Origin of the sequence: Psychrobacter sp. ANT_H56B, assembly GCF_008369245.1 — a bacterium.
GTDB lineage: Bacteria > Pseudomonadota > Gammaproteobacteria > Pseudomonadales > Moraxellaceae > Psychrobacter > Psychrobacter cryohalolentis.
The window spans coordinates 346,029-403,699 of record NZ_VOBF01000001.1; the positions used below are offsets into that span (position 1 = coordinate 346,029).

General features: G+C 41.1%; 46 protein-coding genes and 1 tRNA gene (2 of these 47 cut by a window edge). 26 read left to right on the plus strand and 21 right to left on the minus strand.

Translation table 11 applies throughout. The annotated features are described in order from the left end of the window. Positions 1-386: the 5' portion of a tRNA (N6-threonylcarbamoyladenosine(37)-N6)-methyltransferase TrmO gene (gene tsaA, locus FQ082_RS01360; protein WP_133104542.1), read on the minus strand. The gene continues 457 nt to the left of window position 1, outside the view; the window shows 386 of its 843 coding nt (coding positions 1-386); it begins with the start codon at positions 384-386; its stop codon lies off the left edge, out of view. Between the two features lie 398 nt (positions 387-784). Between tsaA and FQ082_RS01365 the strand changes: the two genes are divergently transcribed. The 8 genes from FQ082_RS01365 (at position 785) to FQ082_RS01400 (ending at position 14,113) form a co-directional block, all read left to right on the plus strand. Further along, on the plus strand, positions 785-1,558 hold the full coding sequence (locus FQ082_RS01365; RefSeq protein WP_011513866.1) for a ferredoxin--NADP reductase: 774 nt from the start codon (positions 785-787) through the stop codon (positions 1,556-1,558). Between the two features lie 139 nt (positions 1,559-1,697). Further along, positions 1,698-1,784: transfer RNA gene (locus tag FQ082_RS01370), tRNA-Leu, on the plus strand. A gap of 164 nt (positions 1,785-1,948) precedes the next feature. Further along, positions 1,949-3,328 (plus strand): tyrosine-type recombinase/integrase, encoded by a 1,380-nt coding sequence (locus FQ082_RS01375; protein ID WP_149491755.1) that lies wholly within the window; start codon positions 1,949-1,951, stop codon positions 3,326-3,328. Positions 3,329-3,528: 200 nt separating this feature from the next. After that, positions 3,529-5,070, plus strand: a complete 1,542-nt coding sequence (locus tag FQ082_RS01380; protein ID WP_149491756.1) for a type I restriction-modification system subunit M — start codon at positions 3,529-3,531, stop codon at positions 5,068-5,070. Then, positions 5,067-6,257: a restriction endonuclease subunit S gene (locus FQ082_RS01385; RefSeq protein ID WP_149491757.1), complete on the plus strand. Its 1,191-nt coding sequence runs from the start codon at positions 5,067-5,069 to the stop codon at positions 6,255-6,257. Before FQ082_RS01380 ends, FQ082_RS01385 begins: the two co-directional genes overlap by 4 nt. Then, positions 6,250-9,354 carry a type I restriction endonuclease subunit R gene (locus FQ082_RS01390; protein ID WP_149491758.1) on the plus strand — a complete coding sequence of 1,035 codons (3,105 nt, stop codon included), beginning with the start codon at positions 6,250-6,252 and terminating at the stop codon, positions 9,352-9,354. The genes FQ082_RS01385 and FQ082_RS01390 overlap by 8 nt, the downstream gene beginning before the upstream one ends. Before the next feature lie 187 nt (positions 9,355-9,541). Next, positions 9,542-13,138 (plus strand): AAA family ATPase, encoded by a 3,597-nt coding sequence (locus FQ082_RS01395; protein ID WP_149491759.1) that lies wholly within the window; start codon positions 9,542-9,544, stop codon positions 13,136-13,138. Positions 13,139-13,522: 384 nt separating this feature from the next. Further along, on the plus strand, positions 13,523-14,113 hold the full coding sequence (locus FQ082_RS01400) for a recombinase family protein (RefSeq protein ID WP_149491760.1): 591 nt from the start codon (positions 13,523-13,525) through the stop codon (positions 14,111-14,113). A 563-nt stretch (positions 14,114-14,676) separates the two neighbouring features. Here the strand turns inward: FQ082_RS01400 and FQ082_RS01405 are convergent. The 4 genes from FQ082_RS01405 to FQ082_RS01420 all read right to left on the minus strand — a co-directional run bounded on the left by FQ082_RS01405 (position 14,677) and on the right by FQ082_RS01420 (position 17,110). After that, positions 14,677-15,105, minus strand: coding sequence for a hypothetical protein (locus FQ082_RS01405; RefSeq protein WP_149491761.1), 429 nt, complete (start codon positions 15,103-15,105; stop codon positions 14,677-14,679). 283 nt (positions 15,106-15,388) lie between these two features. After that, complete coding sequence (locus FQ082_RS01410) at positions 15,389-15,832, minus strand: hypothetical protein (protein WP_149491762.1); 444 nt, start codon at positions 15,830-15,832, stop codon at positions 15,389-15,391. Positions 15,833-16,454: 622 nt separating this feature from the next. Next, positions 16,455-16,850, minus strand: coding sequence for a hypothetical protein (locus FQ082_RS01415; RefSeq protein WP_149491763.1), 396 nt, complete (start codon positions 16,848-16,850; stop codon positions 16,455-16,457). Next, positions 16,835-17,110, minus strand: a complete 276-nt coding sequence (locus FQ082_RS01420; protein WP_223145328.1) for an excalibur calcium-binding domain-containing protein — start codon at positions 17,108-17,110, stop codon at positions 16,835-16,837. The genes FQ082_RS01415 and FQ082_RS01420 overlap by 16 nt, the downstream gene beginning before the upstream one ends. Before the next feature lie 774 nt (positions 17,111-17,884). Here FQ082_RS01420 and FQ082_RS01425 point away from each other — a divergent pair. From FQ082_RS01425 to FQ082_RS01440, 4 genes are all read left to right on the plus strand, one after another. Beyond that, the gene (locus tag FQ082_RS01425) at positions 17,885-19,678 is read left to right on the plus strand and encodes a DUF1302 domain-containing protein (RefSeq protein WP_149491764.1); all 1,794 of its coding nucleotides are present in this window, start codon (positions 17,885-17,887) and stop codon (positions 19,676-19,678) included. Positions 19,679-19,753: 75 nt separating this feature from the next. Next, on the plus strand, positions 19,754-20,926 hold the full coding sequence (locus FQ082_RS01430) for a saccharopine dehydrogenase family protein (RefSeq protein ID WP_149491765.1): 1,173 nt from the start codon (positions 19,754-19,756) through the stop codon (positions 20,924-20,926). Positions 20,927-20,961: 35 nt separating this feature from the next. Further along, complete coding sequence (locus FQ082_RS01435) at positions 20,962-23,451, plus strand: LuxR C-terminal-related transcriptional regulator (RefSeq protein WP_149491766.1); 2,490 nt, start codon at positions 20,962-20,964, stop codon at positions 23,449-23,451. A gap of 114 nt (positions 23,452-23,565) precedes the next feature. Beyond that, complete coding sequence (locus FQ082_RS01440) at positions 23,566-24,852, plus strand: MFS transporter (protein ID WP_262498131.1); 1,287 nt, start codon at positions 23,566-23,568, stop codon at positions 24,850-24,852. Positions 24,853-25,054: 202 nt separating this feature from the next. Here the strand turns inward: FQ082_RS01440 and FQ082_RS01445 are convergent, their stop codons facing one another. From FQ082_RS01445 to FQ082_RS01470, 6 genes are all read right to left on the minus strand, one after another. After that, entirely contained in the window at positions 25,055-25,306 is a 252-nt protein-coding gene (locus FQ082_RS01445) for a helix-turn-helix transcriptional regulator (RefSeq protein WP_149491768.1), read from the minus strand. 168 nt (positions 25,307-25,474) lie between these two features. Next, positions 25,475-26,380, minus strand: a complete 906-nt coding sequence (locus FQ082_RS01450) for a hydrolase or metal-binding protein (protein ID WP_149491769.1) — start codon at positions 26,378-26,380, stop codon at positions 25,475-25,477. A gap of 123 nt (positions 26,381-26,503) precedes the next feature. Further along, positions 26,504-27,610: a YqaJ viral recombinase family protein gene (locus FQ082_RS01455; protein ID WP_149491770.1), complete on the minus strand. Its 1,107-nt coding sequence runs from the start codon at positions 27,608-27,610 to the stop codon at positions 26,504-26,506. A gap of 116 nt (positions 27,611-27,726) precedes the next feature. Beyond that, positions 27,727-28,719, minus strand: a complete 993-nt coding sequence (locus FQ082_RS01460; RefSeq protein WP_149491771.1) for a DUF932 domain-containing protein — start codon at positions 28,717-28,719, stop codon at positions 27,727-27,729. A gap of 45 nt (positions 28,720-28,764) precedes the next feature. Next, positions 28,765-29,046 (minus strand): hypothetical protein, encoded by a 282-nt coding sequence (locus FQ082_RS01465; RefSeq protein WP_149491772.1) that lies wholly within the window; start codon positions 29,044-29,046, stop codon positions 28,765-28,767. A 128-nt stretch (positions 29,047-29,174) separates the two neighbouring features. Continuing rightward, positions 29,175-30,080, minus strand: coding sequence for an inovirus-type Gp2 protein (locus tag FQ082_RS01470; RefSeq protein ID WP_149491773.1), 906 nt, complete (start codon positions 30,078-30,080; stop codon positions 29,175-29,177). 403 nt (positions 30,081-30,483) lie between these two features. Between FQ082_RS01470 and FQ082_RS01475 the strand changes: the two genes are divergently transcribed. Then, on the plus strand, positions 30,484-31,635 hold the full coding sequence (locus FQ082_RS01475) for a hypothetical protein (RefSeq protein ID WP_149491774.1): 1,152 nt from the start codon (positions 30,484-30,486) through the stop codon (positions 31,633-31,635). A gap of 480 nt (positions 31,636-32,115) precedes the next feature. On the opposite strand, the gene FQ082_RS01480 is transcribed toward FQ082_RS01475, so the two are convergent. Next, entirely contained in the window at positions 32,116-32,769 is a 654-nt protein-coding gene (locus FQ082_RS01480) for a TetR/AcrR family transcriptional regulator (protein ID WP_149409516.1), read from the minus strand. Positions 32,770-33,007: 238 nt separating this feature from the next. On the opposite strand from FQ082_RS01480, the gene FQ082_RS01485 reads away from it, so the two are divergent. From FQ082_RS01485 to FQ082_RS01500, 4 genes are all read left to right on the plus strand, one after another. Next, on the plus strand, positions 33,008-34,159 hold the full coding sequence (locus FQ082_RS01485) for an acyl-CoA dehydrogenase family protein (protein WP_149409517.1): 1,152 nt from the start codon (positions 33,008-33,010) through the stop codon (positions 34,157-34,159). 127 nt (positions 34,160-34,286) lie between these two features. After that, the gene (locus FQ082_RS01490; RefSeq protein ID WP_223145233.1) at positions 34,287-35,492 is read left to right on the plus strand and encodes an acetyl-CoA C-acetyltransferase; all 1,206 of its coding nucleotides are present in this window, start codon (positions 34,287-34,289) and stop codon (positions 35,490-35,492) included. A gap of 56 nt (positions 35,493-35,548) precedes the next feature. Then, positions 35,549-37,732 (plus strand): 3-hydroxyacyl-CoA dehydrogenase NAD-binding domain-containing protein, encoded by a 2,184-nt coding sequence (locus tag FQ082_RS01495; protein ID WP_149491775.1) that lies wholly within the window; start codon positions 35,549-35,551, stop codon positions 37,730-37,732. After that, on the plus strand, positions 37,725-38,783 hold the full coding sequence (locus FQ082_RS01500) for a CaiB/BaiF CoA transferase family protein (protein ID WP_149491776.1): 1,059 nt from the start codon (positions 37,725-37,727) through the stop codon (positions 38,781-38,783). Before FQ082_RS01495 ends, FQ082_RS01500 begins: the two co-directional genes overlap by 8 nt. A gap of 469 nt (positions 38,784-39,252) precedes the next feature. Here the strand turns inward: FQ082_RS01500 and FQ082_RS01505 are convergent, their stop codons facing one another. Then, entirely contained in the window at positions 39,253-40,158 is a 906-nt protein-coding gene (locus FQ082_RS01505) for a LysR family transcriptional regulator (RefSeq protein WP_020443688.1), read from the minus strand. Positions 40,159-40,308: 150 nt separating this feature from the next. Here FQ082_RS01505 and FQ082_RS01510 point away from each other — a divergent pair, with 150 nt between their 5' ends. The 4 genes from FQ082_RS01510 to FQ082_RS01525 all read left to right on the plus strand — a co-directional run bounded on the left by FQ082_RS01510 (position 40,309) and on the right by FQ082_RS01525 (position 43,191). Further along, the gene (locus tag FQ082_RS01510) at positions 40,309-40,698 is read left to right on the plus strand and encodes a DoxX family protein (protein ID WP_149491777.1); all 390 of its coding nucleotides are present in this window, start codon (positions 40,309-40,311) and stop codon (positions 40,696-40,698) included. 77 nt (positions 40,699-40,775) lie between these two features. Then, positions 40,776-41,498, plus strand: coding sequence for a YoaK family protein (locus tag FQ082_RS01515; protein WP_149491778.1), 723 nt, complete (start codon positions 40,776-40,778; stop codon positions 41,496-41,498). 238 nt (positions 41,499-41,736) lie between these two features. After that, positions 41,737-42,447: a pirin family protein gene (locus FQ082_RS01520; RefSeq protein ID WP_149491779.1), complete on the plus strand. Its 711-nt coding sequence runs from the start codon at positions 41,737-41,739 to the stop codon at positions 42,445-42,447. Positions 42,448-42,582: 135 nt separating this feature from the next. Next, positions 42,583-43,191, plus strand: coding sequence for a nitroreductase family protein (locus FQ082_RS01525; RefSeq protein ID WP_149409524.1), 609 nt, complete (start codon positions 42,583-42,585; stop codon positions 43,189-43,191). 409 nt (positions 43,192-43,600) lie between these two features. On the opposite strand, the gene FQ082_RS01530 is transcribed toward FQ082_RS01525, so the two are convergent. The 4 genes from FQ082_RS01530 to speB all read right to left on the minus strand — a co-directional run bounded on the left by FQ082_RS01530 (position 43,601) and on the right by speB (position 47,985). Further along, complete coding sequence (locus FQ082_RS01530) at positions 43,601-45,007, minus strand: YjiH family protein (protein WP_149491780.1); 1,407 nt, start codon at positions 45,005-45,007, stop codon at positions 43,601-43,603. 137 nt (positions 45,008-45,144) lie between these two features. Further along, the gene (locus tag FQ082_RS01535) at positions 45,145-46,371 is read right to left on the minus strand and encodes a thiamine pyrophosphate-dependent enzyme (RefSeq protein ID WP_410477370.1); all 1,227 of its coding nucleotides are present in this window, start codon (positions 46,369-46,371) and stop codon (positions 45,145-45,147) included. Between the two features lie 60 nt (positions 46,372-46,431). Further along, positions 46,432-46,896 (minus strand): thiamine pyrophosphate-binding protein, encoded by a 465-nt coding sequence (locus FQ082_RS13110; RefSeq protein ID WP_262498121.1) that lies wholly within the window; start codon positions 46,894-46,896, stop codon positions 46,432-46,434. Between the two features lie 120 nt (positions 46,897-47,016). Then, complete coding sequence (speB, locus tag FQ082_RS01540) at positions 47,017-47,985, minus strand: agmatinase (protein WP_020443695.1); 969 nt, start codon at positions 47,983-47,985, stop codon at positions 47,017-47,019. 226 nt (positions 47,986-48,211) lie between these two features. Here speB and FQ082_RS01545 point away from each other — a divergent pair, with 226 nt between their 5' ends. Further along, positions 48,212-49,132: a LysR family transcriptional regulator gene (locus FQ082_RS01545; RefSeq protein WP_149491781.1), complete on the plus strand. Its 921-nt coding sequence runs from the start codon at positions 48,212-48,214 to the stop codon at positions 49,130-49,132. A 32-nt stretch (positions 49,133-49,164) separates the two neighbouring features. Here the strand turns inward: FQ082_RS01545 and nhaC are convergent, their stop codons facing one another. From nhaC to hppD, 4 genes are all read right to left on the minus strand, one after another. Further along, a complete protein-coding gene (nhaC, locus tag FQ082_RS01550) occupies positions 49,165-50,589 on the minus strand; it encodes a Na+/H+ antiporter NhaC (protein WP_149491782.1) in 1,425 nt (474 codons plus the stop codon). A gap of 92 nt (positions 50,590-50,681) precedes the next feature. Then, positions 50,682-51,023, minus strand: a complete 342-nt coding sequence (locus FQ082_RS01555; protein ID WP_020443697.1) for a 4a-hydroxytetrahydrobiopterin dehydratase — start codon at positions 51,021-51,023, stop codon at positions 50,682-50,684. Positions 51,024-51,118: 95 nt separating this feature from the next. After that, positions 51,119-51,994, minus strand: coding sequence for a phenylalanine 4-monooxygenase (gene phhA, locus FQ082_RS01560; protein WP_149491783.1), 876 nt, complete (start codon positions 51,992-51,994; stop codon positions 51,119-51,121). Between the two features lie 204 nt (positions 51,995-52,198). After that, positions 52,199-53,305 carry a 4-hydroxyphenylpyruvate dioxygenase gene (hppD, locus tag FQ082_RS01565; protein WP_149491784.1) on the minus strand — a complete coding sequence of 369 codons (1,107 nt, stop codon included), beginning with the start codon at positions 53,303-53,305 and terminating at the stop codon, positions 52,199-52,201. 154 nt (positions 53,306-53,459) lie between these two features. Here hppD and FQ082_RS01570 point away from each other — a divergent pair, with 154 nt between their 5' ends. The 4 genes from FQ082_RS01570 to FQ082_RS01585 form a co-directional block, all read left to right on the plus strand. Then, positions 53,460-54,389 (plus strand): LysR family transcriptional regulator, encoded by a 930-nt coding sequence (locus FQ082_RS01570; protein WP_149491785.1) that lies wholly within the window; start codon positions 53,460-53,462, stop codon positions 54,387-54,389. A 188-nt stretch (positions 54,390-54,577) separates the two neighbouring features. Next, positions 54,578-55,774, plus strand: coding sequence for an aromatic amino acid transaminase (locus FQ082_RS01575; RefSeq protein ID WP_149491786.1), 1,197 nt, complete (start codon positions 54,578-54,580; stop codon positions 55,772-55,774). Positions 55,775-56,150: 376 nt separating this feature from the next. Next, positions 56,151-57,440, plus strand: a complete 1,290-nt coding sequence (gene fahA / locus FQ082_RS01580) for a fumarylacetoacetase (RefSeq protein WP_149491787.1) — start codon at positions 56,151-56,153, stop codon at positions 57,438-57,440. Between the two features lie 150 nt (positions 57,441-57,590). Next, positions 57,591-57,671, plus strand: partial view of a VOC family protein gene (locus FQ082_RS01585; protein WP_149491788.1) — the 5' end (the start) only. It continues 495 nt past the right edge of the window; the window shows 81 of its 576 coding nt (coding positions 1-81); it begins with the start codon at positions 57,591-57,593; its stop codon lies beyond the right edge, outside the window.

Consider the following 57,671-nt stretch of genomic DNA (forward strand, 5'->3'; position numbering starts at 1 on the left):
ATCTCAATAGCTTCAAGCTTAACCACAGACAATCCAAGCGCTGAGGGTCGATACATACTGCGACTGGCAAACACGCCTATCTTTTGATTGCCGCCCAAACGCGGCGGTCGCACTTGCGCACGAAAGCTGCTATCCGCTTTATTAGCCTGTTTATCTTTATACAAATAGTTGTGATGAAACTGCCAGCTGACCCAGATATGGCTAAAATCTTCCAAACCAACAAACGCAGCTGGCGTATCATAAGGCGCAATCATCTCAATCACGCTGGTCAATGCAACCAGATTTGGCTGTCTTGGCGCGCCAAACTTCTGTGAAAGCGGCGCACGATGGTAGCCGATAATCGGTGCTATATGATTACTCAATGAAGAAGCAGTCTGACACGACATAAATCTAATCCAAAAAACAGGGTTTTATAGTTCCACATAAGCGCTATACAAGCCATCTGTGACTCATTATAGATAATAACTCACTAACGATATTCCATTTTATCATGCTATACCAAAGCCGCTTGACGGATTTTTATTTTAAAGTTTGTTATGATGAGCGAGAAATTTATTGAGAATGGCTTGCATTCACCATTAATGGCTTAAAAATCGCGGTCATGCGCGCCGCATCACCTTATAACGCCGAATAATAATGTTAAAATAACAGAGTGATGGCTTCATTAGCATTGATAGCATTCATCTTCTATTAAAATTTTGCACCATTTTGACTTTATCATGAAAAATGGGTATTCAGCATTTGTTTAGATTGATACAGATTACCACTTACTAACGAGGGATTTATGTCAAAACTTCGCACCGAAACGGTTACAGAGGTTCATCATTGGAATGATGCACTATTTAGCATCAAAACCACACGCGACGACGGCTTGCGCTTTCGCAATGGCGAGTTTGCGATGATTGGTTTGGTCGTTGATGGCAAGCCGTTGCTGCGCGCTTACTCGATTGCCAGTCCTAACTATGAAGAACATTTGGAGTTTTTCTCCATTAAAGTGCAAGACGGTCCTTTAACGTCGCGTCTGCAACATATCAAAGTTGGTGATGAGCTATTGGTCAGTAAAAAACCAACGGGCACTTTGGTATTAGATGATCTATTACCGGGTAAAAACCTTTATATGCTCTCAACCGGTACAGGTGTTGCCCCATTTTTAGCATTGGCACGTGACCCTGAAGTCTACGAGCGTTTCGAAAAGGTCATATTAGTGCATGGTGTGCGCGGTATTAGTGACTTGGCTTATCGTGACATGTTCGAAAACGAGCTGCCGAATGATGAAATTTTTGGTGAAGATTTCCGTAAGAAATTCATCTACTACCCAACGGTCACTCGCGAAGAATTTAGAAACACTGGTCGTATTACCGACTTAATGAAATCTGGCAAATTTTTTGAAGATATCGGACTGCCTCCGATGAACAAGGAAGATGATCGCGTCCTAATTTGCGGTAGTATGCCATTTAATGCTGAAGTCTCAGCTATTTTGAATGATTTTGGTCTAACAGTATCACCGCGTATGGGTGTTCAGGCAGATTATGCGGTTGAACGCGCCTTCGTTGGTTAAAATCTAAACTTTTATTCAAAATACAATAAATAATTCTTGACGCTCAAAAATAGGCTGCTATAATACGCAGCCTATACAGAGATAACCCTGTAGCCCAATTCGATAATGTTTGCAGTATATAAACTTTATCACCTAACACGCCGGTGTGATGGAATTGGTAGACATGACGGATTCAAAATCCGTTGCCTTTAAAAGCGTGTCGGTTCGAGTCCGACCACCGGTACCAACACCTAGTTCTATAGCATCTTATAGAGCCGCCAAAGCCCCTGATATCAGGGGCTTTGTTGTATCTGATGTACTATACTGCCCTACAGTATCTATCCCAATCCATGCATCTGATGTACACTGTCATGTACACTGGCTTTTAAATGTACACTGGGGTATTTAGTTATGGAAGAGCGCAAGGCCAAGGAGCGTAGGAAGGCTATTAGCTCCGATAGGAGCATCAGCAGCCATACTGCTCAAGATGATGAATACTTAGTCTCTGTCAAAAACCATCAAATGTTATATCTAATGATTAGACCTAATGGTACTAAGTCTTGGATATATCGCTACAAGTCCCCCACTCATTCAAAAAATAAACGTATATCGCTTGGTATTTACCCAAAAATATCACTAGCTCGTGCCTGTGAAATTTGGCGTGACTATGAAGAGCTACTTAGCCGTAACATTGACCCTAAAAATCATCGTGAAGAATTAAAACATACTATTATTAGTAAAACTAAAAATTCCTTTAATTACTTTGCTTGGGAATACTTCGATACTCTTAAACAGAATCAAAAAGAGAATACTTTGAGTCGTAAAAAGGTTCGTTTAGACCTTATATGTACGTATATAGGTAATGAACCTATCAGTGAGATTGACTCGCCTAAAATGCTTGAAGTGCTTTTAAATATACAAGCCAATTCTTTAAATAACGATGGTAAGCCTACGGACAAAGCTGAACGCTGTGCAGGCATTGCTAGTGACGTATTTGTTTACGCTGGTGCTCGTGGATTTTGTAGCAGTAACCCTGCTTCACTCATTAAAAGCCAGTTAGCAAAATCCAGTTACGGTCATCGTCCAGCAGTTACCAAACCAGAAGACTTAGCTAAGTTGCTACGAGCTATTGGAACCCTAGAAGGTGATCCAAACACTATTAACTCCCTTAGGCTATTAGCATTACTGTTTGTGCGTAATGGTGATCTACGCCGTATGAAATGGTCGGATTTAGATCTAGAGGCTAATAGATGGCAGTTTAAGCCTTTAAAAGGTCAAGGCAAGCTGAACATGGTTAAAGATATGGTCGTACCCCTACCTCGTCAAGCAGTAGCAATATTACGTGAGCAGCAAAAGATTAATGGTCATACCGAATACGTATTTTTTAGCGAAAGGGCAAAAAAACATCAGATCATATCAGACGCTACTGCTAATAATCATCTACATGATTTAGGTTATAAAAATATACATTGTGCGCATGGCTTTAGAGCCACTGCAAAGACCATCATGCAAGAGCACCTTAAGTACCCTCTCTTGCTTGTAGAGATGGCCTTAGGACATACCACTAAAGATCCTAATGGATCGGCTTATGGTCGTTTTGAGTATATTGATGATCGTAGCGATATGATGCAGAAGTGGGCTGACTACTTAGATGCTTTGAAGGATGGTAAGGATACGGTAGAGTTTAGAGCAGATGCACAAACCAAAGCTGACTCTACCGCGCAACTGAAAGCATTGATAGATCAGCTTGGAGAGGATAAAGTGCTTGAGTTGCTAAAAATTAAGAGCTAACTTTGCCTGAAATATCAACAATTATAAAAATTGAAAAATATATTTTTAACTAAAAAGCTCTTTTTAAATTACCCTTTTAAATATTCATACTGACCAGAGTAATGTCGAGTCAATTCAGTTCCGATTGTGATCAGTAAACAAAATATTGTTTTAACAGCTTTTTTACCTTGCCGCTCTTTTATTCTTATAGGATTTTTATCATGACAAGTACCCAACAGCGTGCCGAACTCCACCGCCAAATTTGGCAAATTGCAAATGAGGTTCGTGGTTCAGTAGATGGCTGGGACTTTAAGCAATATGTATTGGGTACTTTGTTTTACCGATTTATCAGTGAGAACTTCTCCAGTTATATCGAAGCAGGTGATGAGAGCGTTCATTATGCTGCACTTCCTGATAATGTGATTAATGATGATATTAAAGACGATGCCATTAAGACTAAAGGCTATTTTATTTATCCAAGTCAGCTGTTTGCCAATATTGCCGCCAATGCGCACAGAAATGAAAACCTGAATACGGATTTAGCGGCTATCTTTAAAGCGATCGAAGGTTCCGCCAATGGCTACCCCTCTGAGCCTGATATAAAGGGCTTATTTGCTGATTTTGACACTACTAGTAATCGTTTAGGTAATACCGTTGCCGATAAGAACACACGCTTGTCAGCGGTGCTAAAAGGGGTGGCTGGTCTTAAACTAGACCAGTTCGCTGATAATCAAATCGATCTATTTGGTGATGCCTACGAGTATCTGATCTCTAACTATGCCGCCAATGCTGGTAAATCAGGGGGTGAGTTTTTTACTCCGCAAAGCGTTTCTAAGCTGATTGCACAAATTGCCATGCATAAGCAGGAAACGGTGAATAAGATATATGACCCCGCAGCAGGTTCTGGCTCACTGTTACTGCAAGCCAAAAAGCATTTTGATAACCATATTATCGAAGAAGGGTTTTTTGGTCAGGAGATCAACCACACCACGTATAACCTTGCGCGAATGAATATGTTTTTGCACAACATCAATTACGACAAGTTCAATATCGTGCTGGGCAATACGCTACTAAATCCGCATTTTGGTGATGACAAGCCGTTTGATGCCATTGTCTCGAACCCGCCTTATTCGGTTAAATGGATTGGTAGCGATGATCCAACGCTGATTAACGACGAGCGTTTTGCACCCGCTGGTGTACTTGCACCTAAATCTAAAGCCGACTTCGCTTTTGTGCTCCATGCGCTGAACTACTTATCTAGCAAAGGGCGTGCAGCAATAGTCTGCTTCCCTGGTATCTTCTATCGGGGCGGCGCTGAGAAAAAAATCCGTCAGTATCTGATAGATAACAACTATGTAGAAACCATTATCTCACTTGCACCCAATTTATTCTTTGGCACCACTATATCGGTCAATATTTTAGTGCTGTCCAAACACAAAATGGATAGCAACACTCAGTTTATCGATGCTAGTAAGTTATTTAAAGCGGAGACCAATACCAATATTCTTACCGATGCGCATATTGCTCAGATGATGGATCTGTTCGATAGCAAAACAGATGCGGAATACTTAGCTGTGAGCGTCGATAACAGTGCTATTGCTACCAATGACTACAATCTGTCAGTTAGCGCCTACGTAGCAGCAGAAGACACGCGTGAGGTGATTGATATCACGACCCTCAATGCTGAGCTGAAAGTTACCGTTGCTAAGATTGACCAGCTCCGTGCTGATATTGATACCATCGTTGCGGAGATTGAGGCATGAGTGAGTTAAGTTATATGGATAAGCTGCTTGATAAGGTTGAGGTTGAGTGGATAGATTTAGCTACGTTAACTAAAGATAGATTTTGGATTATGCCAGCTACACCCAAATTTGATGAAAATGAAAAAATACCATACATTACATCGAAAAATATTCGTGGCGGAAATATAGATTTTGAAAAAACGAAACGTATTTCTCAGTCTGATTATTTGAACTTATCTCGAAATAGACCAATCCTTACAGGTGATATTTTAATAAGCATGATCGGCACTATCGGTGAGGTTGCGCGAGTAAAAAAAACAGATTTAGACTTCTATGGTCAAAATATGTATTTGATTCGCTTAAATGAAGAATTGATCAATAGTGACTATTTTCTCCATTTTTTCGATTCACCGAGTATAAAAAATCATTTCAACTCAGTCAAAAATAATTCTGGGCAAGGTTACTTAAAGGCAAATGATATTGAAAAACTTCAAATACCCATTCCACCTCTCAATATCCAAGCCGAAATCGTCCGAATTTTAGACACATTTACAGAGCTTAACACAGAGCTTACCGCAGAGCTTGTAGCACGTAAGCAGCAATACAACTACTATCGTGAACAATTATTAACGTTTGAAGAAGGTGAAGTTAAGTGGACGCCATTGGGTGATCTTGCAGAAAACCTTGATTCTAAGCGAAAGCCTATAACTAGTGGTTTAAGAGATGCAGGTAGCATTCCCTACTACGGAGCATCTGGGATCGTGGACTATGTCAAAGACTATATTTTTGACGGTGATTACTTATTAGTTTCTGAAGATGGTGCAAATTTAACAGCAAGAAACACACCGATAGCATTCAGTATTAGTGGTAAAAATTGGGTGAATAACCACGCACATGTACTCAAGTTTGAAACATATGCAGAAAGAAGATATGTTGAATATTATCTAAACAGTATTGATCTAACGCCTTATATTTCAGGCGCTGCACAGCCAAAACTTAATCAAAAGAACTTAAACAGTATAAAAATACCTAGTCCTTCACTTAAAGAAAAAGAACGCATCGTCACCACCCTAGGCACGTTCGACGCCTTAACCACCTCATTCACCGAAGGCTTGCCGCGTGAGATTGCATTACGTCAGCAGCAGTATGAGTATTATCGTGAGCTACTTTTGAGTTTTGCTAAAGCTGAGGTAGCAGACCATGACTGAACATACCAAAACAATCGCTGAATCCAATAACTTTATCGTCCTAAATAAATATACCAAGTGTGATCAGCCTGATGGGGGCTATCAAACCGAAGACGATTTAGAGCGCGAATTGCTCAAAGACCTACAAAACCAAGGCTATGAGTTCGTTGCTGGTTTAACCTCACCACAAACCATGTTGGCTAACGTGCGTGTGCAGCTGCAACTCTTAAATGATGTGCAGTTCACAGATGACGAATGGCAACGCTTTGTGATGGAATACCTCGACAACCCTAGCGATAATAGCACTGATAAAGCCCGTAAGATTCATGACGATCATATCCATGACTTTACGTTTGACGATGGACGGCTGCAAAATATCGCGCTACTCGATAAGAAAAACATCCCACGCAATAAAGTACAGGTGATCAAACAGTTTGCCCAAACAGGTACACAGGCAAATCGTTATGACGTCACTGTTTTGGTGAATGGCTTGCCATTGGTGCAAGTCGAGCTGAAAAAGCGTGGCGTTGCCATTCGTGAAGCCTTTAACCAAGTGCATCGTTATAGCAAAGAGAGTTTTAACTCCGATAACTCCCTATATAAATACATACAGCTGTTTGTTATCTCAAATGGCACAGACACACGCTATTTTGCTAACACCACCAAGCGCAATAGAAACAGCTTTGACTTCACCATGAATTGGGCAAGATCAGACAACACCTTAATCAAAGATTTAAAAGACTTCACAGCTACCTTCTTCCAAAAAAGCACCCTATTAAACGTGCTGATGCATTACACCGTCTTTGATGTGAGTGATACCTCATTGGTGATGCGTCCCTATCAGATCGCGGCTACTGAACGCATTCTGTGGAAGATAAACAGTGCCTATCAAACCAAGAAGTGGAGCACCCTTGAGAGTGGCGGCTTTATTTGGCACACCACTGGCTCAGGCAAGACCTTAACCAGCTTTAAAGCAGCTCGTTTGGCGACTGAGCTGCCTTTCATTGATAAAGTTTTCTTTGTGGTGGACCGTAAAGACCTTGATTACCAAACCATGAAGGAGTATCAGCGCTTCTCCCCTGAGAGCGTAAACGGTTCAGACAGTACCGCAGGGCTAAAACTTAACCTTGAGAAAGACGACAATAAAATCGTTGTCACCACCATCCAAAAGCTTAATAACCTCATCAAAGGTGAGGGGCACTTGCCCATCTATGATAAGCAGGTAGTGTTTATTTTTGATGAGGCACACCGCAGCCAGTTCGGTGAAGCACAAAAGAACCTGAAAAAGAAGTTTAAGAAGTTCTATCAGTTCGGGTTTACGGGTACGCCAATCTTCCCAGAGAACGCTTTAGGGGCTGAGACGACCGCCAGCGTGTTTGGTCATGAGCTGCATTCTTACGTCATTACTGATGCCATTCGTGATGAGAAGGTATTGAAGTTTAAAGTTGATTACAACGACGTACGCCCACAGTTTAGCGGCATTGAAAGCGAGCAGGATGAAACCAAGCTGACCACAGCTGAGAACAAGCAGCTGTTATTGCACCCTGATCGTATTCAAGAGATATCGCAGTATGTGTTAAAGCACTATAGGCAGAAAACCCATTGCTTAAAATCAGGGGGCAAAGGCTTTAACGCCATGTTTGCTGTCAGTAGTGTGGACGCTGCCAAGGCTTACTATGAAACCTTGAACTATTTGCAAAAGGACAGCGACAAACCGTTAAAGATCGCCACCATCTTCTCTTTTGCCGCTAATGAAGAACAAGACGCTTTGGGGGATATCCCTGATGAAGGTTTTGAGCCGACTGCAATGAACAGCAGTGCCAAAGAGTTTTTAAGCAGTGCTATTGGCGACTATAACGCGATGTTCAAAACCAATTATGGCGTAGACAGCAAATCCTTCCAGAACTACTACCGCGATCTTGCAGAGCGTGTCATCAAGCAAGAAGTGGATTTACTGGTGGTCGTTGGTATGTTCTTGACAGGTTTTGATGCGCCTACCTTGAACACCTTATTCGTGGATAAGAACCTGCGCTATCATGGCTTAATGCAAGCGTTCTCACGTACCAACCGTATCTATGATGCTACCAAGACCTTTGGCAACATCGTAACCTTTCGGGACTTAGAGAAAGCGACCATTGATGCTATCACCTTGTTTGGCGACAGAAACACCAAAAACGTGGTGCTAGAGAAAAGCTATAAAGAATATTTAGAAGGCTTTACCGATATCGCTACAGGCAAAGCGCGTCGTGGTTATTTGGAGGTGGTCAAAGAGCTGCAACAACGCTTCCCCAATCCTGATGAGATTGTCAAAGAGTCTGACAAAAAAGACTTTGCCAAGTTGTTCGGGGAGTATTTGCGTGTCGAGAACATCTTACAAAACTATGATGAGTTTGCAAGCCTAAAGGCGCTGCAAGACTTGGATGTGACCGATACTGAGGCAGTTGAGACGTTTAAAGATGAGCATTACTTAAACGACGATGACCTAGCCGCTATGCAAGCCATTCAAGTGCCTGCTGAACGTACGGTACAAGATTACCGTTCAACCTATAACGACATACGTGATTGGCTACGTCGTGAAAAAGCGGGTGAGCAGCAAGATGAATCTTCGATTGATTGGGATGATGTGGTTTTTGAAATAGACTTGCTCAAATCACAAGAAATCAATCTCGATTATATCCTTGAGCTAATTTTTGAGCATAATAAAAATACCAAGGACAAATCTGCCTTGGTTGAAGAAGTACGACGTTTGATTCGGGCAAGTCTTGGCAACCGTGCCAAAGAGAGCCTAGTAGTCGATTTTATCAATCAAACCAACTTGGATACCATCCCTGATAAATCTAGTATTATCGATGCCTTCTTTAGTTATGCTCAGGTAGAACAGCAGCGTGAAGTTAAAGATATGATTGCAGCTGAAAACCTGAATGAAGATGCAGCTAAGCGTTATATTGCTGCTTCTTTGAAGCGTGAGTATGCCAGTGAGAACGGCACAGAGCTGAATGCTATCTTACCTAAATTAAGCCCACTCAATCCGCAATACTTGACCAAGAAGCAAAGTGTCTTGCAGAAAATTGCTGCCTTTGTTGAGAAGTTTAAAGGCGTGGGTGGGAAGGTTTTTTGATAGGCAAGCTTACTTGAGGACTAGCTATTATCTAGATATATTAATTGAAACGAGTAAACTTGTTATATCCTAGATATGACAAGTTTATAGATATCAAAACGAGTCGTTCTAAGAAAGAGATTGATTTTGATGTCGGCAGGTGGATTTTGTTCGACATTCTTTCAACCACCAAATGAGATGAAGTACGATGTTTAGTCTAATCAAGAGCATTTTTTTTAAAGATTATGTTGAGTCAAGCGAGCACATCCTTACCAATTCTCTTGCACCTAGAGATGATAGTGATAATGAAAGTCAAAGACTTTATGAAAAGCGACTTAAAGCAGCATTACAAGATAGGCATATAAAAAATATTGCATTAACTGGTATTTATGGCTCTGGAAAAAGCACTATTCTCAATACTTTCAAGAGAAACTATACAAAGCAATGGAGTTTTGCTGATATTTCGTTATCCACATTTGACACAGAAAATAACAAAGATTTAGACTCTGATTATTTACAACTAATTGAGCGTAGCATTCTGCAACAATTATTTTATTCGGTTGACTCTGCTATTATCCCCTTATCTCGTTTCAAACGTATAGTGCAAACTACGAGAAAGTCGCAATTCTCTACTTTTTTTCTCATAACGACACTCTTCATCAGCTATTTAATAGTATTTAGTGAAAATGAGAAAATTCTTACCTTTATTCCAGACTGGGAAATGCTCCCTTTAGCTGGATTATTAATACTTTTTTTATCCTCTCTGACCATTTTTTACCAATTGTTGGGCTATGCAATCAGCCTTAAGGAAATTAAACTTAAGTTACACGATGCTGAGTTTAATATTACGAATGAAGAGAATAAATCCATCCTTAATGATCACATTGATGAGATTATCTATTTTTTTCAAGAGACGAAAAAGAATGTTGTGATTATAGAAGATTTGGATAGATTTGATAATACAACGATATTTATACGGCTGAGAGAATTGAATGCCTTGATCAACGCATCTTGTAATCATCGCATAGTGTTCATCTATGCGATTAAAGATAGTATGTTCAAAAATACAGAGAGAAGTAAGTTTTTTGAATATATCATTCCTGTAATCCCTATCATCAACCCAACCAATGCTTATGATTTAATTCAAAAAAATTATGGAAATGTAGTCGAAAATATCGATAACAGATTTCTACGTAAGACTTGTTTATATTTTGATGATATGAGACTAGTCAAGAATATCCTCAATGAATACCAAGACTATTTAGATCACTTAGGCGAACTTTATTTGGATAAAAACCAGCTCTTTGCCATGATGGTCTATAAAAATTATTATCCAGATGAATTTGCAAAGTTAAATGCTAATGAAGGAGAGATATATCATATTTTTAATAGGATTAAATCTGATTTAATAAAGAGTAGAACTGATGAGCTAGAAAAAAAAATCGACGCTTTACAGGAGAAAGAAGAAGATGTTGAAAACGAGATTCTAACTTCTATTGATGAATTAAACGCTATATATACGAAGTTTCTAAACGAACTACTACGTAAAGATAATGTTAACGTTGCAAATATTCGTATTGAAGGTAGTTTGATATCTATCAATGATTATGATGAAGCAGTATTTTTAAATCTAAGAAGATTAAGAAACCAGAAAATACAGTACCGAACTTCCAATAGTCATTACATTCAAGATAGTAGCTATTGCTTTCAGGATGTTGAGGAGTATACAGGGTCAAACTTAGGTTACATCGAACGCTCAGAAGTTATAAGAAATAAAGAAAGAGATCGTTTGTTAACTATAAGAAATCAGAAGAATACTTTTAAGAAAGAGCTTGGGTCTACTCGAAACCAAACGATGGAAACTTTATTGAAAAGCGAATTTGATCTAAATGTGTCTGAGCAACTAAGATTTTTTATCGTGAATGGTTATATTAACGAGAACTATACCGACTATATATCCATATTTTTCGAATCATCGATATCTAAATCTGATAAAGAATATGCGATGATTGTTAATGCTCGTCAAACACCTAATTTTGATTTAGAACTAAAAAATCAAAATGAATTACTAATGAATTATTTATCAGAAGATGAAATGATTACCTCTAGCGTTTTGAATATCGATATGTTGAGATATTTAATAGAAGTTAACATTTTTGAGAATCATAAAAAAAATATAATACAGAAAATTTGTGATAAATCAGATGTCTCGATCGACTTTTTAACTATTTTATTTAGTGAAAATATTGATTTCTTACATATTCTTATACCCAAATTAGCTCAATATGATGATAGCGTATTTGACGAAATTTTGGGTGAAATTGATGACGAACAAACGATAGATAACTACTCAAAAATTATCAAGCATATAGGAGTTTCTTTAGACACCTCAGCTCATTTAACCAAAAAACTGAGAGAGTTCTTATTAAAAAGGGCTGATTACATCAGCTTTGTAATGGCTTGTCTATCAAATAATAAAGAGGGCTTCCAGCAATTCACTTTGGCTATCGAACCATTGTTTACACATGTAGATGCAACAGATATAGAGTTGTTTAATTGGCTTGGTGAGCAAAATTTATTTTCTATTAATCTTGATATGATTAAAGATTGCTTAGTAGGTAACCTACCACTTTCAATGGAAGATGTTGAACACAGTCTAGAAACTGCACCCCTAACAATAATTTGTCAATCTAATATAAATTATTTAATTAGCAATTTTTGGTGTTATATAAACGACTACACCTGTTTATTTATTATGAATTTGGCTGCTGGAAAACAGTTTGCTGAAAGCGAAGAAGTCATGATAAAAGTGTTGAATGTAGAAGAATTAACTTATGAAAATAAAGAGAAACTCTTATCAAGGACTACAACAAAAATTACTGATATAACAAAAATTGATAATTTTCTACATGATGAACTATTCAAATATAATGTGGCACATCCCAATTGGGGTAATGTTTTTGAGGGTTTTAAACGTAATGGAGATAAATTATTTGACAGTTTGGTTTTATTTATCAATACGAATAGTGAGCCTTTAGGTAGCCAACGAGAAGAATACAGAAATTACTTATCAGGACAGGAAGGACTCGGTACAAAGATAGAAATTGAGTTAATACAATGTGAATTATTAAACGATATTTCATATGAGAGGGTTATAAAGGTACTAAATGAAGTTTGGGATAACATTGATTTTACTTTATTGAATAAAAACAAGATTTTAACATTGATACATAATCAAAAATTAAGCTTAACTAATGAGAATTGGAATCATATTATTGCTTGTGATAATAATGAAGTGCGTGAAGCTTACATTGAAAATCATGTTACCTCAATAACTAGTGAAAAATTAATTGAAAATCTCCAAGCATCTGACTATATAACAATCATTGATTCAGATAAGATTAACAAGCCCCAAAAGCAATTATTTATAGAAGAACATGCTGACGAAATTCCTACCGCTTCACGCGATCTCTATGCAAAAGTTATCAATATCTTTGATGATAATAAGTTGCCTAACAAACTATACGAGAGTATCAAAACTAATGCGACAGCAGAAGGTATTCAACATTTATGCTTAGTACAGGTAAATTACTTAGATAATGACGAGATCGTTGAATTGCTGCCATTAATGGGAGCACCATTCAACGAATTAAATGAAATTAATATGACAAAATTTGATAACAATCAGCATAATAAGAAACTATTGATAGCTCTACATAATAAAAAAATAATTATTAGACCTGTTAAAAAAACACCTGTTATGATGAGCGTGTACTATCAAGCCAGACTCCAAAAACGTTCTTAATAACATTGAAAGACTCTAATTTTACCTTCTAAAAATGTTATCACTAAAGTATCTATGTATAACAGAAGCGAGAAGAGATAGCTAAATTAGCTTAATCACGTAATAAAAATAAGGCAGACCCTAAGGGAACCAGCTGTTTCACCTTTCAAGCATATTAACAGACTACTTAAAGCAGACTGTTAATATGGAACCATCTATAACAGACGTTTGAATTATAGGACTGGTTGCTGTGCTTTTTTCCTATCATTAGCCTATACCTAAAACATAAAACCTTTAAATGATAATCTATCTATCATTAGACTTTTTTATATTATTAAATGATAGTAATATCTTGCTATTATCAATGAGCATTAATTATTAAGTCTAAATAATATAGGTGGAGTTATGACCGTTCGTATTTATGTGAGAGCCAGCACTAAGGACCAAGACGCTAAGAGAGCCTTATCTGACTTGATTAGCTTTAGCCAAAGCTATGATGATAATCATGTTGAGTACGTTGAGCATTTTAGTGGTACAAAGCTCGATAGACCAGTATTAGCCAAGCTGCTAAAGGACGCTGAGCAAGGCGATATTTTGCTGGTCGAAAGCGTGGATAGATTAAGCCGATTATCTCAAGATGATTTTTCGATTCTAAAGCAGCGTATCAAAGATAAGGGTTTACGATTGGTGGTGGCTGATCTACCAACGACACATACGGTAAGTAATGGCATGACAGGTGAGATACTAACAGTGATTAACCATATGCTGATCGATTTATTGGCAACGATGGCAAAGCTTGATAATGACAAGCGTAGAGAGCGTATTAAGCAAGGATTGGCTAATAGTGGCTATAAGCCCACTGGTAAGAAGCCTAATACAACGAAACACAATCGTATTAGAGAATTAGACAGTCAATCCAATATGACAAAAGAGGAAATAGCTAAGGCGGTTGGTGTTGGGGTAGCTACTGTTTATCGAGTGACAAGAGAGAGCTAGACCGCCCCGGGAGAGACCATCCCGAATTCTGTGTTATAGCTTTGCTTTTTCTTAGTCATGGTCAATTCCTCATCAAGTCGTTAGTTTACCAAGTTTACTTATACATCTTCTTCAGCGTAACTCTCTCTCGAAGACCTTTGTGTTTCTAACTACCAAGCCAGATAATAGTCATATTCGCTCTTCAATTTATATATTAAAAGATTGTTTTTAGCTGTAATAAGATAGCTAGAAAAGATAAGATTCAGCATATTTTTTGGTTTTTTATAGAGCCTTTGACGCGCTTAAACCTATAGCCTAATTGACCTAACAATAAATTAACTTGCATTAATACATTGTCGTATTTCTACGATAATACCCTTAATAATAGTGCTACTGTTAACTAGAACACAAAATATATGCATTGCTATCAAGAAATAAGATTATGGAATTATTACCTAATGATTGAGAAACAACTTTATCTATAAAGAGCAAATAAAAATACTAGCTTCAACCGAGCTAGTATTTTTTGTGTCTCACATTTATTTGCCATTGCAGTTCCGCTGGCGTATACCCAATGCCTACAATTAGCAGTAAGTCGAAAATATACCCTTGACAGCTTTTCTTTCTATATGCAAGAGATGGCCATAATCGAGTGCCATAGCTCGTTTGAAACTAATTTTATTTTTAAAATCACCGTACGGATAAACATATGACTGGGTTGGATTAGCGCAATTAATCCGTACTGCATAATTCCATCTATCATCTAAGCCATGTGTCTGCACACTAATATCCACTATTTCGGGTCTTTTCGTTTTCTTATTATATGAAATAACTTCATTGAAAATAGACTCCCAAACAGTAGACCTACCGTCACCAGTTGAATCCTCAAAAACTGTAACTATTTTATACTCTTGACCATCAATTTGGTAGGCTTTAGCAGAATAAGCATTCGCAGAGACTATAGACATAGATGTTAAAGCCAAACCAAAAAATATTTTATTCAATACACTCATAATAATTTCCAATTAAATAGGTTAGTAACCGTCCAAACAAAAAATTGTTAATAAAGTTATTTAAGTTTGCATGATATGCGCAAAAATACTTTAAATAATAGATATATAGACTATAGTTCAATGCCTCTACAGCGCACCGATCTAAAGATACAGACATCATTACTTAAGCTTTAGCATATCTTTTTTTGTCAATATCCAATACGCCTTTAAAAGGGGTATTTCTCACACATAATATTGAGCGTAACGAACACAGTGTGGGAGTTAAGTAGATAAATACTTTGATCTAGATGCTACAGTCTGCTATCTCTATGGCCACTTCATCAATATTTGGTTTAGGAGGCGTAAACGTTGTCAATTTCTTATTATTAAGATAAACATCGATCCTTCGCGCTTTAGATATTCCCTTTACAAGCTTATTCCAAGAATTGCTGCCACGTACCGATCCTGTTGAACCAGGTGGCGATATTGCTGTTTTATTATCAAGAAGAAGAGACAGTGGGTATTTAGAGTCCGTATTTTGGTATGTCTTATTACCAATCTCTAGTGTCACATAAGGATCGTAATCTAACCCTGCACCACTATTACAACTAATTCTAAGAAGTCTATCTTTAGCATCATAAATATAGTAATTCATATTTCCTTGACCAAACTCACTATCCCATATATTTGGGACAGCCCAAGCTGAAGCACAGGTAAATAATAGTGGCAGCAGGATTAGTTTTTTCATATTGGTAACATCTCTAACATAGGTTATTTTTTTGAGTTTTCTAAACGCTGTGTAAGTTCAGCTACCTTACTTCCAAAGAATACGGGATTGGCTCGCTTAGCTCTGCGTATTTCTTCAAGGATTTATCATCCAGTTACCTTTATCTGTTACTACTTCAACCTCTAAAATATTTCAAAAAAGCACACCTAGAGAGTAAAAATATGTTTAGCTAATTATTATATATAGCTAATAACAAGAAAACCATTTATATCTAATATTATTAGAACAGTCGAGTTTTCCTGTTTGGTTCTTACTGTAAAAAACCTCGGTTGTTCGTACAGCAGCTATTCAAGCCCTCACTAGGGAACTAAAACTCTAATCTACTATTAATCTATTTCCAGCGTGTTATGTTTGTCGCCCCCTGCGTAAGGGCGTAATAACGATTCTATCTGTTTCTCTGAACTTTACTCATCAGGTAAGTTCAGATTTATTCATATAAAAGCGCACACGATAAATAAAAATAATGATCAAAAAGCTTGCTGTATGTACACAACGAAGTACACTGCGAATATTTCAGTCGGGTGAAACGGTTTATATCAGTAGCACACAACCAGAGGTTTAAGTCTTAACCAAGGTATTGAACTTAATAATTTTCAAGCCTATCCTCTTGCTCATAACATACCTTCAACCCAATCTGTACGGCCTCATTAAGATCAGCCCCTTCTTTGACACTATAAGGCACATTTGGAGTCAAATGACCTAGCTTTAAGCCATCTACCGCTGATTTATTAAGCGGTGTGCCAATATAAGACTCATCGGTGTAACCCTTAGGATGAAAATACACTTCACGACCAAAAGCAGGATTCGAGGCACACCCAATCTCACCCTCAGGCACCGTAAACGGATAAGGAGTCGTGTAATTTTTACTCCATGTCTGCTCACTCACTACGATATAGCCTGAACCATACATCTCGTCTTTATTACCTGAACTGCATCCTATAATCACGATAGACGCTATCGCAATTAACCACCTGGACATATTGATTCGCATGGCACACCGTCCTTATCACGATCTAGCTTAGTGTTTCCGCATTTGAGTGCTAGTTTGGCTTGTTCACAGCTGACCATTTGCGTACAAACACGAGGCAAGCCTTTGCATTGTGAACCACCAGCAACTTTAGCAAACAACGGATGATCTAATTCAACATCGCTATAAAATGGATTATCAGTGACCGTGACCACTGCGTGAGATGATAGGGTAAAGACAGATAACATCATGCCTAAAATAGCTTTCTTCATAACCAAACTCTTTCTAATACTCAAGATAAAACAAAATACTTTTTATAAATGGTGATGATACCCTATATTTGTTCAATAAAGCGGATGGCGCTTATCTAAACGTCCAATTTGCGTATCAAATTATTTTTATGAGTAATCAAACCCGCTGTCTTAGATAGATTTCTTAGTCATCGCTCTACGTCTACTCAGGCCCTATCTATCGATTTTCTTATAGTCATTGATAACCAACATTAATGCTAAATCCTCAAGCCTAGTTAATAGGCTATCCCATATCTCCTGCTTTAAATTTGTTTAAGAAAAATAGTTTTTGAATATTCCTAATATCACTTATAGCGTGTGATAGTTGTCACCTCCTCCTTGAATAAAAAATATACACGGCTGGCTAAAGTTAGCTTAATGAAACTTATTCAAGCGACAAGTTTATCAAAAAAATAACCACCTCACTTAGAAGCGAAGTGGCTAACCCACAGGCTAATCTGTTCTTGCGTCAACTTTACTATTAACCTATCCAGTAATCTCACTTTTACCCACACTACCTTTACCGTCGTAAGTTATACCTTTTTTGAGAACGTTGGATCGTAGCAATCAGAACCCAGCTTTTAGATCGCATACATAGTTGAACGACTAAGACATTTATAATGTCTTTTAGATCAATAATAAAAAGAGGGGGTAGTGAATTACTCTTTAGAGTAATTTTATCGCGGTAAAGCATTACCTAATATATTCCTTGTGAGTTGAATACTTTTATTCAATAAAGTACAGGGAGTACTGATTATGAAAATAATGATTCACGGTAATTTGGCGTTAGCAGCATACGGGCTATTATTAAGCTCTTCTGCATTAGCGTTTGAATTTGAAAACGGACCAGTACATGGAAAGCTAGAAAGTAATATCAGTGCTGGTATTGGATGGTCAATAGCTGATCCTGACCCATCTTTGATTGGTGTAGGTAATGGTGGAACGGCATCTACCCTATCTTCTGATGATCACCGTCTCAACTTTGAAAAAGGCGATAGTTATACACAAGTCATTAAAGGAATGCACGATCTAAAATTAGAGTATAAGAATGTAGGTTTATTTGCACGCGGTAAGTGGTGGCACGATATTGAGCAAGAGAATCATTCCCAGCGTTTATATGATATCAGTAATGAGGGCCGCGACTCTCACGCCCAAACTTCAGGTATTGAATTATTAGATGCTTATGGTTTTGCTCATTGGAAGCTCAATGAACTAGATGGTGAAATTCGTGTCGGTAATCAGGTCGTTACTTGGGGTGATGATGATTATACTCATGCTTTAAATGATTTATATGCTTATGATGGTAATGCCTACCGTCGGCCTGGTTCGGTTTTAGAAGAGTCTCTTATCCCTGCTCCAATGATTAAGCTCACTCAAGAGCTAAGCCCAAATATGGATATAGATTTATTCTATCAATCTAAATGGCAAGATACAGTTTTAAGCAATTGTGGTACTTTCTTTTCAACGACAGATGTCGCTCAACTTGGATGTAACACAGGTAATCTTATCTACGGCAGCGATTTTCGGCCAAACGATGCCGATTATCTATACATCCCCCGCCTAGAAAACAATACTCCTAAAGACGGTGGCGAATACGGTGTAGCTTTAGGCTTCAGCAATCCTGCCATTAAAAACACCAAGTTTAATTTATATGCTACTCGCTATCATAGTCGATCTCCCTATTATAGTGTAATCACTAGTAGCATTCTGGATGTAAAAAACCCGCTGTTTGATACTGACTTAGTTGGCAATTCACCTATGGCTGGCTACAAAATGGAATACCCTGAGAATGTAGAATTATATGCCGCTACCTTTAAAACAGAATTAGCAGATGGCACTACCAAATTTTCTGGTGAGTTGAGTATACGTCCTAATATGCCATTACAGATTAATAGTACTGATTTGACCTACACAGCTTTGGGTGTCGATAGTATTTCTCAGGAAATTATCGGTAAGCCGATCAGTCCTACGGTGATCCAAGGCAAAGGTAGCATAGCAGAGGACACTTATGTTAAGGGTTACGATCGCCTACCCCTGTCTCAAGCTCAGCTTGCTTTTAGTCAGTTCTTACCTGGTGCATTTGGTACAGAATGGTTTTTGTTTAGAAGTGAAATTGCTGGGAATCATATAGGTGACTTAAAGACCGGACCGGGTGCAGTTCGGTTTGGACGCGACTCTCTTTATGGTTATGGTGAAGTAGGAGCTGAAGGAGTTTGTGAGACGCTACTTAATGTAGACAACCCACAATATTGTAATGGCGACGGTTTTTATAGTAAAAACTCTTGGGGTTATCGTGCTGCTCTTATTACACAATTTCCAAATGTAGGAAATACAGGTGTCAATTTACGACCAATGCTGATATGGGGTCATGATGTTAATGGTTGGGGACCTAATTTCAACCAAGGTTCTAAATCTGTTGAGCTTTCTTTGACGGCTCTTTATAAAGATCGTTATGAGGCCACATTAAAAACTAAAAACTATTTTGGTGGTGACTACAACTATCTAGTAGACCGAGACTTTGTCTCATTAAGTATGGGTGTGAAATTTTAATTGGCTACGTAGTTAGCCAACATTTAGTCTGACATATATAACGTGCGGGCTTATTCAACTTCAAGGAGAATTATAATGAAAGTATTAGCAATAGGTGGTGGCGGTAGTATGGGACGTGCTGCGGTACGAACTATGAAAACCTTTGATTTTATAGAGCAAGTAGTACTTGCGGGTATAGACTATGATCGTGCATCTCGTTTTGCATCTTCTTTAGAGGACGAACGTTTTTCTGCTCAGTATCTAGATATTACTAACATTGAAGAGATGCGACTTGCTATTCGAGAGTGTGATGTCGTTATTAACTCGGCAGGACCTTTCTTTCGCTTTGGTGTACCTGTATTACAAGCCGCTATTGATGAAGGTAAGCATTATTGCGATATTTGTGATGATTGGGAACCTACTTTAGAAATGATGGATTTACATCAGCAAGCTGTTGATAAAGGTGTTACAGCAGTTATCGGTTTGGGAGCCAGTCCTGGTATCGCTAATATGCTAGCGATGAAAGCCACCCAACAATTGGATCACGTTGATACCCTATATTCTGCTTGGCGCTTATCCAATGCTCATAATGAAGATGACGGTTTCTTTGAAAAAGGCGAAGCTGCTGCGAGTGCGGATGCAGCCGCGGTACATTTAGTTCATTGTTTAACAGAGAAAATCCCTTTAGTACAAGACGGAGTCGTAGAGGATCACATGCCTTTGGAGAAACGTAGTTTTAATTACCCAGGTTATGGTTCACTAGATTTATGGAGCATTGGTCATCCTGAAGCAGTGACTTTCCCACGTAAATTCCCAGACTTAAAAAATTGTATGAACGGTATGCTTGGCGTTGAAGCTATCATTGATGATCTGCAGACGATATCTAATCATGTACGTGAAGGCTCTATGACTATAGATGCTGCTGCCGCTCTCATGAGTGATGGCGGTCGTGAAAAAAGAAGAGAGCGTTTAAATGAAGTTGAAGAAAGAGATGCTCTAGGTATCGTAGCTTATGCTGAAGGAACAAAAGACGGTCTTCCGCTTCGTGTTGGTGCCACTCTTAAAGCAGTTCCTGCTGGTGGGATGAGTGCAGTGACCGGTATTCCACTGGCTCTGTTTTTACCTTTACTCTTAAATAATAAAATTCAAGGTACTGGTGTGATGTCTCCTGAACAAGCAGTAGATCCTGACGCTTTCTTCGAGCTCTTGGATGGGTTTACAGGCGCACAGGGTTGCGGATTAACAGTGACTTGTGAGTCTGGTATTTAAATCGTGTATTAAAGGTTAAATAAGGAGATCTTGCTATGGATTATTTAAGTTCTCCTAGTACTCTCGATGGTGTCATTGCTCGTCCGCGTTTACTGACAGCTTTGGCGCCAGAAAAAATACTTCAAATTAGGCTGTTGTGCGCTCCAGCTGGGTTCGGTAAGACAGTATTAGCACGTCAGTTCTCTGAACTAGACAGTATTTTTAGAGTGCTAAGAATTTCACTACCCTCTAATCAGCCGTTGACGTCAGCGCTCATCATGACTCAGATTTCGGCAGCTCTAGGGCTGCCGGAAACTGAGGATCACAGGTTATGTGAAGACTTACTTGAAGCTTTAGACGCTTGTTCTAACGCTTTAATTATACTGGATGATTATCGGCCTAGTGCTGATACTGATGATTGGTTACTAGACTTTATACAACAGAGTAGTAGCCAGTGGTTGATAACGGCTCGTCATAAACCAAAGTGGCCTCTTGGCCGACTTTTATTAGAGGGGCAACTAATAGAGTTAAATAGTGAGGATTTAGAGCTCACAGTGCCAGAACTCACTTCTATACTAGCTTTAATGTCTCCTGAAGAAAGCTTCTGTGCTAAAAGCTTATATGATCAAACAAATGGCTGGGTTGCAGGAGTTCGTTTATTTCTTTATGCCCAAACTAGTCACCAATCTCATACGCAAACCAATCTACACCGTTCTCCATATTTACTCGATTACCTTGATCAAGAAGTATTAGGGTTAATGCCTTTGTCTGATAGACATTTGCTTAACGTTATCGCACATGCCCCATTTATTGATAGTGCGATTTGCTCTGTAATATCTGGAGAAAAGTTCTCATTACAGCAACTGATAGCGAGACAATCCTTTCTACGCACGTTACCAGGTAGTACTAATCGTTTTACTGTATATGAGCCTTTACGCTCGGTATTGAGAGAACGTTACCCTGATGCTAAAAAAGCATTAATTGGTGTGCTCGATTGGCTTGATCTTAGCGAACAAAGCTTAACTTTATTTAGCTATGCTATTAGGGTTTCGGATACTACTCGTGCCGTAAAGGCACTTTCTAAAGTTGCTCTTAATCAACTATTTGCTGAAAACAATCTATCTCTTATTTTATCTGGTCTTAATGAATTAGAAGTAGATGATTTTACTCATCAACCTAAAGCCTTAATCGTTGCAACTCGTTCTTTAATTATGGCTGGTAATTTAGAGTTGGCTGAGTGTTATTTGTCTACTCTTCCAAACCAACAGCAGTGGATTGGAAGCAAATTGGCTATACAAGCTGAGTTGGCTTTGCATAGAGGACAAGCTCAAGAAGCTTGTCATTTGAGTAGTCAGGCTTTGATTGAGCTTAATAAAAATAAAGACTGGACTCAAATGATTCTATGCTTTTCTTGTATGACGCGGGCGCAGTTGGCTTTAGGTCAGTATGAACAAGCTCAACGTCACCAAATGCAAGGATTAGAATTGGCTCGTCTTAAAGGCAAGATGCTGCTTGAATGTCAATTATTATTAGATCAAGTGCAAGTTGAAGAGTTAGCAGGTCATTTGCATAGAGCTTTGCAAGTACTAGATAAGCTTAAAGTACTAATTGGTCAAAGTGGCGGTTCTACCCTGCTCAGCGGTTCAGAACGTATACGCCACGGATGGCTATTAATGTTAACAGGTGACGATGACGGTGCTCGACTACCCTTAGAGCAAGGACAAGAGTTATCAATGGCATCTGGCACACCAGTATTTTTTTATAGTTATATCTTATTAGCACAGATAGATGCGCGTAATGGTAATCATGAACAGGCACAGCAGCGACTAGCTGAAGTGCAACGAGCCTTATATGCACGAGGTGTATCAGAGCCGATATATCGTAGTGTACTTATCGTAGGAAAAGCTAGTGTTGAGCTATTAGCCCAACAATACCAACCTGTTATGAATATTTTAGAGCGTCTGTGGCAAAAGTATAATGACCCAACTTCACTTACTCCTCCTAGTTCTACTCCTGAACTGTTTGCGTTGATGAGCTTTTTACATGCTCAGGCTCTAACTTCTCAGGGGTCACTAGATAAAGCCATACAAGTATTAACTCAGGTTTTAGAAAAAGCTGAAGGATTCGGCTTTCAAGTTATTGTGAGTCAAGCTTTGATGGCACTTGGAAAGGCGCGTCATCAACGTGGTGACATACGGCAAGCCGAACGTATGCTCGCCTCTGCAACGGTTATGGCGATTCGTCAGGGACAAGGCCAGATTCTATTAGAGGGTCATTCTAACTCCGCTATAGCGTTTAATGAGAATCCAAAGACGAAAGTACTCCCTACAACCATCACTGCAAGTACTGAAACACTGCTAAGCCCACGTGAGCATGTTGTTCTAGAACTGATAGCTAAAGGTCATTCAAATGCTGAGATTGCAGAAATTTTATCAATTTCACTTCATACCGTAAAGGCTCATGCGAAGCGTATCAATGCAAAATTTCAGGTTAATAGCCGAGCTTTGGCGGTGGCTAGAGCAAAAACACTAGGTTTGCTGATGTAGACACATAGCTTTTCAATATAACAAGGATTTTAATCTTAGGAGATTCAAAGGATGAATCAAAATCGACTTACAGCATCTGGGTTACCAACTCGCTGGTTTGCTCCTTCATATGGCATGGGGAGTCTTGGACCTGCCATATTCATATTAACACCTCAAATTTTACTGCTTTTTTTCATGACGGAAATTTTAAGCATTCCCCCTGGTGCGGCAGGGTTAGGAATTCTTATTCCTAAAATTTGGGAGTTAGTATTTGATCCTCTACTAGGACGGTGGTCCGATCGTCTTAATACTCGTTGGGGACGACGACGTCCAATTATGGCAGTCGGAGCTATAGTATTCTCAATTGCTTTTGTTATGATGTTTTCGCCACCGAATCTATCAAGTTGGCAATCAACCCTAGCATGGATAGTAGTATTTTATACGCTAACAAGTACGGGATATTCACTATTTACAGTCCCTTATGCGACATTACTCGCAGAAGTTACAGACGATCCGCATACTCGTACGCGAATAGCCGCTTGGCGTAGTGCTATCTTAGCGTTAGGTTTTCTATTAGCAGGAGCAGTAGCTCCTCTGTTAGTCTCAAGTAAAGGTGGCGGGTATGATGGTTATACTTACATGTCCATTATCATTGCTTTAATTGCATTTGCTGGCATGGCTAGCGCTGTGATTGGTACTGGTGGATCTCAGATTAAGCGCTCGCAGTTAAATGTAAAAAGTGGCTCGATTCTAGCTCCTTTTCGGAATAAAGCCTTTAGCTGGTTATGGATAGCTTTTTTAATTCAAATGCTATCAGTCGCGTTAAGCACAGCAATGCTGCCATTTTATAGCAAGTATTGGTTAGGTAATAATCCTGAGACTATCTCTAAATTATTCTTAGGTTTAACTTTATTAACAGTTGCTACCACTTGGTGTTGGACTTGGCTTGCGCGCCGCATCGGTAAGCACAACGGTTTCGTCGTTGCGACTATTCTTTATAGCGCTGCTACAGCTTCACTTTGGCTTGCCATGTATGGTCCTGTCGGATTCTGGTTCGCAGTAATATTATTTGGTATAGCCAATGCTGGTCAGCAATTATTTTGCTTTGCGATTGTTCCGGATATTATTGCGCAACAAAGACAAAAAACAGGTGTTGATGATGAGGGTGCGTTTACTGGTATATGGATTTGGGGCGAGAAAATTGGTTTAGCCTTGGGCGCAGGCTTAGCAGGTCTTATTTTACAAGTGGCTGGCTTTCAGCAAGGTTCTGGAAGTACAGTCATTGAGCAACAATCACCTTCGGCATTGCTAGCAGTGGCATTGTCGGTATCGATATTACCAGGAATAATATGCATACTCTCTTTACCTGCCATAATACTTTCTAAAAAAAGGGTTCTCGATACAGATAAAAGCACTAATTGACACTAACAAGGCATTCATAGGTAAACTATCAATATCAAAGTGTTTAGAGCGATTATGTTTATAACTGTTTATTTATTACCTTAACTTAATGAATAAAGAATCAAAATTATTAACTTATTGATAATAATTTCATTGAATGTAAAAACCCAAAATACAAAAAAATAAACCGCCCTACTATTAGAGCTAGGACGGTTTGTTAAACCTAAGACGAGCGCTCAGCAATCTTAGTATTAATCCATTCTGCAATCTCGCTTGCTACCCATACTACCCTCACCTGTGTAAGTTGTACCTTCTTAGGGAACGTTGGATCATAGCGATCAGATTTTTCATTGACCATCTCATAAATCGTAGAACGACTAAGACCAGTATAATGGCCTACATCTTTGATACTCAGTAGTTGCGGTATATGATTGCATTGCTCAATTACTGGCTGTACTGAGTTTAAATTTTCCATGATTTGCTCCTTATAAGTTAATGAGAGCGTTTCCTCTCATACAGTTAGGGAGTCCCATATTTTTTTACGGCATCCTATACGGTCCGTCCTCTAGTCTTGTTTGAAGCAATAAAAAAAAGGAGCTGATTATTCAGCTCCTTCTTATGTCACCTATCTGTCTTGATAGATTTAACTTACCGCCGTCACACTTTTGCGCAAGCCTTGCTCGATACTACTGACGCTGTGCGTCGCAATACCATTATTAAAGCTTTGCTGACTGTTCCTATCTTCTGTCTCTATTGGATAAAATTCTTCGACTACATCTAGTAGGCTATCGCTATCGACTTCAAAGCACGAATTGTTATAACCAGCCTTAGCCGCTTCCTCTAATGCCGCTTGATCAAAGCCGTGTTCACTAAGCTCCGCATCAATCGCCTGTGCATCTTGCACTGCTTGCTTTAGGTTTATACCATCTCGTAGTGTTAGATCCACAAAGTAAATCGGTGTCCGATAGCTTTGCGTCGTGCTTTTACCCCTTAAGGTGAGTTGCAGTGGTAAACATGACAGCTTATTGCCTGACACCGCAGCAAAGTAACTTAACCGTGCTGCAAGTGTGCGAATACTATTAAAGCCAGTCGTGCGAAAGATAAACGTGCCAAGCTCATCGTCTTCAGAGAGATTGGCGTACAGACGACCGTAAGGTTTACAAGCACCGCCTTGTGCCAATGGGCAGCGGTCAGGAGACGGACAAGGATGACTTTCAACGCCTTTGTTTGTGCGCCTCTGACATTGCTCACCGTCACCCACGCATAGTGGACGTCCGGTCTGTCTATCAAATAGTGTGTACTCCGCTCGTAGGTTTAGTTCAGGATCGTTGAACAGCATACGCACCGGTATTTGTCTCAGCTTACCCTCATTATTTGCGCGTAGCTTTTCATCGAGTGGGTGATTGATCCAGCCGTCTTTATTTTGTACTTGGCTAGTAATCGTGAATTGATCGTCTTTGGCAGGTAAACGCTTGCCATCCTTTTGAATGACACGTCCGATGCTGATACGACCTAAAACTGGCGGGGTTATGGTGAGACCTTTAATCATGGTGATGTTCCTTCTATATTTTAGTTAGCCATAAAAAAGCCCACCTATGACGGGTGGGCGGTTATGCACTTGTTTGATTGAGTGGGTTAATTTATTGATTATGTTTGATGACTGAGTAATGGCTTAGTTATCGTTAAGAATGACAAAGCGACGACTGCCTTGACGGGTTTTACTATACTGCTCAAGCAACTCAGGATGCGCTTTGGTTAATGCTTTGCTATCAAGACTGACACTGTCTTTCGAGCGCTTCCAAGAAATCGCGCCTTTCTCAAATACCGCAATCTCATTATTTTGAATTAAGCTTTGCAGCTGATGTTTCACTTGGTCATGACGCTGCTCTAACTCCTGCATGTAATCACGGTAACTCAGTAATTGATCAAACAATTTATTGGCTCCGTCATCTTCGCTTAGATCAACTTTGCTGGACGGCTCAGGGGTTGGATAAAGTCGCTTTAATGCACGAGCTGCGGATTCAGAATGATCAGGCGTTGGTGGTGTGTCGGTTTCCACATACTGCCAGAACAAACGCTCATGCTCGATGATGGATGCAATCAAGCGCTCATCACGCTCAACCTTAAATATCTTAGCCTCGTGTCCGCAGATTAACACGCAGATATGAGCAGCCTGTTTACCAGTGACGGCTAGCTGATGCTGCACTTGGCAAGTCACATACAAAGGCACGTCATGCTTCCATAATTTGGCTCCATGCTCCCCTGCAGTTTTGCACTCAAGGATTTGCACTTCATCGCTCCCAGTGATGGCATAGTCTAGATTTGCCAGCATAAAGTGATTATCAGGATCGGGGTGCTGCAAGATTGCATTGACGCGACGTACTTTATTGCCTGTGTGCTGCTGATAGTACTTAGCGACCATCGGCTCTAGCGTATTGCCCCAGTACAGGGGCGAATAGCCATCAATATCATCGTTCAAATGTGAGTGCAGACGACCGGTCTTAATCATCCACAGCTCAAGCATCGATAAGTATGGATGGATACCACACGCAGCTGCGGCATCAGAGCTGCCAATGCCTTGTTTGCGTACCTCAAGCCATTTCTTATGACTTAAGTTTTTGGTGTTGACCAGACGTTTTGCAGTGGTTGATTGATTGGCAGACAGCTTTAGTGTTTCACTATCTATATTGGCTTTTGTGGTGCTGGGCGTTTTTACCTTAACGGTTGCACGCTTGGTTTTTCTTAGCTGAGCGATATGGTTCAATGCGATTGTGTTCATAATAAATTCCTTCATTAGATTGGTTATTGGTTAATACTATTTATTAAAAAGACGGCATAAAAAAACCACGCCTTTAAGCGTGGTTGGTTGTGTTATAAACGTTAAGGTTTAGCGAATTAAGCCAGCATCAGCAGCGATTCCTCTAAACCCTTTTCCTTGAGCTTAGCGCCAGAGCCAAACCATGCACCGTCTAATCTATGGTCTCTCGACATCGCCCTGCGCTCATGATCCACATATTCAGTGATACTACACAGCAAGCCGTAAGCGGTATCACGTGCTGCATCAAGATCCGCTCCGCGACCTTGACCATTAAACATCTTCATCACCTTATTCATCGCTTTTGCGTTTGGCACCGCATCCTTCTCTTTCTTAGCGCTGTTAAACAAGATTATGTCGTTGTCCTGATCATTAAATACACGGCTTAAATAATTGGCAGCTTCTGCTTGGGTCACTCGGCGCTCTGATAACTGCTTCATCTCATAACTGTGTTGATTCCATTGTTTGACCGACACGCCCAATTGCTGCTTCACTTTGTCGGCATCAAATGAGGTGCTATGCGGCACTTTCACCACGCCTCCGCTTCCGTCAGCCAAGCTAATCGCTAGGGTGTTATTGCATACCACACGGATTGATGTGAACTGTGCTGTGGTCGCCAGAGTGCCGTCACAAGCGGTTGCCAGTAATAAGTAGCCATTACTAACATCTTTGCCCTTAAGCGTTGCTGACTGGCCTGTCCTAGCCAAAGCCCATAATTTTTTGCCGCCTTTGAGCACCCCAGCAGTTTCCAACTCAAAGTCAGACTGTTCCGTAAGATCCCGATAGAACTCAAGAATCTCACGCGGCTGCACCTCCTGATAACGCTGACTGACTACCGATAACGGCTCGAAGTTATCGCTACGGTATAACACCTTCTGCTCAGCAAAGGGCAGAATCAGGTTATGTCCTTTGTCGTTGTTCGCCATGTAGCTAACATCCGATGACTCGATACGCCAATCGAGCCCAGCTTGCTTTGCCCATACCTCGATAGGCTGCTTAGGGGATAACTCGTTACCCAAGCCGTGCCAAGGGGTTTCGCCTACGTATGCCATTGTTTCGATTAAATGTGCCATGAGAATATTCCTTTTATTGTTGAATAAATTAAGTGGATAAATTGGTTAATTGAAGCTACTAAAAACGTGAGTGCAATTACTACAGCGATACTGCTTGTTCGCAAGCATCGGTAAAGCGTTATTCGGTTGAGCAAGCTCGATCACCGCAGCTAAGGCAATACCTGCCACAGCACCGATAGCTGGATGAAACTTAAGGGTCTTACAGATACTGACGCCAAGACTGACTAGCATGGCAGGAGAGAACAGGCTTTCTATAAGCGTGTTATTAGCACCATCACTCAGCTCGTAGACGGCAGATGAGCGACAGCATGGACAGATGGGTTTCATAAGGGCTCCTATTTATTTTGGGCATAAAAAAGGCCTGCACGAGGCAGACCTGAATATGTTGGGTTAGGCGCTGTATTGACTACAAACGCGCCATCTCATTAAAATAATATATATCTGAAATTACTTTGCTATCGCTTTATGCCTCGACGCCAAGATACGTTGAACCGACTTTGACCAAAGGTACGCATGCCAGGCAACCACAACTTAAGCTGTTGCTCACACTTATCAGTTTTTGCCAAATAGGAGGATGCTATTTGGGAGTTCTCAACTTCAAGTGGATTGTCACGATGAATCATACCAATGCCTAACAACCCTCTATCTGCATACTTTTGCTTATTTGCTGGAGTGTTCCAGTTGTAGTAAGTCCCAAGCCCACCCGTTATGCTTTGCCACTTTTCTCCTACCGCTTTACCTAAGTAACCATCTCTTTGTCGCTCTGAGCCATTGTAGATAAGCAAGAGATGACAATGTAGACCACCGTTCTTACCGCCTTGTTCTAATGCCCATGCGTAACCTTGCACATGCTCAAAACACGTCTTTTTGTTACTGATAAGCTCTCGGATTTTCTTCATGTGATCATTGAAACGATCTATCGTCACATGATGGCTGGTTTCTGTTGCGTACTTTAAATCCACCATTACGAATAGCAGTTTTGAATACTGGTCAGTAAGGTTTCTCACAAGGCTTACTAGATTGTTTTTATTCTGACCTTCGTTATAGCGCCATGCTCTAGTTTCTTCCTCAATATCGTTTTTATACGATAACAGCGTGTTTATAAATCGTTGGGTTTTGTCATGATCCCAAACAACCTCATACGCCGATGAGTCGCCCATGATAGATTCGGTACTGTCAATAAACGCATGGATGGTTTCAGAATAAAACAGGCCATCATCGAAGATGTCCATGAATGGCTCGTATAAGTCGTTTAGCTGTTTCTTTATCTCCTCAAAACTGATGTGATTGAACAGTACTCCTTTAACTAGCTTATCAATGTTAGAGACGATTAGAGGTTGATTGAGGTGTAGATATGACATGTTCCTGCTCCTATGAATTAGTGGTTCATATATTCAGGTTAGTCAGTTTTTTTTAAGTGTAGGGCTAACACTCAGTCTGTCATCTTGAGTAGTTAAGAATATAAGTACCAACTAAGGATGCCAGAATTCACTTCTGCAATAACCTGTATATCCTTACATAGCCAAATAAAAACTCCCTCAATATGCGTTAAAGTAATGAAGATGGAGTTAAGCTTTCTGTGGTCACTCGAAGCTTTAATTTGATCTGGCGTTAAATAATATTTTATTTATATAATAAACCTATTATTTAGCTATATATTCGTCTATTCTAGAGGCATTACAGCTATAGTTGTGCTAGATAATAAATAGGTTTATTCTAGTTAATTAATATTATTTTGCTAGTTTTTTATATTAGGATTTAATTATGGATGGTGCTGAATTCAGTATGAATGACAAGTATAAAGTTAGAGTGCACGATAATATTAAGCTTGCGGTTTTTGATCCACCTTCAGTTAAATATTTCGGCACGCAACGTCTCAGTTATGTATCGAAGGTGTTTATAAGCGAAGCTAGAATTCAGAAATCTTTATATGAAGATTTTTTCAGCATTATTAAAAGTATGAGTAAAGATGAGGCTAAGTCGCTCCTTCTAATTAGAATGTTTCTACTAAACGGTGACTGGGACTTACCTCGCGTTTCCGGCAGTGACTATCCAACTTTCTTAGCTAAATATTTGAGAGGTTGCAAGCTCCCGTTAGAAGCTTTTAATGACATTATTTACCATAAATTAAATTATTGTGTTCCTGATACATATCTCAACTGGTTCGAAAAAGACTTGAGAAGCACACTTTTTGTGGCCTTCTTGGCTATAGATCAACTTCATAACAATACTTTTAAGGGCAAGGTAGATTTAATTAATAATGTTACAGAGACCTTAAGGTATGAAATCCATATATTTAACAGGAACTACAGTAAAAAACTGCCTGAGTATTCTTGGTTTAGAGACATACATGGTGACGCCAAGATAGCGCATATAGAATTTGTGAAAGATTTATATTTGAAGAATCGAACTGCTGAGAAGGATATTAGCTGGATTGATCCATCTAATAAAAAGCAGATAGACTGGATGCATAATTATTTAGATGACAAAAAATTTGGAGGTATTATTCTAGAACGAATATTTTTTCCTGAAAGTACAAATGAGAAATATCAGCAGATACTTGCAAGCTTGGATTTATTGTCAAATGTGCCTAATGAAAAATTTGGTACTAGGGACAAGAAATGGTATCGCCCAAGAGATTACGTTATATCAAGTATGAGGAATGCTTGGAGAACCCAGCTCAATTATGATAAATCAAAACCTCTAACAAAAGAGAGATATGTAAAGATACTTAAGAAAAATTATGAAGTGCTAGATAAAATTATTGAAGAGACAAAATCGACAGATATCAAGATAGTTAACAGTTATTTATCTGATAACTATGATTTAATTAACGCATCTAAAACTGGTATACTAGATGAACCTCATGCTATCAAGCTATCAAGCTATCCAAAAAAAGCTATGATAAACTCATAAAGATGTCTGAAGACTACAGTGTGAGTATTGAAGAAATGATAGAAAGCTTAATTGAGCATGAAAATATATCTCAAACAACAAATTAATTATAATTACCTACAACCAATAATTAGTTGTCCACAAACAATGAAATGATCACTTTATGTACACTGCGGTGTACATTTTTTTAAGGTTAAAAAAATAAGACAATAACTATCAACAACTTACCTACAGACCGCGGTACCGACCACCGGTACCAATTAGTAGTACAAGCAAGTCCGAGAATGACTGATTAGCCCTTATGTTCAATAGCATAAGGGCTTTTTTGTGTCTGTAGTAGTCCGAGCAGGTCTATAGCAAACTGAGATTAATAACAGTAAACTAGATAGTAATTACACCTTTTACTGTTTAATCAAAATGGAATGACTGTCTAACGATCAAAGTTAAGATTGGAGACGCTGTTAGAAAGTCAGGTTCTATTATGGTCTAGGCGATAAACCATTACACTTTTTCTGTCTCAGGCTTAGAGATAGCTCGCCATAAAATCACAAATAGCGCGTCAAACTCTGCGTTTATCGGCGTATTGCTCTGCCGCATAATATGCATAAAGCCTAAACGACTGATAAAACCCATAAAAACATCAAACAGAATATATAGCGGCACACTGTCATTCAATACACCCCGTTTTTGACCATCTTCTAATACATCCAAAAATGCACCAATCAGCTCTTTATTCTCATAAATAGCAATACTGCGAATGCGGGATACCGATATCGAGGACAGCACCATCACTGCATCTGGATGGCTGTCGACAAAATCAAAACATACCCAGAGTGTCTTGCGCAATCGATCTTTCACGCTATCAATCCCTTGTAAATGGTCCATGATCCGCGTCGCCAACCTACCAAGTACGATATCCATAATGGTGTTAAACAAAGTTTGCTTGTCCCCAAAATATTTATAAAGCGTTTGCAATGAAACGTTGGCAGACTTAGCGATTTGCGCCATCGTTACTTCACTAGGGTCGAAGCCTGCAAACACTTTACGAACCGCTTGTTCAATCTTATCCAAGGTGGCAGGTCGCATATCTGATAAGGGCGCTAAATGTTGAGAGGTCTCAATACCATCCTTTTGCTTGACCGCCTTCATTGTCATTACTATTTACTCCCTTATAATCTACTTAGACTAGAGTCAATCACTTTACTCAATAAGCCAATTTTATATAAGGTAAGATGTATTACCATTTATTTTAAACGTGTTGAATAAAGCATTTTCGTCATCTAGTATATCTTCTATAAGTTTTTATTTTAAAGAATTTTTGATACTGAACTAAAGGGTAATATAAATTACCCTTTATTCAATTTCTATATAATCAATGTCAAGGATGGACAACATGAGTATTGAAGCTTTTGCCTCAAACTGGATGACCGAAGAACACAGCATGGTATATGACAGTGCTTTGAAGATGTTTAAAAGCTGGGAAGATAAAGACGAGCAGTGGCGTGAAAACGGCATGATCGACCGTGAAGCTTGGCACGAGGCTGGCGATATGGGCTTTTTATGTGCGTCAATGCCTGAAGAATATGGCGGTGGCGGTGGTGATTTTGGTCACGAAGCCGCTATTTTGTTAGCTCAGGCACAGGCTAACCAAGCTGGTTTTGGTGGTATGGTTCACTCAGGTATTGTAGCGCCCTATATTTTAAAGCACGGTACTGAAGAGCAGAAAAAAGCATGGCTACCTAAACTGGCTACTGGCGAATCTGTTGGCGCTATCGCGATGACAGAACCAACGACAGGCTCTGACTTACAGGCAATAAAAACCTACGCGGTGAAAGATGGCGACGACTACATTATCAATGGTTCAAAAACGTTTATTACTAACGGTCAGCATACCAACCTTATCGTTTTAGCTTGCAAAACGGATCGCGATCAGGGCGCTCAGGGTGTTTCCCTGATTGTGGTCGAAACTGACGCTCTAGAAGGTTTCTCACGTGGTCGCAACCTCAAAAAGACCGGTCTATCTTCTCAAGATACCTCAGAGCTATTCTTTAGTAACGTCCGTGTCCCACAGAAAAATGTATTAGGCGGTGTTGAAGGTCTTGGCTTTATCCAAATGATGCAAGAGTTGCCGCAAGAGCGCCTGATTATTGCGCTAAGTGGTTGCGGTGCTATCAAGCTGGCTTTAGAGTTGACGCTTGAGTACGTAAAAGAGCGTGAAGCTTTTGGAAAGTCAATTTGGAAGTTCCAAAACACGCGCTTTAAGCTGGCTGAAGTTCAGGCCGATTACCTAGCCGTAAAAGCTTTGTGTGACTCTGCTGTTGAAGCGATGATTAATGGCACCTTAACCGCACCGCAAGCGTCATTAATCAAGTATTGGGTGACCGAAAAACAGTGCAATGTCATGGATGAATGCTTACAGTTATTTGGTGGTTACGGCTATATGACAGAGTACCCAATCGCTCGTATGTATGCTGATGCTCGCGTACAAAAAATATACGGCGGCACTAATGAGATTATGAAGGAGTTGGCCTCACGCTTTATGTAATAGCGTTGGGTGAAACCAAGCCGCTTTATGAAAACCGCTACATGCAAATAAATACATGCCAGCCAATATACGAATATTATTAAGCCAAATGTTCTTAAATAATGAAATATTAAAGGGATTTATTATGATTGAGATCGCTTATATTTATGATGCTATCCGCACCCCACGCGGCAAAGGTAAAAAAGATGGCTCCCTCCATCAGGCGTCACCTATCTGGCTTGTACGCACGCTACTAAAAGAGATGCAACAACGCCATAATTTAGATACCAGTTTGGTAGATGACGTCATTTTAGGCTGTGTGACACCAGTCGGTGAGCAGGGTTCTGATATCGCACGTATCGCCGTTATCGACGCTGATTGGCATGAGAGCGTGGCAGGGTTAACGCTGTCACGCTTTTGTGCGTCTGGTTTAGAATCCATTAACCTTGCGGCAACCAAAGTCATGTCTGGCATGGAGGACTTAGTCGTTGCCGGTGGTGTTGAGTCAATGAGCCGTGTACCAATGGGTATGGATGGCGGCGCTTGGTATATGGATCCACGAGTAAACGATGCCGTTCAGTTCGTACCTCAAGGGGTTGGCGCTGATACTATTGCTACCTTAAAAGGTTTTAGTCGTAAAGACGTTGACGAGTTTGCCTCAGAGTCACACAGAAGAGCAGCGGCTGCATGGGAAAAAGGCTACTACGATAAATCAGTGGTTCCTGTAAAAGATTTAAACGGTTTATTACTATTAGACAAAGACGAAACCATTCGTCCAAACACTTCAGTGGAAACGTTAGCAGGCCTAAACCCATCATTTATAATGCCAGGCAAAATGGGCTTCGATGGCGTTATTCTTGATAAATACACCACTATTGAAAACGTTAACCATGTGCACCACGCTGGTAACTCATCGGGTATCGTTGATGGTTCAGCATTGTGTCTTGTGGGTAGTAAAGCTGCTGGCGAAAAAGCAGGTCTTAAGCCACGCGCTAAAATCACCATGGCGTCTGTGATTGGCTCAGAGCCAACCATCATGTTGACTGGCCCTACCCCTGCTTGTAAAAAAGCACTGGCTAAAGCCGGTATGACTGCTGCTGATATCGACCTTTGGGAAATCAACGAAGCATTTGCTGCTGTGCCGCTTAATACCGCTGATGACTTTGGTCTCTCGCTTGATATCGTCAATGTCAATGGTGGCGCTATCGCTATGGGTCACCCACTGGGTGCGACAGGCGCAATGCTGCTGACCACGGTGCTTGATGAGCTTGAGCGCCGCGATCTAAAAACAGCAATGATTACCCTTTGTGTCGGCGGTGGTATGGGTATTGCTACCATCATTGAGCGTGTTTAAGCCTCAAATATTACCTATATATGGACAAACCTACGCATAGAAAATAAGGATATCGAATGAACACAAACAGCGTAAATGCCATTAATGAATTAAACAGTTTTTCAGCAGAATCAGACAACGGTATTATTACGGTTACTATCGATCAAGTAGATCGTAAAATGAATGTCATCGGTGATGGCTTTAATGACGCCTTTGCCACATTGACTGATGCTTTTGTCAACGACCAAGAAGCAAAAGGTTTGATTTTAACGTCTGGTAAATCAACCTTTGTAGTTGGCGCAGATATTAACCAACTGGCCACTATTGAAACTGCTGAGCAAGCGTTTGACTTGGTTGAGGACTTAAAAACTAGCCTGCGTAAACTTGAAAATTCAGGTAAGCCAGTGATTGCTGCCATTACTGGTACGGCACTAGGTGGCGGTTTAGAGCTTGCTTTAGCCTGTCATTATCGTATCGCTATTGATTCTTCAAAGACCTCGTCTAAAACCAAGCTGGGTTTACCTGAAGTCAAGCTTGGTCTATTACCTGGTGGTGGCGGTACTCAGCGTCTGCCACGTTTGATTGGTATTCAAAAAGCACTTGAGCTGATGACGCAAGGCAAAGCGCTTAGCGCACAGCAAGCGATTGACATTGGTCTTATCGATGACGTGGCTCATGACAATGATGAGCTTATCAGTAAGGCTAAAGCGTGGATTAATGAAAACCCAAAAGCGCAGCAGCCATGGGACAAAAAAGGCTTTAAAATCCCAGGCGGTGACAGCAAGCATCCTAAAATAGTGCAAGTATTTTCGATTGCGCCAGCGATGGCAAATCAAAAATCACACGGCAATTATCCGGCAATCACCCATATCTTATCTAGCGTATTTGAGGGCTGCCTAACCGATATCGATAACGGTCTTAAAATCGAATCACGCTTTTTTGTCGCTTGTGTATTATCAGACGCGTCCAAAAATATGATAAATACGCTTTGGACACAGTTAAATAGCATTAAAAAAGGTCAGTCACGCCCAGAAGGGTTTGAGCGTTCTAAAGTAAGCAAAGTCGGCATACTTGGTGCTGGCATGATGGGTGCTGGTATTGCTTACGTCTCAGCTAAAGCGGGTATGGAAGTGGTGCTGTTAGATACGGCTATCGAAGGCGCTGAAAAAGGCAAAAACTATTCTACTAAGTTGCTAGACAAGGCGATCAGCCGTTGTCGTTCAACGGAAGAGAAAAAACAAGCACTGTTAGACCTTATTAAAACCACAACGTCTTATAACGATTTAGAAGGCTGTGATTTAATTATCGAAGCGGTATTCGAAGATGTAGACATTAAATCTGAATGCACGCGTAATGCTGAAGCAGTAATTCCAGAAAATACCGTTTATGCGTCAAACACGTCTACATTGCCTATCACTGAACTGGCCAAAGCTAGCAAGCGTCCAAACCAGTTCATCGGTCTACATTTCTTCTCTCCAGTAGATAAGATGCCATTGGTTGAGATTATTGTTGGCGAAGAAACCGATGATGCCATTTTGGCTAAAGGTTTTGATTATGTCGGTCAAATCGGTAAGACACCGATCGTTGTCAATGACAGCCGAGGCTTCTACACTTCTCGCGTCTTTGGTACTTATGTCTCAGAAGGTATTGCCATGTTAAGTGAAGGTATTCACCCACGCAGCATCGAAGTGGCTGGTATGAAGTCAGGTATGCCGATGCCGCCACTCGCACTGCAAGATGAGGTGTCACTAAGCCTATCATTACATGTCATGCAGCAAACCAAGCGTGCCTTAGAAGCGCAAGGCAAAACCTTTACACCGCATCCAGCCATGCCAGTGGTAGAAAAAATGGTCAAAGAACTTGGCCGTGAAGGTAAAAAGGTTGCTAAAGGCTTCTATGACTATCCGCAAAATAGTGAAAAGCATTTATGGTCTGAGCTCACTGAACTGTACCCAACGACAGATGAGCAGCCATCTCAGCAAGACTTGGTAGACCGCCTACTTTACGTGCAAGCCAATGAGACTGCGAAGTGTTTCGAGGAAAACGTCGTACGTACGGTAGCTGATGCAAACGTAGGTTCAATCTTCGGTTGGGGCTTTGCACCGAACCAAGGTGGTACATTACAGTTCATCAACTCAGTAGGCGTTGATAAATTTGTTGAACGTAGCCGCGAGCTTGCTAGCAAATATGGTAAGCGGTTTGAACCGGCTCAAATATTAGTGGATATGGCTTCAAGTGGTGAGGAGTTTATTGATGGCTAATCAAGCTGATACTATGAAAAACTGCCTAGAGGGGCTGCGCGTTGTTGATTTGACGCGCAGCCTCCCAGGACCATTTGCCACGCGACTGCTTGCTGACTTGGGCGCGGATGTTATTAAGATTGAACCGCTTAATGGTGATCCTGCCCGCGCCTTTGGCGAGCTTTTCACCGCGTTAAACCATGGTAAAGAGACTCAAAAAGTTGATTTTCGTGATTCAGCAGGTATTGAAACAATCAAAACGCATCTTAAAGATGCCGATATGATGCTTGATAGTTTTCGCCCCGAAGTGCTTGAAGGTATGGGGCTGGACGCTAAGACCCTGCATGCTATTAATCCAAAGCTGGTTATGGTATCGATTACGGGTTATGGCGTTGTTGATGGCGAGAGCATTACCCATGATTGGGCTAATAAAGCTGGTCATGACATCAACTTTATGGCGATGAGCGGCGTGCTTGATCAGCTCAAAACCGCAGATGGTGATCAAGCAATGCCTAATATCCAGTTTGCAGACTTGGCAGGCGGCAGTGATACGGCAGTCATTACCCTTTTGGCTGCCGTGTTGTCAGCACAGCGCACGGGTAAAGGTCGTCACGTTGCGGTCAGTATGACCCATAGCTTGTATCAGCATCTGGTCATGCCAAAAGCAACTGGTAAGTTGGTTGCAAGCTTTTCTGGTAAAAACCCAAAGCCGGAGCATGATTTTTTAGGTGGTCTACTACCCTGCTATCGTTTGTACAAAACAGCAGATGATCGTCATATGGCAGTCGGCTCTTTAGAGCTGAAGTTTTGGCAAGGTTTATGTGACGTATTAGAATTACCTGAGCTCAAAACTAAGCATTGGCAAATGGGTGTCATGCCTAATACCAGAGACAGCCAAGAAGCGGCGCAATTGGTCGCTGATACCTTTGCCAGTTATGGTCTTGCTCACTGGCAGCAGGTTTTTGAATCGGCAGATGTGTGCGTTACGCCAGTTCTTACACTAGAGGAAGCGCGCGCGCACCCTTTATTTACGCACCAAGATGAGCATGGTGCAACATTAGGCTGGCAGTAAAATGACATACTAAGGACGCTATGTTAAAGTTAGTCGTCAAAAACCAAAGAAGGTTTATGCTGGAAAAAATCGTTCATGATACCAACATTAAAACTGTCAGCAGCAGCGGTATCGACACGATGGACACAAAAGGCTATATAAAATCTTCGTCGTTAAAGCAGGTCTAAGTTTGACTAAAGAGGAAGTCTTGTAATTTTGCAAAGAAGGTTTGACGGGATGTAATAGTTATCGCGGTGATAGCAATAAGACACGGCACATTAACCTAAAACATTATTTGCATTGTTGTTTTTAATTATTTTTATTCAGACATTTTGAGACATCAAAAATAACCACTAATAATTACTCATTTAGTTAAGAGCAGTCGTTGTCAGTGCCATGGGAAAGTATTTAACACCTACTAAGTTGCTCTAAGCGAATCTATACAGGCATTACAAACTTAAGCAAAACAAACACCAACGCATAAACAAAGTTAAAAACGATCCCAATAAGGATCATCGCCAAAACGCTCAGCGATAAAATCGATTAGATAACGGCAGCGCTGCGATAAAAATCGGTTTTTGGGATAAACAGCATAAGCATTTAAAGTCGGTAATTGATACTGCTGCATGATGGGCACAAGTGCACCACTGGCTAAGGTTTTGTAAGTAATAAAATTGGGCAAAAAAGCGATTCCATGACCTTTTACCGCCATTTCTCGTAAAAAGTCGCCATTATTGACCTTTATCTTTGAGTTGATAGCGACTTGGTGCTTTTTACCTTGCTCGTCTATGAGCTCTATCGTGCTGGATTTGTTTAGACCGTATTGTAAAAACTCATGCTTGGCAAAATCTTCTAGGGTAGTTGGTGTGCCCATTTTACTCAAATATTCAGGGCTGGCACATAAGGTATAGCGAATTAGCGCCAGACGTTTGGCTTGATAGCTCGAGTCCTGCAGTTCTCTAATACGAATCCCCAATTCAAACCCTTCTTCAACCAAATCTGTATGCCGATCAGAGAAATCGAGCTCAAAGTTCAAATTGGGATGCTGATTGGCATATTCATCAATGACATCATTTAGATGCATCAAGCCAAATGACAATGGCGCGGTCATTTTTAAGGTGCCCTCGATACGCGTAGGCGCACCACTGGTTTCTTCGTTTAGGGCGTCAACTTCGCTCAGTATATTGTTCACCTTTTGGTAATACTGCTCACCGGCTTGGGTTAAGTTGGATTGGCGCGTGGTGCGGCTAATAAGTTGACTGCCTAACCGCGTCTCTAAATCCTTGAGGCGACGGCTAACCGCTGATTTGGCAATATTTAGTTGTTCGGCAGCCTTGGTAATGCTACCGGCTTCAACAATGCGTACAAACATTGCCATGTCTTCTAATTGTCCCATATAAGATGCTCCTTGACTGTTCTCTAAATAAGAACTGTTATTTGCGATTATTACGGTTTATCTATACATGGTCAACAATTAAAATATAATCATTACTTAGCGACATACAAACGATTTAGATCCACATTGTGACATTTTTGGAGAATTACTATGGATAAATTACAAGAGCTTAGCGCCCCAATTGGTCGCCTATTTTTATCAATGATTTTTATCTTTTCAGGCTTTACCAAAATCACAGGCTACGCTGCTACTCAAGGTTATATGGAGTCGATGGGCGTACCGGGTATGCTATTACCGTTGGTGATTGCCCTTGAGTTATTTGGTAGCATTGCTATTTTGCTTGGTTTTAAAGCACGCCTGATTGCGTTATTGTTCGTGGGTTTTAACATTATATCAGCACTGCTTTTCCATCATTTCTGGATTGATGAATCACAAATGAACCCGTTTATGAAAAACATCGCGATAGCAGGTGGTTTCTTGATGATTTTTGCTCATGGTGCAGGCGCTTATTCGATTGATCACAGCAACACGCGTAGATAATTGCCTATAACTAAAAATAAGAAAACAATGGTTAAACGTGTATTTATACTCACTTATACTTATGACAGCTCCTTATCATGACAACTAACGCTCACAGCCCATCTAATGATAACTTACCAAGTTTTTGGCAGCGTCATCAAACGCCTGTGTTATTGACAGTGGTTGGCGGTGCCATTGATACCATTGGTTTTATCACCTTATTTGGTTTCTTCACCGCACATGTCACGGGTAACTTAGTGATGGCGGGCAGTGGCTTGGTTAAAGGTGAAGCCGGTCTATGGATTAAACTTGCCGCCTTACCGTTATTTATTTTGACGGTCATGGTGACCAAGATATTTATTGACCATAGTAAAAATAAACAGCTAACGCTGAGCCATTTATTCTTAACGGAAGCATTTTTTCTGACCACTTTTATGATTGCCGGTTTGTACTATCAGCCTTTTGTCGATGCTGGTGATATAACCGTGGCGATAACGGGTGGATTAGGCTTAATTGCGCTGGCGATTCGTAATACCGCTAGTAAAACAGTGATTAAGCATATGAGTCCGACAGTATTGATGACGGGTAATACTACGCAACTGGGTATCAATCTGACCGATTACTTGGTCAGTCGCACAGCCGACAATCGCAAAAAACTGGCACACAGCTCAGTATTGGTATCTAGCTTTTTAGTAGGTGCATTAGTGGGTGCATTGTTATATATGCAGCTAAGTTTTTGGGCAGTAGGCTTATTTGTTTTGCCCGTGCTGTATCTATCAGTTAGGGCGCGTGATAAAGACTTTTTACAACATATCGCGTAATGGATTTTTGGGTTTATAGCAACCGTTATGCAACTGACCCTGTTATAGAATCCATGGTTCCACTATGAATATGTGGCGCTATCTCTGCCATACAATTGTTCTAAAAAAAAGAATAGTTAATTGCAGTTAACGTTGTTTATCTATTATAGGACAACAATTATAATAGACCCATTGTTTAAACAAGTTAATTAATAATAAATTTATAGACATTTAACCTATTAATATCTAAGGATAAATTATGAAAACGATCTATCATGCAGCAGACTCTCGTGGCGATGCCAACCATGGCTGGCTAAAAAGCCGCCACACTTTTAGCTTTGCTAACTATCATAATCCAGAACGTATGGGTTTTGGTGCGCTACGCGTCATCAATGATGACTTCGTCATTGGTGGTCAAGGCTTTGGTAAGCACTCACACCGCGATATGGAAATTATCAGTATTCCTTTATCGGGTAAGCTCGGTCACGGCGATAACATCGGTAATAATGGCATCATCGAAACCGGTGAAATCCAAGTAATGTCAGCAGGTACTGGTATCACGCACAGTGAAATGAATGGCGATGACAAAGAAGAGGTGAAGTTCCTACAGATTTGGGTCATCCCAAATAAAATGAACGTTGAGCCTCGTTATCAGCAAGTTCGTATGGACGATATCCTAAAGCCAAATGAGTTTAATCAAGTATTGTCACCCAATGCGGACGATGCAGGGGTATGGATTCATCAAGATGCTTGGTTTAGCATGGGTGATTTTGATAAAGGTGTTACCCAAACCTATCAGCTAAAAGATCCTAACAATGGTGTTTATGTCTTTGTCATTAGCGGTAAAGTCGTTGTAAACGGTAACACTTTGGATACCCGCGATGGCCTTGGTGTTTGGGATACTAAGAACTTTACGATGGACGTCATCGATGATGCTAAAGTATTGCTAATGGAAGTACCAATGAGCTAATGGACGCTTCAATGCATTTTAATTTATCTATACTAAAGGATAATTATTGGAAGTGTAGATACTGCATATAACCATTAATAGTACCGATCATTTATTAGTTCGAATCAATTTATATTAACCATGTGGAGAAATACTATGTCAGACCTAAATACCTTACAACAACTTGCCGAAAAACGCCGTTCTATCTATGCGTTGAGCAATCAATTGCCCGTATCGAATGACGAAGTCGTTAAGTTGGTTGAGCATGCAATCTTGCATACGCCGTCGTCGTTTAACTCACAATCGACGCGTGTTGTCGTATTGTTTGGTGAAGAGCATCAGAAACTGTGGAATATCACTGAAGAGACGCTACATGCAATCGTTGGCGATGAAGAGAAGTTTAAGTCAACAAAAGACAAAATCGCGGGCTTTAAGGCGGGTGCAGGTACAATCATGTTCTTTGAAGATCAAAGTGTCGTGAAAAGCATGCAAGAAAACGCGCCGTTATATGCGGATAAGTTCCCCATTTGGGCACATCAAACCAACGCGATGCATCAGTATGTTATTTGGACGGCTTTGGCCAGTATCGACGTTGGCGCAAATCTGCAACACTATAATCCTATTATCGATGACAAAGTTGCTGAAGCATGGAATATTGACAAAGACTGGACGCTAAACGCTCAAATGGTATTTGGTGCTATCGAACAGCCTGCAGGCGACAAAACGTTTAAGCCTGTTGAAGAGCGCATGAAAGTATTCGGTTAATATCGCATAGTTTTCAATACTAAGCTGCTCACAATATAGACAATAAAACCGCTATCGAAATATCTTAGCGGTTTTATTGTTTTGACATTCTTTATTGGTTTTAACAGTACGGTACAGCCTGCAGCCAATGCAAAGGCTAATTTCCAAGAGTAGCTACCGTTAGAAAATTCCACAGGACAATAAGCGCACAGATATCAACAGGTGTAAGACCGATAGACTTGAGTAGCGACATCCACTGCTATAGCTACGTGGACTTCTGCGCTCAGTCTGGTCGTAGTAATCACCTCTCCTAAATTTGGGTCATATAATGCATAAGTATCTTTCTCATCATCTCGGTCTACCGCTTCAATAGCTACCTTTAATCAGGCACAACCGACTGCTTGCATAGCATTACGCACAAGCACATTTTTTAATACAACAGATGCGCCACGGTAGTAATAACCACCAAACTGATCAGCGTGCGCAGAATAAAAATCATAAATAGCTCTAGCACATTCAGCTTAATATTTGATTTTAGAATCAGCGCGCCTACCTCAGACATATAGATAATCTGGGTAATAGAAGCTGCGCCAACGATAAAGCGCGTCATTTCACTCTCGATACTTTTACCGACCAAAGCAGGCAGATACATATCAGCAAAGCCCATAATCATCGCTGGTGCCGCTTCAGCAGCCTCTGGAATTTGCAGCAACTCAAGCACTGGTACGAGCGGTGCCGACAACCAATTAAATACCGGCGTGTACTCGGCTAAGCCAAGACCGATGGTACCGATAGCAAAAACCACCGGAATTAAGCCAAAATAGATATCAAACAAGTTCTTTAAGCTGTGTTTAAAAACTTTACCCAAGCTTGGCATAGAGTGCGCGCGCGTGATTGCACGGTTGATCGCCCATTGATAGGTGGTGTACTGAGCCGGAATCTCTTCATCAAGCATGCTCTTACCTAAGTGATAAGTATCAGGTTTCAAAGACAATGGTGGTAGGTGCGGCATGATAATGGCAGCAATAAAGCCCGTTAAGGCAATGGTCAGATAAAAATACACAAAGTTATTGTCAACGCCGATGGTTTTGGCAACCACATAGGTAAAAGCGATGGAGGTGACTGAAAAAGTCGTTGCGATAATGGCTGCTTCACGCAGACTATAATAGCTTTTATTGTACTCTTGCATGGTGACCAGCAAGCCAATGGAAGCCGCGCCAAACCAAGAAGACATCGCATCGACCGCAGAGCGACCGGGTAACTTAAACAATTTAACAAACACTTTGCTGGATAAAGTACCCAAGAATTCCATCAAACCAAAATCCGTCAGAAACGGCAAAGATAAAATGGCAAAAAAGAACAAAGGAATCAAAATAGGGATAAGGTCTTCAAAAATCACGCCGCCGGTATTGCGGTTGATAATAAACTCAGGTCCGATTTGTAGGTAAATCATCCAAACAAATAGCGCCCCTAAAAACCGCGCAGCAAGCCAAAACCAATCGACATCAAACAACTTTGCGCGCATAGAATCGGCTGGCATATTAGGCTTCAAAACTTTGACCGCTAGCACCCCTACAAAGGAGACTGTAACAATCGCTAATGCAGCGTAAACAACATAACCTCCAACCAATGCTTGCAAGGTATCGGTAAGCACTCCTAATAAAATAGTGACCTTGCCGTCCCATTGAAACGGGATGATAAATAACGCAATACCCAATGCTGAAAACAGCAAGAACTTCCACATTGCGGCGCGCCACTGTGCGCCTTGCGGGGTCTCTGACACACTAACATGATTGCCCAATATGGGCTGCTGCGATTGATCAATAACATTTGACATCTGATTCCTCCTTGATAGGCGACGATCGCCAAATTTCTTTCTTTCGCTATCCAATCTATCCATAGATTGAGCGAATTGAACAAATAGTTGAATGCCGTTTTATTAGTTATTTTTCGTGTAAATGACGCTTTAGTACATTAGCTAAAACAGGTAAAACTCTTACCCATTTCAAGAAGAAATTCGTCAGCTTCATCAACCTCATAAATAATCGGTTGCTTGCCTTTGATGTCCTTTTGCAATGCCTCGAGCAGCTGCTGCTTATCCGTGATTCGACGATAACCTGCGCCAAATCCTGCGGCTAATGGCTCAAAATTCGGTGTTTTGATATTAACCCCAATCAGTGGCAAGCCGCCCTCTTCCATATAGCGGCGAATCTCACCGTAACCTTGGTTGTTCCATAACAGCACAATCAATGGCAGCTCAAGCTCGGCGGCGCAGATTAATTCTGCGATGGTAAACTGAATGCCACCATCGCCAATCAGGCTAATAACTGGCGCTTTTGAGCCAATCATGGCACCAATCGCGGCAGGCAAACCATAACCCAAAGTGCCAAAGCCAGTCGATGAGTTAAACCATCGACGCGTGGCTAAAGCCTCAAAACCAAGGTTGCCACTATAAACAGGTTGGGTTGAATCGCCAACGAAAATGACGTCTTTTACTTCATCTCGAATCAGCTGTAGCAGTGCGTTTTGACCAGCAAAATCTGGCGTCATTTCTTCTATCAACGCTTGCTTTACCTTTGCTACTAGCGGTGCTGCTTGATGATTCAGCGGTTGATTCTCTAAGCGCGTACATAAACCGCTGATAGCCATTTGCGCGTCTGACAATAGCGCAATATCTGCTCTAAACGGACGCTGTAATTGCTGAGCATCGCAGTCGATACGAATCAGCGTGCCATTGATTTGGAACCCACCATTAAAAAAGACGTCATAATCAGTCTCACCAAGCTCAGTACCTATCGCCAATACTAAGTCGGCCTCGCTAATGACAGCGCGACCAACAGCCAATGACTGATTGCTACCCAAACTCAGCGGATGAGCAGGCGGCAGTAAACCTTTGGCATTAATGGTCAAAAACGTCGGTGCATCGATAAGTTCTGCCAATTTTTGTGCGTCATGATTAACATCAACGCAGCCGCCGCCGTAAAGTAAGACTGGATTTTTTGCGCTTTTAAGCTGCTCAATAATCAAATCCAATTGCGCAGGATGAGGTAGCGGTTTGTTTGCTTGTAGTTGCGTCAAAATATTATTAGTAGATTGGCTGTTTAGAGAAGCATCTCGCTTATTTAGCTTATTTAACTTAGGCGGCTTGGCGACATGACTGGCATCGGCGGTAATCACATCAATAGGCAGCTGGATATGCACCGGCCCTGGACGCGTGCCATTAAATAACGCAAAAGCTTCAGCGATGACTTTTGGTAATGACTAAGGCTGCCAAATCGTTTTACTCATGAGCGCAACCTTACTGACCATACCTTGCTGATCGTGCAATTCATGCAAGTGCCCTTCACCGCTGCCGGTATGCTGCACTTTATTGACACTAGATATCACCAGCATCGGGATAGAATCTGCCAATGCTTGCGCCATCGCCGTCATGATGTTGGTCATGCCGGGACCGGTGATGATAAAGCATACCCCGACTTTACCAGAAGCGCGGTAATAACCATCCGCCATAAAGCCTGCGCCTTGCTCATGACGCGGTGTCACGTGGCGGATATCGGTATTGGGCAGGCCACGATATAGCTCGACCGTATGTACGCCCGGAATACCAAATACCGTCTCAACCCCATAATACTCTAGCCACTGTACGAGTAGCTCACCGCAAGTTAGAGATGAGGCAGTTGGCACGGAATTTGGCAATGAAGAAGGCGTTTGGAGAGAATGCGTCATGAGTTAATCATCCTAAAAAATTCAATAGCAATTAAATAAGTCGTTCAGTATCAAATCCAAGCTAAACCCAAACTGACCTTTAATTCCCTATAAAAGGCAATTTAAGATTATAAGTTATGCTCAATAAATGGCTTTGACCTTATCGTCATAGCGCACGCCCGGTAGGATACATAGCATCTCAAATAGCAGGTTCGCGGCTAGTACCGAGGTGTTACCAAACGGGTCATACGGCGGTGACACTTCTACTAAATCGCCACCGACCACATCAAGGCCACGCATACCGCGAATGATTTCAATACCTTGCGTTGACGTCAAGCCACCGATTTCAGCGGTTCCCGTACCCGGTGCAAACGCAGGATCAATCCCATCAATATCGAAACTTAAATATACTGGGCCATCGCCTAATTTTTCGCGCACTTCTGCCATCAATGGCGTCAGCGACTTGTACCAGCATTCCTCAGCAGGCACTACGCGAAAGCCTTGCTCGGTTGACCAATCAAACTCTTCAGCACTATAACCCGTACCACGTAAGCCAATCTGTACCACACGATTGCCATCAATGAGATTTTCTTCGACAGCTCGGCGGAATGGCGTACCATGGGCGATTTTTTCACCAAACATTTCATCATTGATATCGGCATGCGCATCGATATGCACCATACCAACAGGGCCATGTTTTTTGGCGAGCGCACGCAAAATAGGCAAGGCAATGGTATGATCGCCGCCTAAGGTTAAAGGAATAGCGCCATGACTGACGATTTTATCGGTATAGAATTTCTCAATAATATCGACGCTTTTTAGCAGGTTAAAGGTATTGATAGGCACGTCGCCAATGTCAGCGACCTGCAAAGACTCAAAGGGAGCCGCGCGAGTGGCGACATTATAAGGGCGAATCATGCGTGACTCATCGCGAATCTGTCTCGGACCCAATCTTGCACCGCTACGGTTTGATGCGCCAATATCTAAAGGCACCCCAACGAAAGCCACATCCAGTCCTTCGGCATCGGCTTGGGTTGGCAGGCGCATCATAGAAGCGAAGCCGCCAAATCTTGGCATGTCGTTGCCGCTTAATGGTTGATTGAATTTCATCACTCACATCCTTGTATCGATTGGTCAAAACAGACAATTTGTCTATATTACTTTTATCTATGCCACTTTTTCTATAGCTCTGACAATACCTAAATATCAGAGGCGAGACCATGGTAAAATTTAGAAGTAAACTTCTGATTTTTCGTAGTAACTTTGATTTATTCGTTATTTATAGAAGTTTTATAAAGAGTCGGTTAAGACAATAGATAGGGGGACATGACCTTCAATGCTAGATGAATTGATAAAAATTGACATCAAAACCCTGCGGAGCTTTATGGCCATCGTAGAGTGTCAAGGTGTGACCGCCGCGCAGTCACGCTTAAATGTCACGCCGTCTGTCATCAGCGGTCATTTGACCCATTTAGAAGACCGCTTGGGTATGACACTTTGTCATCGTGGACGCGCGGGTTTTAAGCTGACAGAAGATGGGGCAGCGGTTTATGAGGCTTGCTTAAGTTTTACCGAAGCGGTGGCAAGCTTTCAGCATCAATTGCATTATATTCGTCAATTAGACTCTGTGCATGGCGGTCATATTCGATTATGTCTTATCGATCAGATGCCAACGGTTTTTTATGATGCGTTACGTCAGTGCTTGGCTGCGAGCTATCGTAATAATCCATTGATACATTTTTCTATCGATGTGCAAAGCCCTGAGAGTATGCTTGATAAGCTTTTAAGTAATGAAAGTGATATTGGCGTGGGATATTTTGGCAGCTTCCCACCCCTATTGACTTTTCAGCCAGCATTTATCGAAAAGCAAGTGGTTTGCTGTGGACGTGAGCATCAGCTATTTTATAAGGCGGAAGGTTTAACCTTTGAGGATTTGGAACACAACTATCCATGGATAAAACGAGGCTATATTACTGATTTGAGTATCAATCATGTCCGCCCAAAAACTTTAAGCGCCACCACTTACCATATGGAGGCGACCGCGCAATTAATTTTGGCAGGTCATCATGTCGGCTACTTGCCCAATGATTTGGCAAAGCGTTATGAAGAGATGGGGATGATGAAAATACTACTGCCCAATGAGGCAAGTTACGAGGTCAAGCATCATTGGGCTTATCGAGAAAACCTTCATAAGCACGTCGCTGATTTTTTAGAGCAGATGATTAGCCTATTACGAAAAAACCCCTTTAAAGAATGAATATTCTTTAAAGGGGTTTATGTAGCCGTTATTTAATTAACGGCTTGTGCTTTTTGATGCTTACGGACGCTAGACCCATCTTTACGCGTAATCGTTATCCCTGTAAAGCCAAACAATATCGTCAGTAGCAGTGATAAATAACAGAAGAACGCATAAGGTAGATAATCAAGCACTGGCACACCTAACGCTTGGCTGATAAACACACCGCACACACTCCATGGTACAAGTGGATTGATCACTGTACCGGCATCTTCAATGGTGCGTGATAGATTTTTTGGATGCAAGTTCAAGCGCTCAAACGTCGGACGAAATGCCGTACCCGATAAAAGAATACTCAAATACTGCTCGCCGATAAGGACATTGATACTGAGTGCTGACATGGCAGCGGCAAAAATGGCGCGTCCTGCTGTCGTTAAACTGTCTTTAATACCAGATAACAAGGCTGGTAAAATTCCCAATGCCGTCAACAATCCGCCTAAACTCAGCGCCAATATTACGATGGCTTGAGTAAAGAACATACTTTGCACACCGCCACGCGACAGCATACCACCCACTTCACCAAGCTCCAATGATTCTGCGGGTGTATAACCTGCAAAGAAATAACCGCCCAACTGCCCAACGTTTGGCGTGCTATGCATATAAGTAATGATAATTGCCACAGCAATGGTACAAATAATGGTGTAAATGGCATTAACTCGAAATAGAGCCAGCGCAATCAAGACCACAAATGGCAATACCGCATAACCATGTACCAAACCACTGTCAATCAACTGTCCTTTTAGCACCGTTACTTGACTTAAATCTGAGCCAGCTGTCTGTCCTGAGAAAAACCAAAATAATATAACTGTTAATATCCATGCTGGTACCGTGGTGTACATCATATTGCGTATATGCTCAAACAAATCGATGCCTACAACGGCTGAAGCAATGGTACAAGTATCCGATAATGGCGACATTTTATCACCAAAAAATGCCCCTGATACCACAGCGCCTGCCGCTATCGCAACGTTAGCATCAAAGGCATCACTCATACCAATGAAAGCCACGCCAAGCGTCGCAGCAGTCGTCAAACTACTGCCCAAAGCAATACCAATAATAGAGGTCAATACAAAGGCGGAGATATAATAATACTGCGGCGATATCAGCTCAAAACCAAAATACATCAGCGTTGGGATGGCACCAGACATCATCAAAGCGGCGACCATCAAACCGATAAAGAAGAATAAATAGATCGCACCAATACCGCGCATAACGCCGGATGCCATTTGCGCTTGCATATCATCAAAACTTAATCCTTTAAATATACCAATGCCTAGCAGGACACAGATAGCGAGGATCAATGATAAATGCGGTACCCAGCCAAAGCCAATCATGGTAACGCCCATGATAGCAATGACAATGGCTGAAATCATAAATGCCAGCTGCGATGAGATTTGGGTTAGAATTTTTGGAGGCATCACACATCCTTAGAGTGCCAGTAGAGTCTGGCAACAGGGTTTGATTTTAGGGTGACAAGTTTAATCAGTTGCTAGCAGTATTGCTACTCTGATTATTTGGTGAGTAAGCTGTCGGTCTTGGCTGCCATGACAAAGTCATTGCGATGCAAACCTTTAATACTGTGCGACCACCAAGTGACCGTCACCTTGCCCCACTCTACCAATATGCCCGGATGATGCCCTTCTGCTTCAGAAATCTCAGCAAGCTCATTGGCAAATGCCATTGCTAAAACGAAATTCTTAAATTTATATTGACGCTGTAATTGCTTGATGCCATCGATTTCAATCAACGTCCACTCTGGTATTTGTTGTAATAACTCTGTTGCTTCGCTGTCGCTGACTGTCGGTGCGCCAATACGGCAGGCTTCACAGCTGGCTTGTGATAATGTCGTCATGATAATGTCCTTTTATATTAACTATTAGTTTTTTAATGAATGTACGTCCGTGTTGACGTTGGTTCCTTTTTTACTTATAAAAAATGCACTATCTATTAAGCGGTTTTGATAGCATATGTTGGCTCAAACAGTCCTAAACTCATCGCCTTTTTTACAGCGCCCATAATGTCGCTATTCACGATATCAAATAACGTATCCAAATCGTTAATTGCATAATAGATAGGCTGAATTTGATCAATACGGTAAGGCGTGCGCAATACGTCAATCAAATCAAACGCACGACAGTCCGGTTCATCGCTTAGGGCATAGATGGTTTCAGACGGCGAGCTTAAAATGCCGCCACCATAAATCTTGCGGGTTTCTTTGGTCGCGCCCATTAGACCAAATTCGATAGTGAACCAATACAGGCGTGCTAAATAAAGACGCTCTTGCTTAGTCGCATTGAGACCAAGCTTGCCATAAGTCTCATTAAAAGTTGCAAACGCAGGATGGGTCAGCAGCGGACAATGTCCGACGATTTCATGAAAAATATCTGGCTCTTCAATATAGTCCATATCATCAAAGCGGCGGATAAAGGTCGCAACCGGAAAGCGTTTATCAGCTAAAAGCTTGAAGAATTTACCGAAGCTGATTAACGCTGGTACAGCAGCGGTTTGCCAACCGGTACTGGCTTGCAATACTTCATCAATATCTTGTAGTTGTGGAATATGCGTTGCTGGTAGCTTGAGTTTCTCTAAACCCTCAAGATAGGCTGAACTGGCACGATTGGGTATTTGCTTGGCTTGACGTTCAAGCAGTGCTTGCCACATCGCGTTTTCATCGTCACTATAATGTATATGACCATGAGTATCTGGCTGACGCGATACGTAAGGTTGCTTCTTCTGAGTTAAATGATGAGTAGAAGCTTCAGTGCTTAACGAATTGCTACTGAGAGGCTTTGTGTACGCAGTTGTCTGGTGACGGCTTTCCATGCCTAGTTTCCTTATATTGCAATGAGTCTAATACCTTGGTATCAGTCATTTGCTTTATCTACTTTGTCTGCCTCGCTTTTAACGTTTATTATTAATAGCAGAGTCACAAAGGTAGTAAGGACAAGATAAACCCCTTTCATCTTGCCCTTTTGATACTTGTTTAAAAGTGCTTTTTTAAAGGCATTCTTAAGAAATCTCTGAAAATTATGGCGCTTCTGTCTCTATCTCTGTCTGACCAACCATGCCGCGGCGTACTTGGTCGCGCTCGATAGATTCAAACAATGCTTTAAAGTTACCTTCACCGAAGCCCTCTTCGTAATCGCCTTTACGCTGGATAAACTCAAAGAATACTGGGCTACCTAAGATGGTTTCAGAGAAAATCTGTAGTAGCAGACGCGGAACATCGCCCTCGGTCGTGCCATCTAACAAGATACCGCGCATCTGTAGCTCAGAGATATTCTCGCCATGACCTGCTAGACGCTCATCAAGCATCTTATAATAAGTATCATTTGGTGCCGTCATGAGTGGAATACCCATCTCTCGCAATTTGTCGATGCTAGACAATAAATCATCACTCAATAGCGCGATATGCTGGATACCTTCACCATTAAATTGCATCAAGTACTCTTCGATCTGACCGCCGCCCTGCTTTGACTCTTCGTTCAATGGGATACGAATTTTGCCATCAGGTGCAGTCATCGCTTTACTGGTCAAGCCAGTGTATTCACCTTTGATATCGAAATAACGGATTTCACGGAAGTTAAAGATACGCTCGTAGAAGTCAGCCCAGTAAGCCATGCGACCACGGTAAACGTTATGCGTTAGATGGTCGATGACTTTAAAGCCAAAGCCTTTTGGATGCTTATCAACATCAGGCAGATATTCAAAGTCGATGTCATAAATAGAGTTACCAGCGGTAAAGCGGTCGATAAGATAAATGAGCGAGCCGCCGATACCTTTGATCGCTGGGAGGCGTAACTCCATCACTCCTGTTTTGACATCGACTGGCTCAGCACCGTTTTCGATCGCTAAATCATAAGCTTGCTGGGCATTTTTTACACGAAAACCCATGCTACAAGCGCCGGCACCATGCTCACCTAAAAAGTAGCTGCCATGACTTTTTGGTTCGCGGTTTAATATGAGATTGATGTCTCCTTGGCGAAACAAGGAAACATCTTTTGAGCGGTGATTGGCGACATGGGTAAAGCCAAGGTTGCGAAACAGCTCTTCGACAAGCTCAGGCTCTTGTGAGACGAACTCAACAAAATCGAAGCCTTGTAGACCCATAGGGTTGTCAAATAAATCTGCCATTGTCATCATCCTTAATTGCAATTGGTGGTATAAAGCGCTAAAAATTAGCAAAAAATAAGTTTCATCAATCATTCCTATTGACGATTCATTTATATTAGATTAGCTTGATTTATAAGACTAATCGTATTTTTTGATTTATTTATCAGGTTTACTTATGAATATCAGCATTCGCCAACTTACCGCTTTTATCAAAGTCGCTGACAACGGCAGCTTTACTCGTGCCAGCGACCAGATGCATTTGACCCAATCTGCGGTCAGTGGATTGATAAAAGAGCTTGAATCTAGCCTTGGCATTGTGTTGTTTGATCGCACTACACGTCAGCTGTCGTTGTCGGCAGTTGGACGGCATCTATTGCCGCAAGCTCGGCGCATCTTAAATGAGATGCAGCTGTTTGAGAATGAAGCCAGTAGCTTAACGAGCTTAGCGCAAGGTCAAGTCAGGCTCGCCGTATCACAGTTTGCGGCCTCCTCTATGCCTGCGGTTATCGCTCAGTTTGCCAAAGAATATCCTGACATCAGCGTGTCTTTGCTTGATTGCTCAGCAGAAAATGTCTTAGAACACATTCAAAACATTGAGGTGGATTTGGGCGTGGGCACTGAGCTTGAATTTATGGACGCTGAAGATGACATCAGTGCCGACTTGTTATATCAGCTGCCATTCTGTGTGGTCATGCCTGATAGTCATGCGCTGGCATGTAAATCTGAAATTATTTGGCAGGATTTGATTGATACGCCGCTTATTACCCTGCAAGGTCCATTTATTGAGCAAGTGACCGCAGAGCTTGATGAGCGTATCGCAAACCACATACAACAAGCACGCTATAAAGTAAATTTTATGTCGACAGCGCTCGAGATGACCCGTCAAGGCTTTGGTATTACCTTGTGTCTGCCTTATATGCCTGAGGTGATAGACTGGGTCAGCGCTAATGGTTTGCAGATGCGACCTTTGACGCAACCTGTCAAAATGCGCCGATTCTTTATTTACCAACGTTCATCGCGAGCTTTATCGCCGGCGAGTATCGCTTTTAAGCATTTTTTGCAGGGCTACTTTGCGACCCATTTTGATGATTTGCAAAATATTTAACAGCCAGCTTTCTACCCTTTATCAAAACAAGTCAGACGATGATTCAAGAAAATGGCATCACTAGGCAAAAAAATGCATGAATTGGTGGGGATAATGGAATCTAACATTGAGTTAATGCCCAAACTGGTTTATGCTTTTTAGCGCCTCAACTTATACCTTTGTACTTATATCCCTTGTAAGGAAAACACATGTTTGAACGTATCGATTACTATGCCGGCGACCCAATCTTAGGATTGATGGACAAATTTGCAGCCGATAACAACCCAGATAAAGTCAATTTGGGTGTCGGTGTCTATTATGACGAAGATGGCAAAATGCCAGTACTTGAGTGTGTAAAAACCGCTGAACAACGTATTGCTGACCCTATCTCGCCGCGTCCGTACTTACCAATGGCAGGTTTACCAGGACATCGCAAAGGCTGTCAAGAATTGCTGTTTGGTAAAGACGCTCAGATTTTACAAGATGGCTTAGTGGCTACTATCGCGACCATCGGTGGCTCTGGTGCACTAAAAGTCGGCGCAGAATTCATCCACGAATGGTTCCCGCAGTCTAAGTGTTACGTGAGCGACCCTACATGGGGCAATCACATTGCTATTTTTGAAGGGTCTGACGTCGAAGTCGGTAAATACCCGTACTACGATACTGCTACTGGTGGCATCAAATTTTATGAGATGATCGCGTTTTTTGAGACATTGAATAAAGATGATGTTCTGCTGCTTCATCCTTGTTGTCATAACCCAACGGGCGTTGATTTGACTCGTGAGCAATGGGATCAAGTCCTAAACGTCATTCAAGCGCGCGAGCTGATTCCGTTTATGGACATCGCTTATCAAGGCTTTGGCGAAGATATGGACAGCGATGCTTACGCCATTCGTAAAGCCGTCGATATGGGTCTGCCATTGTTTGTCAGCAACTCATTCTCTAAAAACTTATCGCTATATGGCGAGCGTGTCGGCGGTCTATCAGTCGTGTGCCCAACGGTAGATGAAACTGATCGCGTCTTTGGTCAGCTGAACTCTACGGTACGTCGTATCTACTCAAGCCCGCCATCACATGGTGGTCGCGTGGTTGATATCGTTATGAACGACGAAGCGCTACATGAGCAATGGGTTGGCGAAGTATATGCGATGCGTGACCGTATCAAATCTATGCGTACCAAACTCAAATCAGTATTAGAAGAAAAAATCCCAGGTCGTAGCTTTGATTACTTGACTGCACAAAACGGTATGTTTAGCTTTACAGGTCTGACGCCTGAACAAGTTGCACAACTACAAAGCAAGTATGGTATCTATATGGTATCGAACTCACGTATGTGTGTTGCCGGCTTAAACAGTACCAATATCGACTATGTTGCCAATGCGATGGTTGACGTTTTAAAAGATTAATTCCCTAATCGCTTTTATTAAAATATAAACAAAGGCTAAGTATCATTACTTAGCCTTTTTTCATGCGTTGGATTTCGTAGTGGTGATATTTTTAGCAAAAAAGGCAAATATAGTCAAAACGCTACGGTACTGCTGGTACAAATTTTTTGCAGCCTCTGTCTGCATGGGCACAGCAAGCAAGAAAAATTGATACCAGCAGTACCTAATGTATCGATATGACTTTTCACTGACTATAGCTTTTAGTCTCGGTCAAAACTCAATCAATTTATAGGACGAGCACATAAAAAAACTTGCAATCGATTACGCTATAAATTACATTATACGTAAGTAGTTAATTATAACGTAATTTAATATTCGCTTTAGCAAGGAGCCGATCATGTCAACGATTGACAAAAACCTCTCATCTTTCCTAGATATCGCAACCGATTCTGACTTCTCTATTCATAATCTGCCTTATGGCATTTTTAGTGACAGCATCGACGGCAAACGTCGCATTGGTATCGCTATCGGCGAGCAAGTGTTAGATCTATCGGTACTTGAAGCTGAAGGGCTATTAAGTTTAGACGGTGGTCCATATTTTGATCAAAACACGTTAAATGCATTTATTGATTCTGGTCGAGACAATTGGAGCAAAGCGCGTAAAACGATTCAAACGCTACTCTCTAGTGATTGTGATACTTTACGTGACAACGCCGATTTGCAGCAAAAAGCCCTATTTCAACAATCAGATGTCACGATGCATCTGCCGGTTCAAGTGCCCGGCTTTACTGATTTCTATTCGTCTAAAGAGCACGCAACCAACGTCGGTACTATGTTCCGTGACCCAAGTAACGCCTTACTGCCTAACTGGACTGAGATGCCAGTAGGCTATAACGGACGCGCCAGCACCGTCATCGTCAGTGGTACAGATGTGATACGTCCATCGGGTCAGCTAAAACCCAATGCCGATGACCGCCCTATTTTCTCACCTTGTAAGCGTCTGGACTTTGAGCTTGAAACGGCGTTTGTCGTTGGCAAAGGTAATAATATTGGTCAACCAATTGCCGTAGATAATGCTATTGATCATATTTTCGGTATGGTTTTGCTAAACGATTGGTCAGCTCGTGACATTCAAAAATGGGAATATGTGCCGTTGGGTCCATTTAACGCCAAAACTTTTGCCTCTGAAGTGTCTCCTTGGATTGTGACGATGGAAGCCTTAGCACCGTTCAAGATGCCATGCCCAACGCAAGAACCAAAGCCGCTTGCTTATCTGAACGAAAAAGACAGCAATAATAGCTATGACATTCATTTGTCAGTAGAACTATTGCCTGAAAATGCTGAAGAAGCAACGGTGGTTTGCGAAACCAATTTTAAATATATGTACTGGTCAATGGCGCAGCAGTTGACTCACCATACTATTACTGGCTGTAAAGTAGAAGTGGGCGATATGATGGGTTCAGGGACTATCTCAGGACCGACGCCTGATTCTTATGGCTCAATGTTAGAGATTGCGTGGAATGCGACCAAACCAGTGACCCTACAAGGCGGCGAGACACGCAGCTTTATCGAAGATGGTGATACGGTCATTATGAAAGGCTATAGCGAAAAAGACGGTATTCGTGTTGGCTTTGGTGAAGTACGCGGCAAAGTATTGCCTGCCCTTACCTTCGATTTTGACAAATAGTACTTATTTGTTGACCTGTATATAGTAAACGTTTATGTATAAAAAGGCGTGCAAACGATAGAGTTACGCTGTTAATAATGATTTATATTCATAATTATTAACAGCCAACCGATTAATACAAATTGTACGCCCTATCAAAAGGAGTTTGATATGAGTTTTAAAATTGAAAAAATCCATCATGTGGCCTATCGCTGCAAAGACGCTAAAGAAACCGTGGAATGGTATAAAAAA

What these genes read in the sequence shown, in the direction of transcription:
- FQ082_RS01365 (WP_011513866.1), top strand. Translation starts at nt 785, where the DNA reads ATGTCAAAACTTCGCACCGAAACGGTTACAGAGGTTCATCATTGGAAT.
- FQ082_RS01375 (WP_149491755.1), top strand. Translation starts at nt 1,949, where the DNA reads ATGGAAGAGCGCAAGGCCAAGGAGCGTAGGAAGGCTATTAGCTCCGAT.
- FQ082_RS01380 (WP_149491756.1), top strand. Translation starts at nt 3,529, where the DNA reads ATGACAAGTACCCAACAGCGTGCCGAACTCCACCGCCAAATTTGGCAA.
- FQ082_RS01385 (WP_149491757.1), top strand. Translation starts at nt 5,067, where the DNA reads ATGAGTGAGTTAAGTTATATGGATAAGCTGCTTGATAAGGTTGAGGTT.
- FQ082_RS01390 (WP_149491758.1), top strand. Translation starts at nt 6,250, where the DNA reads ATGACTGAACATACCAAAACAATCGCTGAATCCAATAACTTTATCGTC.
- FQ082_RS01395 (WP_149491759.1), top strand. Translation starts at nt 9,542, where the DNA reads ATGTTTAGTCTAATCAAGAGCATTTTTTTTAAAGATTATGTTGAGTCA.
- FQ082_RS01400 (WP_149491760.1), top strand. Translation starts at nt 13,523, where the DNA reads ATGACCGTTCGTATTTATGTGAGAGCCAGCACTAAGGACCAAGACGCT.
- FQ082_RS01405 (WP_149491761.1), bottom strand. Translation starts at nt 15,105, where the DNA reads ATGAGTGTATTGAATAAAATATTTTTTGGTTTGGCTTTAACATCTATG.
- FQ082_RS01410 (WP_149491762.1), bottom strand. Translation starts at nt 15,832, where the DNA reads ATGAAAAAACTAATCCTGCTGCCACTATTATTTACCTGTGCTTCAGCT.
- FQ082_RS01415 (WP_149491763.1), bottom strand. Translation starts at nt 16,850, where the DNA reads ATGTCCAGGTGGTTAATTGCGATAGCGTCTATCGTGATTATAGGATGC.
- FQ082_RS01420 (WP_223145328.1), bottom strand. Translation starts at nt 17,110, where the DNA reads ATGAAGAAAGCTATTTTAGGCATGATGTTATCTGTCTTTACCCTATCA.
- FQ082_RS01425 (WP_149491764.1), top strand. Translation starts at nt 17,885, where the DNA reads ATGAAAATAATGATTCACGGTAATTTGGCGTTAGCAGCATACGGGCTA.
- FQ082_RS01430 (WP_149491765.1), top strand. Translation starts at nt 19,754, where the DNA reads ATGAAAGTATTAGCAATAGGTGGTGGCGGTAGTATGGGACGTGCTGCG.
- FQ082_RS01435 (WP_149491766.1), top strand. Translation starts at nt 20,962, where the DNA reads ATGGATTATTTAAGTTCTCCTAGTACTCTCGATGGTGTCATTGCTCGT.
- FQ082_RS01440 (WP_262498131.1), top strand. Translation starts at nt 23,566, where the DNA reads ATGGGGAGTCTTGGACCTGCCATATTCATATTAACACCTCAAATTTTA.
- FQ082_RS01445 (WP_149491768.1), bottom strand. Translation starts at nt 25,306, where the DNA reads ATGGAAAATTTAAACTCAGTACAGCCAGTAATTGAGCAATGCAATCAT.
- FQ082_RS01450 (WP_149491769.1), bottom strand. Translation starts at nt 26,380, where the DNA reads ATGATTAAAGGTCTCACCATAACCCCGCCAGTTTTAGGTCGTATCAGC.
- FQ082_RS01455 (WP_149491770.1), bottom strand. Translation starts at nt 27,610, where the DNA reads ATGAACACAATCGCATTGAACCATATCGCTCAGCTAAGAAAAACCAAG.
- FQ082_RS01460 (WP_149491771.1), bottom strand. Translation starts at nt 28,719, where the DNA reads ATGGCACATTTAATCGAAACAATGGCATACGTAGGCGAAACCCCTTGG.
- FQ082_RS01465 (WP_149491772.1), bottom strand. Translation starts at nt 29,046, where the DNA reads ATGAAACCCATCTGTCCATGCTGTCGCTCATCTGCCGTCTACGAGCTG.
- FQ082_RS01470 (WP_149491773.1), bottom strand. Translation starts at nt 30,080, where the DNA reads ATGTCATATCTACACCTCAATCAACCTCTAATCGTCTCTAACATTGAT.
- FQ082_RS01475 (WP_149491774.1), top strand. Translation starts at nt 30,484, where the DNA reads ATGGATGGTGCTGAATTCAGTATGAATGACAAGTATAAAGTTAGAGTG.
- FQ082_RS01480 (WP_149409516.1), bottom strand. Translation starts at nt 32,769, where the DNA reads ATGACAATGAAGGCGGTCAAGCAAAAGGATGGTATTGAGACCTCTCAA.
- FQ082_RS01485 (WP_149409517.1), top strand. Translation starts at nt 33,008, where the DNA reads ATGAGTATTGAAGCTTTTGCCTCAAACTGGATGACCGAAGAACACAGC.
- FQ082_RS01495 (WP_149491775.1), top strand. Translation starts at nt 35,549, where the DNA reads ATGAACACAAACAGCGTAAATGCCATTAATGAATTAAACAGTTTTTCA.
- FQ082_RS01500 (WP_149491776.1), top strand. Translation starts at nt 37,725, where the DNA reads ATGGCTAATCAAGCTGATACTATGAAAAACTGCCTAGAGGGGCTGCGC.
- FQ082_RS01505 (WP_020443688.1), bottom strand. Translation starts at nt 40,158, where the DNA reads ATGGGACAATTAGAAGACATGGCAATGTTTGTACGCATTGTTGAAGCC.
- FQ082_RS01510 (WP_149491777.1), top strand. Translation starts at nt 40,309, where the DNA reads ATGGATAAATTACAAGAGCTTAGCGCCCCAATTGGTCGCCTATTTTTA.
- FQ082_RS01515 (WP_149491778.1), top strand. Translation starts at nt 40,776, where the DNA reads ATGACAACTAACGCTCACAGCCCATCTAATGATAACTTACCAAGTTTT.
- FQ082_RS01520 (WP_149491779.1), top strand. Translation starts at nt 41,737, where the DNA reads ATGAAAACGATCTATCATGCAGCAGACTCTCGTGGCGATGCCAACCAT.
- FQ082_RS01525 (WP_149409524.1), top strand. Translation starts at nt 42,583, where the DNA reads ATGTCAGACCTAAATACCTTACAACAACTTGCCGAAAAACGCCGTTCT.
- FQ082_RS01530 (WP_149491780.1), bottom strand. Translation starts at nt 45,007, where the DNA reads ATGTCAAATGTTATTGATCAATCGCAGCAGCCCATATTGGGCAATCAT.
- FQ082_RS13110 (WP_262498121.1), bottom strand. Translation starts at nt 46,896, where the DNA reads ATGACGCATTCTCTCCAAACGCCTTCTTCATTGCCAAATTCCGTGCCA.
- speB (WP_020443695.1), bottom strand. Translation starts at nt 47,985, where the DNA reads ATGAAATTCAATCAACCATTAAGCGGCAACGACATGCCAAGATTTGGC.
- FQ082_RS01545 (WP_149491781.1), top strand. Translation starts at nt 48,212, where the DNA reads ATGCTAGATGAATTGATAAAAATTGACATCAAAACCCTGCGGAGCTTT.
- nhaC (WP_149491782.1), bottom strand. Translation starts at nt 50,589, where the DNA reads ATGCCTCCAAAAATTCTAACCCAAATCTCATCGCAGCTGGCATTTATG.
- FQ082_RS01555 (WP_020443697.1), bottom strand. Translation starts at nt 51,023, where the DNA reads ATGACGACATTATCACAAGCCAGCTGTGAAGCCTGCCGTATTGGCGCA.
- phhA (WP_149491783.1), bottom strand. Translation starts at nt 51,994, where the DNA reads ATGGAAAGCCGTCACCAGACAACTGCGTACACAAAGCCTCTCAGTAGC.
- hppD (WP_149491784.1), bottom strand. Translation starts at nt 53,305, where the DNA reads ATGGCAGATTTATTTGACAACCCTATGGGTCTACAAGGCTTCGATTTT.
- FQ082_RS01570 (WP_149491785.1), top strand. Translation starts at nt 53,460, where the DNA reads ATGAATATCAGCATTCGCCAACTTACCGCTTTTATCAAAGTCGCTGAC.
- FQ082_RS01575 (WP_149491786.1), top strand. Translation starts at nt 54,578, where the DNA reads ATGTTTGAACGTATCGATTACTATGCCGGCGACCCAATCTTAGGATTG.
- fahA (WP_149491787.1), top strand. Translation starts at nt 56,151, where the DNA reads ATGTCAACGATTGACAAAAACCTCTCATCTTTCCTAGATATCGCAACC.